Origin of the sequence: Clostridium felsineum DSM 794 (assembly GCF_002006355.2) — a bacterium.
Lineage (GTDB): Bacteria > Bacillota > Clostridia > Clostridiales > Clostridiaceae > Clostridium_S > Clostridium_S felsineum.
The window spans coordinates 1,211,101-1,268,771 of record NZ_CP096980.1; the positions used below are offsets into that span (position 1 = coordinate 1,211,101).

Consider the following 57,671-nt stretch of genomic DNA (forward strand, 5'->3'; position numbering starts at 1 on the left):
TTGAAACAGCTTCCCATAATTGTTCTTTTCTCCTGAAGAATTTGTTTTTAGAGTACCTATGAGGAATTGAAACAATTCTTTTTGGATTTTTTCTCCATCTAACCAAATCAGTTTTTAGAGTACCTATGAGGAATTGAAACCAAGTTTTAAAAGTATTGTACCAGAAGCTTTATCAATGGTTTTTAGAGTACCTATGAGGAATTGAAACATGTAAGGGGGGTCTAAAGTAATGAAACCTAAAGTAGTTTTTAGAGTACCTATAAGGGATTGAAACGCAAAAACGAAAGTACTGCTCCAGTTCGGGAAAACGTTTTTAGAGTACCTATAAGGAATTGAAACAATTTACCATCATACTTATGTGTGCACTTTGATCTTATGTTTTTAGAGTACCTATAAGGAATTGAAACCTGTAGGAAATGAAGAAAAGGTAGAATGAAGTTATAGAAGGATAATGGACTCCGTCCAAACCTCGTGTAGGATTAGAAGTATAATGGGTCTATCGAGTCAATTTCTTAGTATGATTCTATACAAATACTGTGAAGCTGTGTTATGATGATATAAAGTAAAAAAAGGTTGGAGAGTGAATGAAATGTGTAGGCTAAACCCAAAAGTTGACTTTGCATTTAAGAAGCTTTTTGGCAGTGAAGAAAATAAAGATATATTAATAGCATTTATAAATTCAATAATAGATGAAAATGAGCAGATAAAGGACATAGTATTAAAGAATCCATATAACATAGCAGATTATAGAAATGGAAAAATGACGATTTTAGATATAAAAGCGGTGGATGATAAGGAAGTATGGTATGACATAGAAATGCAGATATCGCAGCAGGATTTTTTTGATAAAAGAGCACTGTATTATTGGTCAAAAGTGTATTCGAGTCAAATAGAAAGTGGAGAATACTATGAGAAATTAAGGAAGACCATATCAATAAACATACTGGATTTTAATTACCTAAATGATAAAGAATTTCACAATGAGTTTAAAATATATAACACGAGAACTTTAAAAGAATTTTCAAATTTATTTGAAATGCATTTTATAGAATTAAATAAATTTGATAAAGATTATAAAGAATTGAAAACGAGCTTAGATAGATGGATAGCATTTTTAAGTAGAGCATATGAACTTGATAAAGATAGTATACCAGCAGAACTTGCAGAAGATAGAGAGGTAAAAAAAGCAATAGAAAAACTAGATATAATGTATTTAAGTAAAGAAGAAAGAGAAGTATATGAGAATGATTTAAAGGCATTGATGGATTACAAGGCTCAGATAAAAACAGCTGAGAGAACTGGAATAGTTAAAGGGAAAAAAGAAGGAATTAAAGAAGAAAAAATTAATACTGTGAAAAATTTATTAGCTATGAGAATGGATGATGATTTTATAGCTAAAGCAACGGGTTTAGATAAAGAAAAAATTGAAGAGATTAGAAAATTAAGAGATAAATAGATGAACTTAAAATTTGTCGTCGACCCTGAGTAGTAAAAAAATACTCGGGTCGGGGATTTTTTAGTTTGTAGTAAAATAAAGATTCTAGATTGACAATATGTAACTAAACTGACATAGTGCCTTTATATACGAGGAAATATCAGTAATATAATGTATACCTTCCTATAAGTAAGTTTTAAATAGAATAGCTAAATTATAAAAAATATTGCATTTTATTTAAATAAATGGTAACATATAGAAAAAGATATTGAAAACAAGTCTACCTAGAAGGAATTTAAATTTGTAAATTTAAAATATGCATGCTTTATTTTTTAGAATACCTAAAAGGTTTATTATATTTTGCAAAAAGAGAATAAAAAACTAAATTATAGATAATAATAGTATTGTCTTTTAAATTTAATACAATATAGGTATTTTTAAATAAAATATAACCTTATTGTAAATTTAAAATATACATAATAAAAATAATTATGATAGTGACACATTAAAATGCCAAAAGAGGTGGGGCTTTGTGCTTGAAGGTATAATTCAAATAGGAAATTCAATGCTCTCTGATGGAAGCGATATGCTTTCAAATTTAATTAAAGATGTCCCTTTAAAAAATAAAAAACAAAAACAAATGCATGTTTTAAAATTTTGTTTTGACACAGAGAAAATGGAATTTAAATTAGATATAAATGAAGAAATTGATAATAGTACAGCAGAAAAATATTTATTTATAGGTTCGGTAGATGGTCCAGCATCTCCTCAATGGTTTGCAACAAGTAATTCATATCTGTATCACATAACTGAAACTTTTTCTAATTTGGCTAAAATTGATTTGGGAGAGAAACTAAATAGTAAAATAAAAATTATATGTGACAATTTTTATGTGGATTTGGGAGAAAAATTCAAACCCAAAAATAGATATGTTTTGAATTATAAAAAATTTGGAATTAGTGAAGAAGATATTATAGATACTTTAAATAAAATAGAAGAGGAAGAGGCTCAAACAGAAGAAAAACAAAGATATAAAAATATAACTTCAAAAATAAAGAAAGTGTATTCTAAAAAGTTCGAAAATTATGTCAAATCAGAGTTAGATACAAAAAAAGATGAAATAGGTATTTACACTATTGTTATAGATGGAACGCCTTTAAGTGAGTTTAAAGAATATAGAAAGCAGATTTTAAATAGTAAACAGAGCAGAAAGAAGAGTAAGAAAACTTTGGGGTTTTGTAGTATGTGTGGGGGTAGTGATAGTTTAACATCAGATTTATCTAAAATGAAAATAAAATATTACACTACAAATCAAATTATATTTGCAAGTGAACTTAATAGCTATGATAAAAATATGCTTCTATGCAAAGATTGTCTAAATAAACTTATGGCAGGAGAAAATTATATACAAAACAAGCTAAATACAAAAATTGTAGGCTTTAATGTATATTTAATTCCACATTTTATACTAGGAGCACCGATAAATAAAGAACAATTGGATAAGGTATCGGATAAGCTTGAATATTCTTTTAATACAGCTAAGAATTTAAGTGGTGTAGAGGAGTTTAAAGGTGAAATTGAAAATATAAAAGCCATAAATGATGAAGATTCATATTTTTTAGTAAATATAATGTTTTATAAAAGAGCAAATCAAGCAACTAAAATTCAAAAGTTGATAAAGGATGTAAATCCATCTGTATTTGAAAAAATTGTAACAGTATCTTATGATATGCTTCGCCTAAGTAAAAAAGTTATGGGTATAAACTACAAATTAAAAATAGATTTGCAAACATTTTATTTTATGACGCCAATTAGGCTTAAAAATTCTGAACCTATGAATTTTAGAAAACTTCTTCAAATATATGATGCAATATTAACTGGGGGAAATTTGAAATTAGAGGAATTTATAAAGAGCGTTATTTTGTGCGCAAAAATACAATTTTTTGATGAGCAAGGATATAATGTGAATAGCAAGGCAGGTATATATAATACAATACTTAAATCAAATTTTTGTATAATATTTTTGAAATATATGGGATGTATAAAGGAAGGGAAAAAAATGGAGGTTTCTGATTTAAAGTTAAGTGACGAAGGTTTAAAAGGATACATAAAAGAGATGGGATATGGGCAGCAGCAAAGTGCCATGTTTTTGTTAGGATGTCTTATAGGTAAGATTGGAAATGCTCAATATAAAAGAATGGGCGGGGATAAGAAGCCAATTCTTAATAAGTTAAACTTCGGGGGAATTGATAAGAGTAAGGTTATAAGACTTAGTAACGAAGTGTTTAATAAATTAATTCAGGAAAAGATAAGAAATTACAATGAAGTAATTTTTTCAGAATATAAGAGGCTTATGGATGAAAATTCAAGTTCATGGAAGTTAAATAAGCATGAAAATTTGTTCTATATCTTATCAGGATATAGTTATGAAACTACAAAGGCAATGCTCAATAGTAAGGGAGGAAAAGAAAATGAACAATAGTGAAATTTTATATTTATATGATGGAAAGCTTACAAATCCAAATGGAGATCCAGATGAAGAAAATAGACCACGTATGGATTATGAAAGGGAGATAAATCTTGTTTCTGATTTAAGAATGAAAAGATATGTTAGAGATTATTTTTTAGATAGAGGGTATAAATTATTTGTGTCAAAGGTAGGAGATAAGGCAGTAACAGCAGAGGGAAGAATAAAGGATCTTGGAAGTAGTGATGTTGATACAATACTAGAAAATCTTATAGATGTAAGACTTTTTGGTGCAACAATTCCTATAAAAAAGGATAACAAAAATTTCATAGGACCTGTTCAGTTTAACTGGGGATATTCTTTAAATAAAGTTGAGGTTTTAGAATCAAGCATAACTTCACATTTTGCAACTGATGAAAAAAATACACAAGGTGCAATAGGAAAGGACTATAGGGTTAAGTATTCCTTTATTGCTTTTAGTGGAGTTATAAGTGGAAAAAGAGCAGAACATACAAAATTAAAAGAAGAAGATGTTGAACTTTTGGATAAAGCAATGAGATATGCTATACCAGAGCTTGCTACTAGAAGTAAGATTGGACAGTATCCGAGACTTTATTTGAGAGTTGAATATAAGGATAATGAAACTATACTTGGAGATTTAAGAGATTATTTGAAGTTTTCTTGTGAAGAAGAGAGTGTAAGAGATATAAAGGAAGTAAGTTTAGATATAACAGAGCTTATACATTTTCTTTATAAAAACAAAGATAGAATTTCTAAATTATATTATTTTGCAGATGAAAAGCTTAAATTAATTATTGACGGAAATAAAGTGGATTTTAAGGAGGCATTCAGTAGTTTTACATTAAATGAAGTAAAGTAGGGTGAAGAGTATGGATTTATTGGTATTAAAATTAAAAGGCAAGTTTGCACACTTTAGGAAGTTCTACACTAATTCATCTTCACTTTCTTATTCGGTACCTCCAAGGACTACTATTGTTGGTTTGATAGCAGCTATTTTAGGATATGAACGAAATAGTTACTATGAGGTTTTCTCAAAAGCAAATCTTAATGTAGCCATAAAAAAAGACGGGTCTATAAGAAAAATAATGCAAAGCTTAAACTATATTAAAGCTACAAGTGCTGCTAATATATATGAACCCAAAGAACATACACAAATACCAGTGGAAATTTTAACTGGGGACAATGGAATTAAGTATACTATTTATGTAAGTATCAGTGATAAAGCTCTTATGGATGAATTAGAATATAGAATAAAAAATAATAAATATGTGTATTGTCCATATTTTGGATCAGCACCGTTTAATTGCATTTTTGAATTTTGTGAAAGAGTTTATGTAGAACAGGAAAAAAGTATAGATGTAATTGATATATCTACTCTTGTGAATTCAAAATACATAGTTGAGGGAAGTATAGACATATTTGAAAGTGAAAATCTAAAACTATTAAAGGAAAGAATGCCTGTTGAATTTCTTAATGATAGACAAATAGGAAATATGGCGTCATATATTTACGATGAAAATGGTAATCCATTAAAATTAAAGCTTAATACAGAATTTATAAGACTTAAAGATGAAAATATAGTATTTTTGTAGGAGATGATAAATTGAAATTTTATTCTCATCCGGATAAGCTTGTTTTGGAACATCTAATTGAAGTTAATGAACTTTCTCAAAAATATTGTGATAAAAAGTATGCTAAAGCAGAAGAAATTTTAAGTTTTACTCATGATTTTGGAAAGTACACTACTTTTTTTCAAGAATACATTAAGAGTAAAAATAAGACCAAAAATCAACTGAATGGTCATGGATTTATTTCAGCATTATTTGGTGCATTTATTGCTCTAGATGTTTATGAAGATATAATGCCAGTAATTATATATAATTCAATACTTCATCATCATGGAAGTATAAAAAGTGCATATGTAAACCTACCTAAAAGTTTTAAAAGAGAAGTTATAGATAGAGTTGATCTTATGGACAAAATTGACAATGCACTTGAACAAATAGCTGATATTGAAAAAAATAAAGAGTTTATTGGAGATGATTATAAAAAAATAGGATATGGGGATTATTTTAATACATTCATAGAACAAAAGCCTTTTGAAAAAATATTAACTAAGCTTAGAAAATTGCAGTATGGTTTTGAGTATAAGAATGATAGTGAAAAATATTATTTTGTAAGTCAAATGCTTTATAGTTCCCTTATTGCTGCTGACAAAATTAGTGCCGCTAACCTAAAGCTTTCTGAAGTAAAGTTTGCAAGTTTTGAAATCTTAAATAAATCTAAAAATGAAAGATTTAAAGATAATGCAGAGGAAAAGGTAAATCTAATCAGAAGTAAAATATTTAATGAAGTTCAAGAACAAATTAAGCTTTCATATAAAAATAATAAAATTTTTTCAATAACCTCGCCTACAGGGACAGGTAAAACCTACTGTGGTTTTTTTGCCGCTTTAAAATTAAGAGAGCTTTTAGGTGATAATAGAAAGATTATATACTCACTTCCTTTCACATCAATAATAAATCAGAATTACTCCTCCATATATTCTCTTTTTGAAAGTATAGATAATTTTGAAAACGAAAGTAGCGAATATATTATAAAACATCATAGCCTTGCAGATGTTGATTATAATAGTGAATATGATGATTATACAAAGGTTAAGGCTGAAATGTTAATAGAAAATTGGAATAGCGGTATAGTGATTACAACATTTGTTCAACTTCTTCAAACTTTAATTGGAAATAAAAATAGGATGCTTAAAAAATTTAATGCTATAAGAAAATCAATAATTATATTAGATGAAGTTCAAGCAATAGATATAGAATATTTAAAGCTTGTAGAATTTATTTTAACAGCAGCTAGTGAATATCTTGATTGCAGAATAATAATGATGACTGCAACAAAACCGCTTATGCTTTTAAATTCGGTTGAACTTTTAAAGGATAATAAAAAGTATTTTGATATGTTCAATAGAACCTCTATTATTCCAAGACTTAATCCAATTAAAATACATGATTTTGTGGAGGAATTTTATGAAAATATGGAGGAAAAATCTTATCTTGTAATATGCAATACTATATCACAGTCTTTAAAAATTTATAATGAACTTAAAAATAGTGGGAGAATAGTTTTGTATTTATCAACTAACATTTTACCATGCCATAGAAAAGAAAGAATAGATGAAGTAATATCACGATTAGATAAAGGTGAAAAAATAATACTTGTGTCAACTCAAGTTGTTGAAGCTGGTGTGGATTTTGATTTTGATGTTGTTATAAGAGATATAGCACCTATTTCTTCTATAATACAGTCTGCTGGTAGGTGTAATAGAAATGGTAAAAAGAAGATTGGAAATGTATATATTTATGCTATGGTTGATGATAGTGGATCATATTATAGTAAAAGAGTTTATGGAAAAACTTTAATAAATATAAGTATGGAGCTTTTGAAGGATGAAAAAATTATAGAAGAAAAAGAGTATTTTGAACTTGTTGCAAAGTATTTTAATGAGGTTGATAAGTATAAAAATCAGGATGTCTCCTTTGAGTTTGAAAAGTCAATTATAAAAATGCATTTTAGTGAAGAGGACTATAGTATAGATAAGTTTTCACTTATAAAAGAAAAAGATAATTATGTTGATGTGTTTTTTAGAATTAATGATGAGGCTGAAGAGGTTTATGGAAAACTTTTAGCTGCACTAAAAATTAAAGATATTGAATTGAAGAGTGAAAAAATGCTTGAAATAAAGAGCAGCATTAGAGAATATATTTTATCTATTCCAGTTAAGCATATTGATAGAGTAAATGATAAAGAGGATTTAATTTTGAATCTTCCTGAAAGTGCATGTGAAGTATATTATGACAATAAGACTGGATATAAAAGAGAACAGGAAGAAGATTTTTTTGTTATGTAGAGGTGAGATTGTGGAAATTAACGGAACTATGCTGTGGTATTATAATGTATGCAAACGTGAAGTATGGCTTATGTCTAGATCAATAGTACCAGATCAGCAGGATGAAAATATAGATTTAGGTAGATTTATTCATGAGCGTACATATAAAAGAAACAATAAGGAAATAAGCTTTGGTAATGTTAAATTTGATGTTATTTTTAAGTCGAAAAATAAGATAACTATCGGTGAAACAAAGAAGTCTTCAAGGTATGCTGAAGCTTCAAAATGGCAGCTTATATATTATTTAAATGAGCTAAAAAATGCAGGAATAGAGGCAAAAGGTGTCTTACTGTATCCAGAAGAAAAAAAGCGAACTGAAATAGAATTAACAGATGAATCAATTAGTAAGCTTTCAGGAATGTGCTTAGATATAGAAAAGATATATACTGAAAATCATCCTCCGGTAGCTGTTAAGATAGGCTTTTGTAAAAATTGTGGATATAAAGAGTACTGTTATTCTTAAGGAGGGTAAGTAGTGAAAAAGGATATTTATATTTTTAATGATGGAGATTTAAAAAGGAAAGACAATACTGTATATTTTGAAAGTGAAGGAAAGAAAAAGTATTTGCCAGTAGAGGAATTAAACAATATTTGGGTGTTTGGTGAAATCAATTTAAATAAAAAATTTCTGGATTTTGTGTCTCAAAAGGAAATATGCATACACTTTTTTAATTATTATGGATATTATACAGGAACTTTTTATCCAAGAGAGCATTTAAACTCTGGATATGTAATTTTAAAGCAAGCTGAAAATTATCTTGATTATGAAAAGAGAATAAAAATAGCTAAGATGATAATAGAAACTGCTGTTGAAAATATAATTATAATTTTAAAATATTATAATAGTAGGGGAGTAGAGCTTGAGGTTGAAATTACAGATATGGCAGAAAAGAAAGAGCTTATGGAAAATTGTAAAACAGTAGAGGAACTTATGGCTGTTGAAGGAAATATGAGGCAAGGTTACTATGGATGTTTTTCAAAAATAATAAAAAATCCAGAATTTGAGTTTAAAGTAAGGAGTAAGCGCCCTCCACGTGACAAAATAAATGCTTTAATTAGTTTTGGAAATTCTATGATGTATACAACTGTTTTGGGTGAAATATATCAAACTCAGTTAGATCCAAGAATAGGCTATTTACATTCAACTAATATGAGGAGATTTTCTCTTAATCTTGATATTGCTGAAATATTTAAACCTATAATAGTGGATAGAACTATTTTTTCGATTCTTAATAGAAATGAGCTAACGGAAAAGGATTTTGAAGCTGATCTTAATGGTATAATGCTTAATGAGAGAGGGCGAAAAAAGTTTATTGAAGAATATAATAACAAACTGTTAACAACAATAAAGCATCCTAAAATAGGAACTACTGTAAGTTATAAGCGCATAATAAGACTTGAATTATACAAGCTTCAAAAGTATATTACAGAGGATGAACCGTATGATGGTTTTATTGCGAGGTGGTAGTTAGTGTTTGTGATACTTGTTTATGACTTTGGTGAAAAACGTGTTGGTCGTGCACTTAAAATATGTAGAAAATATTTAACGTGGGTACAAAATTCTGTTTTTGAAGGAGATATAAGTGTAGCAAATCTAAAGAAGTTAAAGTATGAGCTTTCTGATATTATGATGCCTGGTGAGGATTCTATAATAATATATACTTTTAAAAGTACAAAGTATTCAAAGCGAGAAGTACTTGGAGTTTCTAAAAATAAGCAGGATATATTTTTATGATTTTAAAATTGTTTATACAGTTAAATGAAAATTTCTCGTCGACCCTGAGTAGTTTAAAACACTGGGGGTCGACGATTTTTTAGTTTGTAGTAAAATAGGGAGTTTAGATTGATTTTTTATTAATCTTTGAGGAAATGTGTAAAATTTGATTTTTTAAGAAAGCTGATGTATGCTAATTTGATGGTTTTTTAGAGTACCCATAAGGAATTGAAGCTTGTGGTAAAATAAAGAAAGAGGTTGGATGTGTTATAGAAGGATAATGGGTCTGGCGACCCAAACCCCTGGTAGGATTGCATTTAGAGTACCTATAAGGGATTGAAACTGTGGATGAAATGGAGAAAGTGGTTGGATGTGTTATAGAAGGATAATGGGTCTGGCGACCCAAACCCCTGGTAGGATTGCATTTAGAGTACCTATGAGGGATTAAAACTGTGGGTGAAATGAAGAAAGATATTATATGAAGTTAAAGAAGGATAATGGACTTCGCCAAACCTCTGATATGATTGCATTCGGAGTACTTATTATTATATTTACGTATATTTGAATTTAGGAAATTAAAGGATTAATAGGTAAATAAATCTAACTGAAAATTTGTCATCGACCCTTAGTAGTGTAAAAACACTGGGGGGTCGACGATTTTTTGGTTTGTAGTAAAATAGCGGGTTTTGATTGGTTTTTCATTAATTTTGAAGAAAGTTTGTAAAAGTTGATTTTTTGAAGAAGCTGATGTATGCTATATTTGATGGGTTTTTAGAATACCTATGAGGAATTGAAACCTGGAAGTATAACTTATAATTTAATTTATATCTAAGTTTTTAGAATACCTATGAGGAATTGAAACAAAAAAGGGGATGTTTTAAAAAATATTTGTATTTACAGTTTTTAGAATACCTATGAGGAATTGAAACTATTTGCCAGAAGACTATGATACAAAGTACAGAAAGGTTTTTAGAATACCTATGAGGAATTGAAACAATTCTATAAAGACCGTCAGCGGTGAAGCACTAACGTTTTTAGAATACCTATGAGGAATTGAAACAACTTTTTCCCTATGCGAAAAATTGCATAATATTTAGTGTTTTTAGAATACCTATGAGGAATTGAAACTTTGAGTGAAATGGATAAAGAGGTTGGATGTGGTTAAAGAAGGATAATGGACTTCGTCCAAACCTCTGGGAGGATTGCTTTCAGAATACCTATAAGGAATTGAAACAGTGGGTGAAATGAAGAAAGTGGTTGGATGTGGTTATAGAAGGATAATGGACTCCGTCCAAGCCTCTGGTAGGATTAGAAGGATAATGGGTCTGACAACCCAAGCCCCTAGTAAGATTGCTTTCAGAATAACGATTAGAAAATTTTAAAATGATAGAATAAATAAGTAAGAATTAAGAGATAAATAAAAGTAACTTAAAATTTGTCGTCGACCCTGAGTAGTGTAAAAACACTGGGGGTCGACGATTTTTTGGTTTTTAGTAAAATAGCGGATTTTGATTGGTTTTTCATTAATTTTCAAGAAAGTTTGTAAAAGTTGATTTTTTGAAGAAGCTGATGTATGCTATATTTAATGGGTTTTTAGAATACCTATAAGGAATTGAAACTGCTTTATGGTTTTGATTCTTTAGATCCTTTTATTGTTCTTAGAGTACCTATAAGGAATTGAAACTGTGGGTGAAATGAAGAAAGATATTATATGAAGTTATAGAAGGATAATGGGTCTGGCGACCCAAACCCCTGGTAGAATTGCATTTAGAATACCTATAAGGAATTAAAACACAAAATATATTACTACTTTAGATTTTTCCTTACACAGTTTGTAGAATACATATACTGAATTGAAACAGTGGTGAAATGAGGAAAGAGTTAGGATGAAGTTAAAGAAAGACAATGGACTACGTCAAAACCTCTGATATGATTGCATTCGGAGTACTTATTATTATATTTACGTATATTTGAATTTAGGAAATTAAAGAATTAATAAGTAAATAAATCTAACTGAAAATTTGTCGTCGACCCTTAGTAGTGTAAAAACACTGGGGGGTCGACGATTTTTTGGTTTGTAGTAAAATAGCGGGTTTTGATTGGTTTTTCATTAATTTTGAAGAAAGTTTGTAAAAGTTGATTTTTTGAAGAAGCTGATGTATGCTATATTTGATGGGTTTTTAGAATACCTATGAGGAATTGAAACTTTATTAATTTGCTTGCTTGATCCTGTAAATCACTGTTTTTAGAATACCTATGAGGAATTGAAACATAACACTTAGATATATCGGAGTAGAGCAGCAAGCGTTTTTAGAATACCTATGAGGAATTGAAACTGGGAACTGACTTGAATAGCTCTGTACTGACACTTGGTAAGGTTTTTAGAATACCTATGAGGAATTGAAACTTTTTATATTCATAGTCAATTTTATACGGTATAAAGCGTTTTTAGAATACCTATGAGGAATTGAAACATATCTTGTCCTTTATAAAAGAATTCTGGATTAACTGTTTTTAGAATACCTATGAGGAATTGAAACCTGTTTCCCCATTAGTATTTGTTGCTCCACTGCTTATAGTTTTTAGAATACCTATGAGGAATTGAAACAGGCTTCATATAACGTAACAATTAAAGGTGGTACTGTTTTTAGAATACCTATGAGGAATTGAAACTCCATTATGCTAGATGTGTTTTTGTTGTTTAAAACTGTGTTTTTAGAATACCTATGAGGAATTGAAACTTAGAACATGAAAGTACTGAAGACTTTGGGCAATTAGGTTTTTAGAATACCTATGAGGAATTGAAACCCCATTATACCGGCTGTAGATTTTTCCGGTAAACCTTTGTTTTTAGAATACCTATGAGGAATTGAAACAAACTAAATCCGTAATTAGCCATTAGTTACTCCGTAGTTTTTAGAATACCTATGAGGAATTAAAACTGTGGGTGAAATGGAGAAAGAGATTGAATGTGGTTAAAGAAGAATAATATGGTCATAGCTACTAGACCATTGGTAAGATTGATTTTAGAGAATCTACTATTAAATTTAAATATATTGGAATTTGCTAGATTGAAGAATTAATAGATAAATAAATCTAACTTAAAATTTGTCGTCGACCCTTAGTAGTGTAAAAACACCGGGGGGTCGACGATTTTTTAGTTTGTAGTGAAATAGCGGGTTTGGATTGATTTTACATTAATTCTGAAGAAAATTTGTAAAAGTTGATTTTTTGAAGAAGCTGATGTATGCTATATTTGATGGGTTTTTAGAGTACCTATAAGGAATTGAAACATTCCATTGGCTTTAAGTCCTGTAGCATCAAACATTGTTTTTAGAGTACCTATAAGGAATTGAAACCTTTCTGCTGTAGCGATTCTTGTTGACAGCCCTGTGACGGTTTTTAGAGTACCTATAAGGAATTGAAACTCGCATTGATTCCTCTTTTTATATCTGTAATAGTAATGTTTTTAGAGTACCTATAAGGAATTGAAACTAGTATCTAATACATCGGCTTGTTGCCTCATATCTGGTTTTTAGAGTACCTATAAGGAATTGAAACTGTGAAATTCATCTTTCTTCTTTTTAGGGTTGTATTGTTTTTAGAGTACCTATAAGGAATTGAAACTCATAAATTTTAAGTGTTTTAGAAGAAACATTTCCTTGTTTTTAGAGTACTTATAAGGAATTGAAACTGTGGGTGAAATGAAGAAAAATATTATATGAAGTTATAAAAGGATAATGGGTCTTACGACCCAAACCCCTGGTAGGATTGCTTTCAGAATACCTATGAGGAATTAAAACTGTGGGTGAAATGGAGAAAGAGATTGAATGTGGTTAAAGAAGAATAATGGACTTCGCCCAAACCTCTGATATGATTGCATTCGGAGTACTTATTATTATATTTACGTATATTTGAATTTAGGAAATTGAAGAATTAATAGATAAATAAATCTAACTGAAAATTTGTCGTCGACCCTGAGTAGTGTAAAAACACCGTGGGGTCGACGATTTTTTAGTTTGTAGTAAAATAGCGGGTTTGGATTGATTTTACATTAATTCTGAAGAAAATTTGTAAAAGTTGATTTTTTAAGAAAGCTGATGTATGCTATATTTGATGGGTTTTTAGAATACCTATGAGGAATTGAAACTTAACCCAGGGACTAAATTAAATCTAGGATAAACTTGTTTTTAGAATACCTATGAGGAATTGAAACATGTCAAATCTAAAGGACTTTTAAACCCTATTAATCTGTTTTTAGAATACCTATGAGGAATTGAAACTATATTTACATCTCTGTAACCAATTAAAAAATGATTGTTTTTAGAATACCTATGAGGAATTGAAACTGTGAGTGAAATGAAGAAAGATATTATATGAAGTTATAGAAGGATAATGGGTCTTACGACCCAAACCCCTGGTAGGATTGCTTTCAGAATACCTATAAGGAATTGAAACATGTTAAGATTAATTATATCTGTTTATCTTTGTTTTAGTTTTTAGAATACCTATGAGGAATTGAAACAAAACATTGTTCATTTCTTTTTGTATTTTTTCACCAGTTTTTAGAATACCTATGAGGAATCAAAACAGTGGGTGAAATGGAGAAAGTGGTTGGATGGGTTAAAGAAGGATAATGGGTCTGACGACCCAAACCCCTGGTAGGATTAGAAGTATAATGGGTCTATCTAGTCGATTTCCTGGTAAGATTCTATACAAATATGATGAAGCTGTGTTATGATGATATAAAGTAAAAAAGGTTGGAGAGTGAATGAAATGTGTAGGCTAAACCCAAAAGTTGACTTTGCATTTAAGAAGCTTTTTGGCAGTGAAGAAAATAAGGATATATTAATAGCATTTATAAATTCTATAATAGATGAAAATGAGCAAATAAAAGACATAATATTAAAGAATCCATATAACATAGCAGACTATAGAAACGGGAAAATGACGATTTTAGATATAAAAGCGGTGGATGATAAAGAAGTATGGTATGACATAGAAATGCAGATATCACAGCAGGATTTCTTTGATAAAAGAGCATTATATTATTGGTCGAAAGTGTACTCCAGTCAAATAGAAAGTGGAGAATATTACGAGAAATTAAGGAAAACTATATCAATAAACATACTAGATTTTAATTATTTGAAGGATAAAGAATTTCACAATAAGTTTAAAATATATAACACGAGAACTCTAAAAGAGTTTTCGAATATATTTGAAATGCATTTTATAGAATTAAATAAATTTAATAAAGAGTATAAAGAATTGAAAACGAGTTTAGATAGATGGATAGCATTTTTAAGTAGAGCATATGAACTTGATAAAGATAGCATACCGTCAGAGCTTTCAGAAGATGAAAAAGTAAAAAAAGCAATAGAAAAGCTAGATATAATGTATTTGAGTAAGGAAGAAAGAGAAGTTTATGAAAATGATCTAAGGGCATTGATGGATTACAAGGCTCAGATAAAAACAGCTGAGAGAAATGGAATAAAAGAAGGAGAGAAAAATAAAGAAATTTTGGTTGTAAAGAATCTAGTAGATATGGGAATGGATGATGATTTTATAGCTAAAGCATCTGGTTTAGATAAATATGAAATTGAAGAAATTAAAAAATTAATAGATAAATAGAACTAACTTAAAATTTGTCGTCGACCCTTAGTAGTGTAAAAACACCGGAGGGTCGACGATTTTTAAGTTTGTAGTAAAATAGCGGGTTTTGATTGGTTTTTCATTAATTTTGAAGAAAGTTTGTAAAAGTTGATTTTTTGAAGAAGCTGATGTATGCTATATTTGATGGGTTTTTAGAATACCTATAAGGAATTGAAACCGATTTAGGTTGGCAGGATTTATGCAGTGATAACTTTAGTTTTTAGAATACCTATAAGGAATTGAAACATTGCATTGACTAAACTATCTTTATGTGTTGTTTCTAAGTTTTTAGAATACCTATAAGGAATTGAAACAGCAATGGTATTTGGTACAGGCATTAAGAACTTTTTACGTTTTTAGAATACCTATAAGGAATTGAAACAGAGTAATAGAGCTATATTGAATATGACTATTAAATGTTTTTAGAATACCTATAAGGAATTGAAACTATTTTTCATCAAAATATAAAAACAATTTTTCTATCTTTCGTTTTTAGAATACCTATAAGGAATTGAAACTATGGGTGAAATGGAGAAAGTGGTTGGATGTGTTATAGAAGGATAATGGGTCTGGCGACCCAAACCCCTGGTAGGATTGCTTTCGGAGTACTTATTATTATATTTACGTATATTTGAATTTAGGAAATTGAAGAATTAATAGATAAATAAATCTAACTGAAAATTTGTCGTCGACCCTGAGTAGTGTAAAAACACTGGGGGGTCGACGATTTTTAAGTTTGTAGTAAAATAGCAGGTTTTGATTGGTTTTTCATTAATTTTGAAGAAAGTTTGTAAAAGTTGATTTTTTGAAGAAGCTGATGTATGCTATATTTGATGGGTTTTTAGAATACCTATGAGGAATTGAAACATGGCTATAAAAGTAATTGATGGTATAGTGCATCAGTTTTTAGAATACCTATGAGGAATTGAAACTATTCAGGAATCAGTGGAAACAACAGACGTGTTAAAAGTTTTTAGAATACCTATGAGGAATTGAAACAATTCTTCAAATTCAAACTCATTTTGAATTTTCTCTAGTTTTTAGAATACCTATGAGGGATTGAAACTGTGGGTGAAATAGAGAAAGAGACTGGATGGAGTTAAAGAAGGATAATGGGTCTAGCGACCCAAGCCCCAGGTAGGATTGCATTTAGATTACCTATAAGGGATTGAAACTGTTTATGAAATGTAGAAAGAGATGGTATAAGGTTATAGAAGGATAATGGACTACGTCCAAACCTCGTGTAGGATTGTATTTAAAGTACCCATGAGGGATTGAAACCGTTGGAAAATGGATAAAGAGGTTGGATGAGGTTAAAGAAGGATAATGGGTCTTACGACCTAAGCCCTAGATAAGATTAGAGGTATAATGAATCTCACGAATCAAGCTCTTAGTAAGATTAAATTTAGAATTTGTCGTCGACCCTTAGTAGTGTAAAAACACCGGGGGGCGACGATTTTTTAGTTTATAGTAAAATAGAGGGTTTGAATTGGTTTTTCGTTAATTTTGAAGAAGATTTGTAAAAGTTGATTTTTTGAAGAAGCTGATGTATGCTATATTGGATGAGTTTTTAGAATACCTATGAGGAATTGAAACATAATATCTTCTTTATCGTTCTGATCATAGATTGAAGTTTTTAGAGTACCTATAAGGGATTGAAACAAAAATAATTTGCAATTCAGACTCAAAAACATCGTAGTTTTTAGATTACCTATAAGGAATTGAAACTATGGGTGAAATAGAGAAAGAGATGGTATGAGGTTATAGAAGGATAATGGACTACGTCCAAACCTCATGTAGGATTGTATTTAGAATACCTATAAGGGATTGAAACTGTGGATGAAATAGAGAAAGAAGTTGGATGTGGTTAAAGAAGGATAATGGATCTTACGACCCAAACCCCTGGTAGGATTGCATTTAGAATACATATTATTATATTTTAATATATTAGAATTTGCTGAATTGGAAAGTTAAGAGATAAATAAATATAACTTAAAATTTGTCGTCGACCCTGAGTAGTGTAAAAACACCGGGGGGTCGACGATTTTTCAGTTTGTAGTAAAATAGCGGGTTTGGATTGATTTTTGATTGATTTTGAAAAAGATTTGTAAAAGTTGATTTTTTGGAGAAGCTGATGTATGCTATATTAGATGGGTCTTTAGAGTACCTATGAGGAATTAAAACTATGAATGGTTTGATATTCAAGCAACGTCACCTAAGTCTTTAGAGTACCTATGAGGAATTAAAACCATGTAAGAGCGTTTGCAAAAGCGATAGCAAAACAACGTCTTTAGAGTACCTATGAGGAATTAAAACTCTCTTGTTGATACTGTTCATGCAGCTGGACTAGTTGGTCTTTAGAGTACCTATGAGGAATTAAAACAAAATATAAATAATAAAGACTTTAATATAAATATAAGTCTTTAGAGTACCTATGAGGAATTAAAACGTGAAGCCCACCTCAAGATTAGATTTCCCATAACATAGTCTTTAGAGTACCTATGAGGAATTAAAACGGTTATGTAGCTGTCGGAGGAGATGGTGAGGGCATTTGGTCTTTAGAGTACCTATGAGGAATTAAAACCAATCATGCGGTTGGATGGCGATAGAAGGTGTATGTAAGTCTTTAGAGTACCTATGAGGAATTAAAACTGTGGGTGAAATAGAGAAAGAGTTTGGATGGAGTTAAAGAAGGATAATGGGTCTAGCGACCCAAGCCCCAGGTAGGATTGCATTTAGAATACATATTATTATATTTTAATATATTAGAATTTGCTTAATTGGAAAGTTAAGAGATAAATAAATATAACTTAAAATTTGTCGTCGACCCTTAGTAGTGTAAAAACACCGTGGGGTCGACGATTTTTTAGTTTGTAGTAAAGTAGCGGGTTTGGATTGATTTTTTATTGATTTTGAAGAAGATTTGTAAAAGTTGATTTTTTGAAGAAGCTGATGTATGCTATATTGGATGGGGTTTTAGAGTACCTATGAGGGATTGAAACAAAAATATGCAAAAAAGGATTCTGCTGGTGAAATTATGGGTTTTAGAGTACCTATGAGGGATTGAAACTTAGAAAAATTTCTAACATGTTTCTTTAGGTCTACAAGTTTTTAGAGTACCTATGAGGAATTGAAACCTTTTTGTTAGTTGCTTATGTTTGGTTATTAAATATGTTTTTAGAATACCTATGAGGAATTGAAACCACTTTAATGTCTGCATATATTATATCTCCTTATTAAGTTTTTAGAATACCTATGAGGAATTGAAACTGATCTAACTTACACGATATTGTATCTTTAGTATAAGTTTTTAGAATACCTATGAGGGATTGAAACTGTGGGTGAAATGGAAAAAGGGGTTGGATTTGGTTATAGAAGGATAATGGATCTGGCGACCCAAACTCCTGGTAGGATTGCATTTAGAATACATATTATTATATTTTAATATATTAGAATTTGCTGAATTTGAAAGTTAAGAGATAAATAAATATAACTTAAAATTTGTTGTCGACCCTTAGTAGTGTAAAAACACTGGGGGGTCGACGATTTTTTAGTTTGTAGTAAAATAGCGGGTTTGGATTGATTTTTTATTGATTTTGAAGAAAATTTGTAAAAGTTGATTTTTTGAAGAAGCTGATGTATGCTATATTGGATGGGTTTTTAGAGTACCTATGAGGAATTAAAACTTTAATATCATAATGTTTCGTGCTGGTATAACTCTTGTTTTTAGAGTACCTATGAGGAATTAAAACTGGTGCAGGTGATAACTCAACAACTTTTAATATACCTGATGTTTTTAGAGTACCTATGAGGAATTAAAACTTTATAATGGTTGGAAATGTGGTCCATGCAGCAGGTGTTTTTAGAGTACCTATGAGGAATTAAAACACCACCTACCTTTTTTATTTACCTTTCATAAATAGTATGTTTCTAGAGTACCTATGAGGAATTAAAACTTCATTTTCAACACTCCTTTTCTAATTTGTAGGTATAGTTTTTAGAGTACCTATAAGGAATTGAAACTGATGGTAAATGGAGAAAGAGGTTGGATGGAGTTATAGAAGGATAATGGGTCTAGTGACCCAAACCCCTGGAAGGATTGCATTTAGAATACCTATGAGGAATTAAAACTGTGGGTGAAATGAATAAAGATATTATATGAAGTTATAGAAGGATAATGGGTCTTACGACCCAAAACCCTGGTAGGATTGCTTTCAGAATAACGATTAGAAAATTTTAAAATGATAGAATAAATAAGTAAGAATTAAGAGATAAATAAATCTAACTTGAAATTTGTCGTCGACCCTTAGTAGTGTAAAAACATTGGAGGGTCGACGATTTTTTGGTTTGTAGTAAAATAGCTGGTTTTGATTGGTTTTTCATTAATTTTGAAGAAAGTTTGTAAAAGTTGATTTTTTGAAGAAGCTGATGTATGCTATATTGGATGGTTTTTTAGAGTACCTATGAGGAATTTAAACTGTGTATGAAATGTAGAAAGAGATTTTATGGAGTTAAAGAAGGATAGTGGGTCTGGTCTTATGATCTAAGCACCAGATAAGATTAGAATTATAATGAATTTCACGCACCAAGCTCTTGGTAAGATTAAATTTAGAATTTTTGTTGGAGAATTTTTAAATATTGGAAGATAAAAGTTAAGAGATAAATAAATATAACTTAAAATTTGTCGTCGACCCTTAGTAGTGTAAAAACACTGGGGGGTCGACGATTTTTTAGTTTGTAGTAAAATAGCGGGTTTGTATTGATTTTTGATTGATTTTGAAGAAGATTTGTAAAAGTTGATTTTTTGAAGAAGCTGATGTATGCTATATTAGATGGGTTTTTAGATTACCTATGAGGAATTGAAACACCGGATACGAGCAGGAAACAACGTATAAGTGTTTTTTGTTTTTAGATTACCTATGAGGAATTGAAACCATTTCGTCTCTTGGCTTTACTCCGTTTGAAGCATTGTTTTTAGATTACCTATGAGGAATTGAAACATAACAAAGATGAAGCTTTTAAATTTGCTCAAAATTGTTTTTAGATTACCTATGAGGAATTGAAACGCGTTGGGTTGCACAGTAGCAACTTTAGATGGTAGTATGTTTTTAGATTACCTATGAGGAATTGAAACTCTAAAAAGACTTTAGACATTCCACATGCTGGGAAGTTTTTAGATTACCTATGAGGAATTGAAACTACTATAGCTATTATAGAATTGCAATACTTTTATTATAGTTTTTAGAATACCTATAAGGGATTAAAACTGTGGGTGAAATGAAGAAAGATATTATATGAAGTTATAGAAGGATAATGGGTCTTACGACCCAAACCCCTGGTAGGATTGCTTTCAGAATACCTATGAGGAATTAAAACTGTGGGTGAAATAGAGAAAGAGTTTGGATGGAGTTAAAGAAGGATAATGGGTCTAGCGACCCAAGCCCCAGGTAGGATTGCATTTAGAATACCTATAAGGAATTAAAACTCAAATCATAATAATAACTATCACCATCACACTCCCCTGTTTTTAGAGTACCTATAAGGAATTAAAACATGCATGTCCTATATTCATTCCTGCAACAGTCTGTAGTTTTTAGAGTACCTATAAGGAATTAAAACTATTTCTTTGAAGACGTTCCATCTGAAACTATTTGTGTTTTTAGAGTACCTATGAGGAATTAAAACTGTCTTTTTCTTCTATATCCAATATTCCAGCAAGTACGTTTTTAGAGTACCTATGAGGGATTAAAACTGTGGGTGAAATGAAGAAAGAGTTTATATGAAGTTATAGAAGGATAATGGACTAGGTCCAAGCCTCTGATATGATTATAATGGGTTCAGGGATCCAAGCACCGAGTATGTTTGTGTGTAACATGTTCATATTTTTGTTGAAAACCATTACAAATTCACAAAAGAATGCTCTCTAGAATATAATGTAGTGATTATTTTGTAGGTGGGATTTGATGAAGAAGAAATTGGCTTTCTTTGTGAAAGAGGGTTTGGATAATTTTCTTGTGGATGTAATTAGTGGTGTTTCAGATGAATATGACACTAGAAAAATCATTGTTAAGAGTTATGATCAGATTAATAAGTGGATGCAGTGGGCGGATATTTCATTTTTTGAATGGTGTGATGAACTGGTAATATACGCTAGTAAATTAAAGATGGCTGAAAAAAAGAAAATTGTGTGTAGACTTCATAGGTATGAGGTTTTTACTGATTATCCTAAAATGGTTAATTGGGATAATGTAGATAGGCTTATAATTGTAACAGAACATTTGGAAAAGCTTTTAAAAATTCAAGTTCCAGATATAGATGAAAGAGTTAACATTATAACTGTAAATAATGGAGTTAATTTAAGTAAATATAAATTTAAGGAAAGAAAAAAGGGGTTTAATATTGCATATGTAGGGTATATTCATGCTAGAAAAAATCCAGTATTATTGCTCCAAATAATGAAGGTACTTGTGGAGAAGGATAAAAGATATAAATTATATGTTGCAGGTAAATTTCAGGATGGATTAATTGAATTGTACTGGAAGGATCAGATAAATAAAATGCAGCTTCAGGACAATGTGATTTTTCATGGGTGGCAAAATGATATAGGGGCATTTTTGGAGGATAAAAATTATCTTTTGTCTACTAGTATACATGAAAGCTTTGGTTTTGGAATTGCAGAGGCTATGGCAAGGGGGATAAAGCCTATAATTCATAATTTCTTGTTTGCAGATGAAATATGGGATAAGAAATTTATGTTTTGTTCATTAAATGAAGCAGTGAAAATGATTTGTGAAGGTGAGTATAATTCAAAAGAGTATAGAGCTTTTATTGAAGTTAATTATTTTTTAGAAGATGAGATTATAAAAATAAAAAAAGTGTTAGAAGGTTTATTTGATGAAAAATTGACTTTTCCGTATATTTTATCTCTGTTTGAAGAGTTTACCCCATATACTTCAGAATATATAAATAAATTTGATTTTGAAAAAGCTTATTTAACAATGGGAAAAAGGGAAATGATAGCACAAAATATTGAACTTGTAGAATTTATATTGAAGAATGAAAAGGGAAGGCAAATTGTATTTACTAATATTTTATATAATAAAAATAATAAAGAAATAGCATTACCAAATTATATTTTTAATAGTAAACATAAAGGTAAAATAGTTGAGTTTGTTAATGGAATTTTAAATATAAAGAGTGAAAATAATAAGAATATTCAAGGATATGTGTTTGATAAAGAGATTGAAGAGGATATAAATAAAAACTATCTTGCATATATGTGGGAAAGAGGTATACCTGCCACCGAATTTATGCCGTTTTTATGTTTTGTAAGAATAATTGAAAGGTATAAATTTGCTTTGAAGTTTATTAAGCCTACAGATGAAATTTTGGAAGCTGCCTCTGGTTTTGGATATGGTGCAGCATATTTTAAAGATAAGTGTAAAAAAGTTTATGCTTTGGATTTGTCGCCTAGAAATATAGAATTTTCAAAAGCTGCTTATGATTTTGAAAATATAAATTTTATTGAGGGAGATGTTACAAAGCTGCCTTTTGAAGATAATAAATTCGATGTGTATACTTCCTTTGAAACTTTAGAACATCTTCCTATTGATTCTATTAAAGCTTATTTTAGAGAAGCAATTAGAGTTTTGAAGAAAGAAGGGGTTATGATAATTTCTACGCCAAATGGAGAAGCACGAAAGAGTGTTAACAATCCTTTCCATATAAAGGAATATAATTATGATGAATTTAGTAAAATGTTAAGTAAGTATTTTTCTAGTATTAGTTATTATTCTGTGACTGATTTTAAAGTGGAAAAGGGAATGAAAGATGCTTCATTAAATATGATAGCTGTTTGCTATATATAGAAATGTAAGAGAAAGTAGAAAGACAATTTTAGTGACCTTCTGTCTTAAGAAATTTAAAAAAGTCTAGATAAATATCCTGATATAAAAAGGATATTTATTTTTTATATAGAATTACCATATGTTACCATAAAATCTTATTATTTATTGACACTAATTAAAAAATGGTATATAATACTATAGGAACATATGTTCGTGTCAGAATTAAAAGGGAGTGTTATAGTCAGTGTACAGAGAAGATTATTATAAGTTTTCGCATTACTTTTTACCGTATTCTTTGTTTAAGTTTGGAAATTTGATTATAAAAAGAATATTAGAAGATAAAGATGGTTTTATTAAAAATTTAAAAACCTCATGGAGAAATATAGAGTTAGAAAAAAGCTTTGTAAGGAGTAATCCTCCAAGCTTTGAAATTGATAATATAGAAATAAATAAGGCTAAATCTCTTATTGTAGTTAAAATGCCAGAGGCTAAAGAAGAAAAAGAGGCTTTATATATAGGTATAGGCTTTAATAAAAAGAATGATATTAGATACTTCACATATGAAATAGGCAAGGGAATACATTTTGAAGATGTATATTTTTTGTGTGAATGGACGAAGGAATTAAAACATATAAATCATGGGGTATATTCAAATAAAGATATTGGAAATTTCATAGGAGATATAAAAGCCTTATTTTAAAAAAATTTATCAGGTAAAAGACGTCTTATACATAGGCGTTTTTTTATTTTTTCAAGTTTTATTTTAAATAATGAGGCCTTTTTTTTTCTCTTTTTTTATAAGAAATGCATTTTCATAGAGTAAAACTGTAATATTACGCTATTGAATATTATTACAATTAATACAACTAGATGTATTAAAGTAAAATTGACCAATGGATAAGTTTACAACTAAAGTAATCATATGATAAAATAGAGTATAATTGCAATGTAAAATTTTATTTTTACGCTGTAATTGTACATAAATTTTCACATAACTTTTATAAGATATATGAAGGGAATGGTTTATGATGAGAAAGAAGAATCGAGTAACATCGCTATTTGTTATTTTAGCTATGTTATTCACTTGTGCTATTAGCAATGTTGCAACTAAAGTAAACGCTGATACACAATCTATTTATACAACAAAAGGTGAGACAACAAAAATTTATGCCTCTGCATTTGCACAAAATACTGACGATTGGGCATGGATGGATTTTGGAGACACTGCTAGCCTGGTATATCAGGATGTAACAAACTTGAAAAATACTAATACTTCAAATGCTTTTGCAAAAGCAAATTCAACTGCAAACTTTGGTATTAATATTTCAGATGGAAATCTTGGTGCAGGAGATTCAAGCACACTAAAATTTCATGTTGGAACTGTAACAATAAAAGCTACTGGATATGATGATCTTGTAATTAATTTAAACAAAGATTATTCAGAGAACTACACTGCTAAAAAAGAAACTTGGGGAGTTAGTGGAAACGCAACACAGGTTTTATTAAATGACTATCTTCCAAAAGACACTGCTGCAAAAGCAAGTTATCTTCAAAAGATTACAGATGTAACAGCTGATGTAACTTTATCAGATTACACTTATACTAAGGCACAAGCGCCAACACCAACAACAGGACAAGCTATATACACAACAAAGGGTGAACAAACAAAAATCTATGCTGCTGCATTTGCACAAAATACTACTGATGATTGGGCATGGATGAGTTTTGGAGATACTGCCACTTTAGTATATCAAGATGTTACCAATCTTAATGCCAATGATACTACAGCTGCTGCTTTCTCTAAGGCAAATTCATCTGCAAACTTTGGTATAAATATTTCAGATGGAAATCTTAATGAGGGTGATTCAAGTGCATTAAAATTCCATATTGGAACTGTAACAATAAAGGCTACTGGATACGATGATCTTGTAATCAACTTAAATAAAGATTACTCAGAGAACTATACTGCTAAAAAGGTTTCTTGGGGAATAACAGGAAATACAACTCAAGTTTTATTGAATGATTATCTTCCTAAAGATGCAACTACTAAAACAAATTATTTGCAAAAAATATCAAGTGTTAAAGCAGATGTAACTTTATCAGACTACACTTATACTAAAGCACAAGCACCAACACCAACAACAGGACAAGCTATATATACAACAAAGGGTGAACAAACAAAAATCTATGCTGCTGCATTTGCACAAAATACTACTGATGATTGGACTTGGATGAATTTTGGAGATACTGCTACTTTAATATATCAAGATGTTACTAACCTTGATGGAGAAGACGCTACAGCAACAGCTTTTTCAAAGGCAAATTCTTCTGCTAATTTTGGTATAAATATTTCAGATGGAAACCTTGGTGAAGGTGATACTAGTACATTAAAATTCCATATAGGTACAGTTACAGTTAAGGCTACTGGATATGATGATGTTGTAATTAACTTAAATAAAGATTATTCAGAAAGCTATACTGGTAAAAAAGCTTCTTGGGGAATAACAGGAAATACAACACAAGTTTTATTAAATGATTATCTTCCAAAGGATGCAACTGCAAAAACAAGTTATCTGCAAAAGATTACATCAGTTAAAGCAGATGTAACTTTATCAGATTATACTTATGCTAAAGCACCTGCTCCAACACCAGAATTCCCTGATGACTATCATTATCCAACAACAATGAGAGGTCTTCCTGCTATGGATTTAGTAAAGGATATGAAGGTTGGTTGGGACTTAGGAAATACTTTAGAGTCTGATGGTGGAGAAACTGCATGGGGAAATCCTGTAACTACTAAGAAGATGATAGATGAAATAAAGAAAGCTGGCTTTAATACAGTTCGTATTCCAGTAAGATGGGATCAGCACTATACTGATTCAAATTACACTATAGATCCAGCTTACATTTCACGTGTTGAAACAGTTATAAATTATGCACTTGCCAATGATATGTATGCTATTGTTAATATTCATCATGATAAAATACAGGGTGAAATGAATGATGCAAATAAGGATACTGTTCTTACAGAAGGAAGCGCTATATGGAACCAAGTTGCAACTCATTTTAAAGATTATGGAGATAAATTAATCTTTGAAACAATAAATGAACCAAGAAATGGTGAAGATTGGACAGGAAATTCATCATATTATAATGTAGTAAATGAGTATAATGCAAAAATACTTTCTGTAATTCGTGGAACTGGTGGAAACAATGACAAAAGACTTGTAATGATGCCAACTTATTGTGCAGCTTCAGATTATGCTAAAGTTTCAGCCATGGTAGTACCAAAAGATTCTAATGTTGCAGTATCAATTCATGCATATATACCATATAACTTTGCTATGAATACTGATTCAACTAAAGGAGGATATTCTACCTTTGGTGATGCTGATAAGTCATATATAGATAAAACTTTTAGATTGTTATATAAAACATTCCTGCAAAAGGGAATACCTGTTGTTATAGGAGAATTTGCAGCTACAAATAAAAATAATCTACAGGACAGAGTTAATTTTGCAAAATACTATCTACAGACAGCAGCTGGTTATGGAATACCATGTTGTTGGTGGGATAATAGTAATTCTGCCTCTAGTGGAACGGATGCAATGGGACTTTTTGATAGAAATAATCTTAAATTCTTATATCCAGAAATAGTAAATGCAATGTTAGATGGTTGGAATAATCCAAAAGATATCAGCAACTATGATGAAAATTCTTTATTCAATGGAACAGCAACCTCTTCAAATTGGGGACAAGCAGTGTCCTTTGGTTATGGCTTAGATTTTACTGATTCTGATTTTACAAATAAATTAACTATAGCTGTAGAATATACAAGCGATAAGGTACCTCAATTGATTTTATCTGGTAATTTAGCTGGCACAAATTGGGTAACCTTAAATCCAACAATGACTAAATCAAACGGAAGTACAAATATTGCATACTATACTCTTAGTGATATGGTAAGTGCATATAAAAAAGCTCTTACAAACTACGATAGCTATGGTCAAGTTTTTCCAGGACTTCAAACTATTTATGTTGGAGATGAGGGAACTAATTTAACAGTATCAAAGGTTTATAAGGTATATGTACAAAAATTAGAACAAGAAGTAAGTAATGCTACTATAAATGAAGCAAACTTATATTTTGATAGTTCTTCTAAAGCTGTAGAAAGTCTTTCTGTTACATTGCCAAAAGATTTGCAGCAAATAGTAGATAATGGATTTTCAACTTCAACAATTAGTTATGCTAGCAGTGATGAGAATGTTGCAAAGGTATCTAATGATGGAAAGATAACTGCTGTGGGTGCTGGAAAGACAACAGTTATAACCACTGTAAAGGTAGGAGATTCTACAAAAACTTTCACAACAAATGTTGAAGTGAAAAATTATGGTTCAACACTTTTAGGTGATATAGATGGCAATGGAGTAGTTGATTCACAGGATATTGCTATGTTTAGAAGCTATTTTAAGGGGGATTCTGTAACAATAAACAAAGCTAATGCAGATGTAAATGGTGATGGAAAAGTTGACGGAAGAGACCTTATGTTATTAGATATAAAATTATTAAAGGGAACTATATAATTCGTAGATTTACCATAATTTAATAATAGTAGAAATATTAATCCACTTAGCTTATTTGGCTAAGTGGATTTTTGTTAAAATAAATCAAAATACATAATATCATAGTAAACAGTGAAAAAAATGTTAAATAAAAAGGCAAAAAGGGGATTTTGTGATGAATTAGTTAAGTAACTTAGCGAAAATTATGATATACTAAAAGTTGTGGACAATATGTATTTGTTAAATTTGTATATATACTAACAGAATACTAATTAAATTAATAGAAAGATATGATAATAATTAAATATAGATTATTTTACTAGAATTATTTTAACAAGGAGAATCTAAAATGAAAAAAATTAAAATTGGTTTAGGAATGCAAATTATTATTGGACTCATACTTGGAATTATAGTTGGAACCGTTTTCTATGGTAACTCATCGGTTAGCACATATTTAAAACCTTTGGGAGATATTTTTATAAATCTCATTAAAATGATAGTAGTTCCTATTATTTTTTCAACACTTGTTGTTGGGGTTGCCGGTGGTGGAAGTGGTAAAACAGTAGGAAGACTAGGAGTAAAGACTATAGTATATTTTGAATTAGTAACTACAGTAGCAATTGTAGTAGGAATAGTTGCGGCTAATTTATTTCATCCAGGAAGCGGTATTAATTTAAGTTCACTTTCAGCTTCAGACATATCTAGCTATGTAAAAACTACAAATTCTGCAAAGGACAATAGTTTAATAAGTATGATTGTAAATATTGTGCCTACAAATGTTGTAGAATCTTTTGCAAAAGGTGATTTACTGGCTGTAATATTCTTTTCAGTTATGTTTGGACTTGGAGTTTCAGCTATTGGAGAAAAGGGAAAACCAGTTATAAAATTATGTCAAGGAATATCAGATGCTATGTTTTGGGTAACTAATCAAGTTATGAAGGTTGCACCAATAGGAGTATTTGGACTTATGGGAACAGCGGTTTCTAAGTTTGGAATACATTCTTTAATTCCACTAGGTAAATTGACGCTTACTATTTATGGAACTATGATATTCTTTATTTTTGTAGTACTTGGTGTAATATGTAAATTTATTATTAAGGTGAATTTTATATCTTTTCTTAGAGTTATAAAAGAGGAAATTCTTCTTGCTTTTACGTCTGCAAGCTCTGAAGCAGTACTTCCTAAGATAATACAAAAAATGGAGAGGTTTGGCTGCCCTAAAAGTGTTGTATCTTTTGTTATTCCAACAGGATATTCTTTTAATCTTGATGGCTCAACCCTATATCAATCTATTGCAGCATTGTTTATTGCCCAAGCATATGGAGTTCATCTATCAGTAGGAGCACAAATTAAATTGGTAGTAGTGCTTATGATTACTTCAAAGGGTATGGCAGGAGTAGCTGGAGCATCTTTAGTTGTATTATTAGCAACGTTAGGCTCTATGGGTATTCCTGTGGCAGGAGTAGCTTTTATAGCAGGAATTGATCGTATTCTTGATATGGCCAGAACTGCAGTGAATGTAGTAGGTAATTCTCTAGCTTCTGTAGTTATATCAAAATGGGAGCATGTATATGATGATGATAAAGGGAAAGAATACGTACAAGAAATGGGAAGTAATAAGAATATATAATAAAAAATACAATCCGCCTTTTTATATAAAAAAGTAGCCTTTGTCAAGTACGATTTAAAAAAGGACTAAGGAACATTAACGAGATGATTTCTGTATTGAACAGGGGTCATCTTTTTTTAGTTTTACGTATCTATAATTATTATGGTAAATCTTTTTAAGCTGATGATCCTATAGTTCAGTAGCTTCATTTATGCTAAATGCCAAGAGCACCATCGTTTCTTTATTTGTAAATATTAAATATATAGAAAAATTCCATATAAATGAAAAATTATTAATTTAAATACATTATTGTTATATTTATTAGCAAAACTAGTTGGATAAAATCTGATTTTGGGGTATAATTGTATGGTAGTAATTTTAATACAATATTAGTAATCAACTAGGAGATGTAGTTATGCATAAATTGCTAAAGAAGAATAAATTCATGTTTATAGTAGCAACTCTGATTTTAATACTTATTGCACTTCAAAATTGGTTGGGATTTATTTCATTTGATGATTATGGATATGCAACGCTTACATATAACGGAGATGGAGTAGGACATCCATATCCACACATGGGAAATGTAGGTACAAGCTATGGAATAATTCAAATATTGAAATTTTTAAAATGGCATTATTTGAATTGGGGAGGAAGAGTAGTAGGATTTTTTGTATTAATAGTGCTTTTGAAATTCAACCCAATTGTTATTAAAATATTTCAAACTGTATTAATGTTTGTGTACTTTTTATTATGTTCAAAAGTTTGTGATTTTGGAAAAGAAATAAATAGAGTATACAACCTGGTTTTTGCAGTAGCATTTTTTTGGCTTGCAAGTTTGGTGATTTTTGCACAAGGAACTATGTGGTATTCAGCAGCTGTATGTTATTTATGGACATCTATTTTAATTGCGTTTATAATGATGAGATTATTTAATGATAAAAAAGAATATGGTAGATTTAAATATTTAATGCCACTAGTTTTCTTTATAGGTGGATGGACACATGAACTTGTTGGACTTATGTTTTGCGTTTCCGTGTTTGTGTATATTTTCTTTGATACCATATTTAATAAGAAAATGAAAATATTTAATATTATATGCTTTATAGCATCATTACTTGGATATACAATTTTAATAATATCACCAGGAAGTAGAAATAGAATGAATGATGTAAGTGCAATTAGTTTTTATAAGCTCAAGTTTATTTCAAGGATAGTATTGAGGCTTAAGGAAGAAATTAATATTATATTTACACCGCATTTATTACCTGTTTGTATTTTGATTTTTTTATGTTTATTTTATCTTTCAATTTATATAATAAAAATAAAAGATAAAAAATTTGAAAGAATAAATAAGGCTTTACCAACAGTTGTAATAGCCTTAACTGCTTTTTATATAGAGATTTATTACAAACCTGTTGTATCATTAAAAATAAGAGCTATATTTTTAATAATTACCGCATTTGTAGCATTATATATTTTAATTTATCATACACTTAAGACTAAAAATGCTGCTATTATAGCACTTGCGGTGGGAAATGTAGCAGCTTTTTTAGGGGCTTTAGCTGCACCTTATGGTGGAGAGAGAACTCTTCTTCCATTTTATATTTTTGTACCATTAATGTTCTTTTATATATTGAAGATTCAAAATATGAAAATAAACAGTTTAGTTCTTACAGTTGTAGTTGTAGTGGCTTTTTCAAATTACTTGTATATATTTAGGGGGTATGCTAAGAATTTTTCTACTCGCAATGAAAATTCTATTGTGTTAAAGGAAGATTCAAAAGATATAAAAAAGGGTGAAAAGATTAATAAAATTGTATTAAAAAAATATGATACTAGTTTTTCTGAAAGTGAGCCTTGGGGGCTTCACTCCTTTCAATTTTTATGGATGAGAAATTACTATAACATACCACAAAAGGTAAAAATAATTTATAAATAATATTAAGAACAGACTATAGTTAACATTATATAATATAGTCTGTTCTTATGTTTTAAATCATAATAAGCTTAGACTGCTTGGATCATTTTCTATTAATTCATTTAATAAGAACAATAAGTCGTGAACAGGAAAAGGATGAGACTCATGCCATAGAAAAATGCAATTAATAATGCCAGCTATAAAAAACTCTAAAATAAAATCAGAATATTTTTCAGAAAAAGAATTATTTTTTTTTATTTTATGTGAGAGATATTTTTTGAGCTTTTCTTTATAGAGTATAGCGAAATTTGGATCACCTCTAGGAGATAGAAGTAAACTGCATTGTTCTCCGTTTTTGTTAAATATATCAATAGCGTATTTTAGTATTTCTTCATTACTTAAAGTTTCTGTATTTAAACTTTCCATTAAATTATCAAAGGTTGTAAATAGATCATTTTCAATATGCTGAAGTATATCATATACATCCTTAAAGTACATATAAAAGGTACCACGATTATAACCAGCCTTATCTGTGATTTCCTTTATTGTGATTTTATTTATATCTTTTTTTTCATATATTGATAGAAACGAATTAACCAAATTAGTTATGGTCTGCTCTCTCTTTTTTTTATAAATTCCCATAAAACTTTGTTACTCCTTAATATGAAATTTGAACATATTCTGTAAATGTGTTTATTGAAATAGTAAATGTTCTAATATAACATAAAATTATACAACATATTGTTAAAACTTTGAAGTATATAAAGTTTATAAGACATATAAGGTAAAGGAATGATGAAAATGGGAAGAGCATTATTTATAAGCATAGCAGGACATGGACATATTAACCCTACTATAGGAATTGTAAGGGAATTAATGAATAGAGGAGAAAAGGTTACTTATATTGCAGGTGAAGAATTTAGAAATAAAGTAGAGGAAATTGGAGCTGAATTTATAGGACATAAAAATTTTAATATGGCAAATAGAGTTGGAGGGTCCTTAAGTTTAATTAGTGATAAAGTCTCTTTAGACACTATAATGAAATCGGATTTTAGCAACATGATTTTAGATGTTATTGAAACCTTTAAAGAGATAATTGAAGCCGTATTTAATTCAAAAGATAGGTTTGATTATATTGTCTATGATTCCACATTTATATTTGGAGTAGAAATAGGAAGAGTATTAAATATACCAGCAATTTCTTCAACCACAACCTTTGGTATAAATGAAACAATATTAAAGAAGGTAGTAGAAAAGCTATCACTTGGCGGGCTTATGGGTGTTTTAAATAATCCTAGTATTTTAGATTTTGCTAGATATTTAGAAGAAAGTTTTCATATGAAATTTCCTAAAACTTTGGGTGAGGTTGTTAGACAAGGTACTATTAATTTTGTTTATACTTCAAGGTATTTTCAACCATACAATGAAAGTTTTGATGAAAGCTATAAATTCATAGGACCATCTATAATTGATAGAAAAGAAGCTATTGAATTTAATATAAATAACCCTGAAAATAAAAAAGTAATTTATATATCTTTAGGAACTATATTCAATAACTCACTTGAGTTTTATGAAAATTGTTTTAAAGCCTTTGGTGATATGAATGTACAAGTTATCATGTCAGTAGGTAAGAAGGTTGATATAAAAACATTTAAGGATATACCTTCAAATTTTGAAGTGTTCAATTATGTACCACAGCTTGAAGTGCTTAAGAATACAGATATATTCATTACTCATGGAGGCATGAATAGCACAAATGAAGGGTTGTATTATGATATTCCACTAATTCTCATACCACAATTTGCTGATCAGCCTATAGTTGCAAAAAGAGTTGCAGAGCTAGGCGCAGGAGTTGTTATTGAAAAAAGTGAGGTAACACCTGAAAAATTAAAACAAGCTGTAGAAAATATTCTTTCTAATGATAGCTTTAAGACGGGCAGTAAAAAGCTTGGAAAATCATTAAGAGATGCAGGTGGATATAAAAGAGGTACTGATGAAATTTTAAATTTAAAAAAAGAAGGAATTCTCCTATAGATTAGAAACAGGTGTCAATTGACATCTGTTTTTTAGTCTTATATTAAATACAATTGATATAGAAGCAAATTTTATTATATTACCATAAAATTAAGAAATTTCACTTAAGGTAAATTATCTTGTTTAGCTAAAAGTATCTTATTCATCTTCCTTAGTTACATGAATTGTACCATATGGATGTTGAGGAGGAGCATAAATAGAATACAATTTAAGCGGTGTATTACCTGTATTTATTAGATTATGCCATGTATTAGCTGGAATAATGAATGCAAAACCATCATAGACCCTTCTTTGAAAATCCAATAAATTTTTTCTAGCACCCATTTTAACAAGACCTTGACCTTTTTCGATTCGTATGAATTGATCGAGATTTGGGTGATTTTCTAAACCTATTTCTCCTCCAACAGGAATACTCATTAAGGTAAGTTGTAAATGATCGCCAGTCCATAGAACAGTACGGAAATTATTATTTCGCTTTGCAGCAGTATCAATGTTAACTACAAATGGTTCAGGACCGTAATCTTTCAGTTGGATTTCTGAAAAGTTTGAATTATTCATTGGCATATTGCGATAATAAGGGCAATGATACGTGTTATAGGAATCATATGTGATGTCTGAATTATAATATTGTTTGTTCATATAATAAGGACAAGGATATGTTTGGTAGCTAGTATACATATAGATCATTCCTTTTTATTTATTTATAATAATATATTAGTTGAGTTTAAATAATGTTACTTTATTAAGAGGAGTTATAGAAATATCTAATTTGAATTTATTTGCAAATATTGTTAAAGATCAAGGACATATTCATAAAGTTACATGAAGTTTATAGAATTATAAGAAACTCGTTATAATTTGTTAATAATAAAATAGTATCATAGTAAGAGTAATTTTAAACAGGGGTTAAAGCATATAAGGTACAAAAGATAAAGCAAATTATGAGGTGAATTTTTATTGGACATTAATAATGCAGAAAAAAGAACGTTAAAGGATAGGGTATTTGATAATTTTAAAGAAATGGTAAGCCGAGAGAATATTTTTGAGGGCTTAAAAAATGCAGCATTCTATTTATGGAAAAGTAAGCTCATGTATTATACAGTAATTATACTATTTGTTAAATCGCTTTTAGTTATAAGCAATATAAGCTACACAAATCCGACGTTTCAGGAAATGTTAACATCTTATACGAAGATTTCACATGCATATATATATATTTATTTTATAGTTCTAATTATATCTTTTGCATACTTATTTAAAAATAGAGGACATATGTGGTTTCTTATAGTAGCTAATTTACTATTGTCAATTTTATTTGTTATTGATGTATGGTATTATAGGGGATTTACGTCTCTTCCAACCTTGTATTCTTTAAATGAAACTGGAAATTTAGACAATCTTTCTAGTACTGTTTTTTCATTAATGCGTAAAACAGATATTATATTCATTATAGATTTATTTATATTAGTACCTTATGGTTTTATAAATAAGAAAATATATAAAAAACATTCTAGAAATATTGTATTGTTTTTAGTATTATTTATAATTTCATCAATATATACTATTTATGTTCCGTATAAGGTAAATACTTTGAATAAGTATGATGTAGAACAAACCTTTTTTGAAATGAAGTGGAAGCCAAGTATAACAATTTGTAATGCTTCACCAATAGGCTATCATTATTTAGATATATATAATTATATAAAAAATTCCAGAGGATTAAAACTTACAAGTGATGATAAAAAGGAAATTAAAGCCTGGTTTGATAATAAAAATAAAGAAAATTTACCAGACAATCAGTATAGCGGAATGTTTAAGGGAAAGAATCTTTTGGTTATACAAGTTGAATCTCTTGAGAATTTTGTTATAAATAAGAATGTAAATGGTCAAGAGATAACTCCAACTTTAAATAAATTATTAAAGAACAGCCTTTATTTTAGTAATTATAATGAAGAGGTAAATCAAGGTACAACTTCAGATGCTGAACTTATGACAAATACATCTATTTATCCAGTATCTACGGGAAGTACATTTTTCAGATACCCCAATAATAAGTATTATAATTCTTTGCCTAATATTTTGGGGAGACAGGGATACTACACTCAAGCTCTGCATGCAGATAAAGGTTCTTTTTGGAATTGGAAGCCAGCACTTAGTTCTATAGGTTTTCAAAATATTGTTGATTCTACGGGCTTTAAGGATGATGAAAATATTGGGCTTGGACTTAGTGATGGAAGCTTTTTAAACCAGGCTACTCCAATGGTTGAGAAGAGTAAAGGACCATGGTATAACTATGTAATAACAATGTCTGGACATGCACCTTTTGATTTGCCGGCTAAATATAGAGAACTTAAATTAAATAGTGAACTTGATTCATCCTATCTTGGAGGATATCTTCAAAGTGTACATTATGAGGATAAGCAAATAGGAATATTCCTTGATAATTTAAAGAAGAGTGGAGCACTTGATAATACAATGGTTGTAATATATGGAGACCACTGTGGAATTCACAAATATTATCAAAGTGATGTGGAAACAACAAAAGGTGCTGAAAGCTGGATGATTGATAATCATAAAGAGGTGCCGCTAATTATATATAACAGTTCACTTACTGGAAAGGAAATAAAGACAACAGGTGGGCAAGTAGATTTAATGCCAACAATTTTATACCTTCTGGGAATTGATAAGAAAGAATATATAAATACAGCAATGGGACGTAATTTATTGAATACAAATGAAAGTTATGCAGTATGGTCTAATGGAGAGTTTGTAGGAAATGCTAAAAGTAAAAGCGATAAGGATAAAGCTGTAAAAGGTTTAGATATAGCAAATAAAATTATTGAGAGTGACTATTTTAAAAGTAAGCCTAATTAGTATAAGATAAATAAGCTTCTTGAGTATGATTTAAATACTCAAGAAGCTTGTTTATCTAAGGATTAAATTCTTAAAACAGAAAGTGCTTCGGCTACTTTTCGTGCAAACTGAAGTGGTGGTTCGATAGATTGTAAATGAACGTATATTAATTTTGGCGTGTCAAATAACCAGTGATTATGAATTGCAGTTACATCGATTCTATTTCTTCTAAGTACAGTTATAAATCTATTTACCTCTTCTTGAAGTAGTGCGATCTCTCCTACATTTAAAGCTCTTCCTGAAGAATCTAAAGCTTGATAAGAAAATTCTGCTTTGGTTACAGTAGTTAAAGGTTTACCCATTATAGTAACCTTCAATGAATCTCTAGAAATTTCTGTAGAGCAGGAATTTGGTTTGGATTCTGTTACCTTAGCCCCAAGAATTCTAGCAAATTGAGAACACATATTGGTAGCAGCATTAACCTCTGTTCTTGCGTATGGACAAAAAAACTGATCACTTGGTGTGTACATTAATAAACCTCCATAAAACATAACTAATTATAAGGTATGTTTTTGCTAGTAAAAATGTTACGCAAATTATAAAATAAAAATTAAGACTTTATTAAGTATAAATTAACTTATATAAACTTATCTTTAGGAGGGAAAATTTAAAACGACAATATAAGAAGAGGTGAGAATATGGATATAAGTCAAATACTACAAACAATGCAAACTAGCAGTGCACAAAAAATTTCTGGTACAAATAATAATTCTAGTGGTGATAGTGCTCTTTTTAATATGATAATGAAAGAGGCACTAGAAAAGCAAAATGGTAGTACATCAACAAGTAGTACTAGCAGCACACAAAAAGCAGGCGCTAAAAATGATGTATCAGCGGCTAAGGAATTAGAGCTTATGTTGCAGCTTCAAGCACTACAAAGTATGTCATCATCATATTCTAGTATAGATAGTGCGGGAGATTCAAGTAGCTCTAATAATAGCTCCTTATCGTCAGGAAATAATTATGCATATCAGATACTAAGCAGTTTATCGAATCCAGATGGTAATAAAATGGATTCAAGTACGTCTAATGAAAACGCAAGTAATTTAAGTGGAATAAGTAGTTTGTTTTAAAACCAAATATATGAAAAACATTGATTTAAGATATTTTAAGTCAATGTTTTTTTATTGGTAAAAGTTTTCAAAACATTAACCAATCACATGAAAATAATACATAATTTTGATATTAACACAACAATTTGCATGTAATATTGTTGTCAAGGAGATAAGTTAGAGAGCTTGAAAATATCTTCTTAAATCATATATATCTAAGGGAGGAAATAAAAATGGAAAGAAGAAAAATGATGATAAAGGGAGCTGCATTACTCTTAATTACGAGTATCGGCGTATTTTCATGTTTCTATGGTAACAATAATATGAAGGCAATGGCCGCTGCAAATACTTCTAGTGATGTACCAGTGCCACCATCTAATGGAGGAAATACAGAAGTAACGGGAACAGCAGCATATACACAAACAGGAGGAGATGTAACTAAAACCAGTCAGCTTATAACTGCAGGGGATACAAACGAGGCAGCAGTAAAAGTAACAAACAGTGGTGTACTTAAACTCTATAATTCAACAATAAAAAAGACTGCAGGGGATACAACTTCGGAGGATAGCAGTAATTTTTATGGACTTAATGCTGGGATACTAGGAACTTCAGCAAGTCAGTTAACGCTTGACAATGATTATGTTGAAACAAATGCAGATGGAGCAAATGGCATATTTTCAACTGGAAGTGGTTCTATAATCAATATATCAAATTCTACAGTTAGTACCTCTAAAAATTCATCTAGAGGTTTAGATGCTACTCAAGGTGGAACTATAAATGCTAATAATGTAAAAATTGCAACAAAAGGAGCCCATTGTGCGGATCTTGCTACAGATCGTGGATGTGGAACTGTAATTGCTAAAAATGTTAAAGGTACAACAGAAGGAGAAGGTTCACCAGGAATATATTGTACAGGAAGTATTTCAGCAGAGGATTCTAATTTTACAGCATCAGGTTCAGAAGCTGCAGTTATTGAAGGAAAGAATTCTATAACTTTGACTAATACCAACATAACTGGTTCGGTAAATCGTGGAGTTATGTTATATCAAAGCTTTTCAGGAGATGCTGAAGTTGGAAAAAGTAAATTCACAATGACAGGTGGAAGTATAACAGCACTTAATGGACCACTATTTTATGCAACTAATACTAATACAGTAGTAAGCTTAAAGGGTGCAAAATTTACTAATCCATCAGGAATTCTCTTAGAGGCAGCTAGCGATAGATGGGGTACTACAGGTTCAAACGGTGCAACTGTAGTATTTAATGCTGATAGTGAAGCTTTAAATGGAAGTATAATAGCAAATAGTATAAGTTCAATTACAGCTGTATTAAGTAATAATACAACATATACAGGTGCTATAAACACAAGCAATGCATTAACTAATATTTCTTTAAGTCTTGATAAGACAAGCTACTGGAATGTGACTGGAACTTCATATGTAGGAGCTTTAACAGATTCAGATACTACTTTTTCTAATATAAAGGATAATGGAAATACTATATATTATAATTCATCAGCCAATACTGCACTTCAAGGAAAAACTTATACACTTCAAGGTGGTGGTAAGTTAGTGCCGGTAAGTACAGCAAATACAACAAAAGATAAATAGGAATGTTTAAATAGGGATTGCGAGTATAACTTACAGTCCCTATTTGTGTTATAGAATAATTTTGTGGGTAGTTAAATATACTTAAAATAAAAACTATTAAAAATTAAGGAGAGATTTATGATAGGAATATCTAAACTTCTATGTGCAAATGAAAGCTATGGAGATAAGTTAAGATATGTTAGTGAAGCCAAAAATCAAAGAAATGGTGCAACTACTAGTTTAGGCCCAGTGGTTGTTTTTAATTGTACTAAAACTTGTAATTTAAGCTGCAAGCATTGTTATGCAGGTGCAGATGAAAAAAAATATAAGGAAGAACTTTCAACAGAAGAGGCTTTGAATTTTATCTCTGATTTAAGTGATTTTAAGGTTCCGGTAATAATATTCTCAGGAGGGGAACCTTTAATTAGAAAGGATATATTTAAGCTTATAGAATTTGCTAAAAAAAACAACATCAGAAGCACACTTTCAACCAATGGAACTCTTATAGATGAAGTTATGGCAGAAAGAATAAAAAAAGCAGGAGTTAGTTATGTAGGTGTAAGTATTGATGGTATAGGAGAAAAAAACGATGATTTTAGGGGAAAAAGAGGGGCATATGAAAAAGCACTCCAGGGTATAAGAAATTGTAAAAAGATTGGTCAAAGGGTAGGACTTAGATTTACTATAAACAGATATAATTACAAAGAGTTAGAAAAAATATTTCAATTAGTAGAGGATGAAAAAATAGATAGGGTGTGTTTTTACCATCTTGTGTATTCTGGAAGAGGAAGTTCTATGATTGATAAGGATATATCTAAAGAAGAGGCAAGAGCAGCAATGGATTTAATAATTGATAAAACCTTTGAATTAGGAAAAAAAGTTGAAATACTTACAGTAGATAATCATGCAGATGCTGTTTATTTGTACTTGAAGATGAGAAGTAAGGATAAAGAAAAAGCTGATAATATATTAAAATTATTAAAAATAAATGGAGGAAATCGTTCAGGGATTGCTATAGCAGATATTGATTATAGAGGTAACGTTCATCCAGATCAGTTTACAGCTAGTCATACTCTCGGGAATATAAAAGAAAGAAAATTTAAAGACATATGGACAGATTATTCAAATAATATAATGAAAGGACTTAAGGATAGAAAAAGTTTATTAAAGGGTAGATGTAAAAATTGTAACTGGCTATCTATATGTAATGGTAATTTTAGAACAAGAGCAGAGGCAGTTACGGGAGATTTTTGGGCTTCAGACCCAGCCTGTTACTTAACTAATAGTGAAATAGGTATTTCTAACAATGAAGGATTGATTTGAGGTGAAATTATGATAGTATCATGGAATACAACTAATTCTTGTAATATGAATTGCAAACACTGTTATAGAGACTCAGGTGAAAAATTAGAGGGAGAACTTACTACAAAGGAAGGGAAAAAGCTCATAGATGAAATTGTAAAGGCTAATTTTAAAATGATGATTTTTTCTGGTGGAGAGCCACTTATTAGAAAAGATATTTATGAACTTATTAATTATGGAGTAAAATCGGGGCTTAGATGTGTTTTGGGAAGTAATGGTACACTTATAACTTCAAATGCCGCGGAGAAATTAAAAAAAGCTGGAATTAGCACTGTTGCAGTAAGCTTGGACAGCATTAAAGCTAAAAAGCATGATAATTTTAGGGGACTTAAAGGGGCATGGGAAAGTACAATTATAGGAATTGAAAATCTAAAAAAAGCTGGTATTAAGTTTCAAATAAATACTACAGTAATGAATTGGAACAAATATGAAATAACTAATATAACTGATTTTGCTATAGGAATAGGTGCTTCTTCACATCATGTATTTTTTATGGTGCCAACTGGTAGAGGAGAAAATATAGAAAGTGAAATTTTAAATAAGGTAGATTATGAAAATTCAATTAAAGAGGTAATGTTAAAAGGGCAGGAAGGCAGAATAGAAATAAAACCGACTTGTGCACCACAGTTTGTAAGAATAGCAGAAGAAAATGAAGTACAAACAAGATTTAAAAAGGGATGTCTTGCAGGAATAAGCTACTGTATTGTTAGCCCTATAGGAAATGTTCAGCCTTGTGCATATTTGAATATTTCAGTTGGTAATGTAAGAGAAAAAGCTTTCTATGAAATATGGGAAGAAAGTTTAGTTCTGAAAAAGCTTAGACATAAAGAATATGAGGGTAAGTGTAATGTTTGTGAGTATAAAAATAGTTGTGGAGGATGTAGAGCACGAGCAGCTTTTTATAATAATCAAAATATAATGGCTTCTGATGACTTTTGTCTTCATTATATATAACGCATTAAAATTCTTACATTGTGGATTGTAAAATATTCCTGTCAAAAGGATTCGACCTTAGAATCTTTTATAAGTCACAATGCAATAGAATTTATGCGTTATATTAGTAAGGAGAGGAAATTTAATGGATGAATTTGAAATTAAAATTTTAAATATGCTTCAAACTGAATTTCCACTAGAAAATAGACCGTTTTTTAAAATAGCAAAAAAACTTAATCTAAGTGAAACAACAGTAATAGAAAAAGTAAAAGAACTTAAGAAAAAAGGAATTATAAGAAGAATTAGTGGGACTTTTGATTCTGAAAAGCTTGGATATAGTTCTTTATTATGTGCATTAAGAGTTTCAAAGGAGAATTTAGAGGAAGTAGTAGAGGTTATAAACAAATTTTATGGAGTTACTCACAATTATCAGCGAGATTGTTATTATAATATATGGTTTACTGTTACAGCAGCATCAAAAGAGGAGATTGAAATGTTTTTAAAAAAGCTTAGAGTTAGTGGGAAGATCGAAAAAATGCTGGAACTTCCTAAAGAGAAAAAATTTAAAATTAATGCAGTTTTTGATGTGAGGAAGTGATAAAATGTGTACGGATTTAGAAATAATAAAAGTACTCCAACAGGATATTCCTTTAGAATGTAAACCATATGAAAAGATGGCAATAAAGCTTGGTATATCTGAAAAACAACTAATTGAAAAAATAAAGGAATTTAAGCAAAAAGGAATACTTCGTAGATATGGAGCTGTATTAAAGCATACCAGTGTAGGTTTTAAGGTAAATGTTCTTGTAGCATGGGAGGTTACAGAAGAAAAAATAGAAGATGCAGCTAAAATAATGATAAAATTTAAAGAAGTTAGTCATTGCTATAAGAGAATGACATATGATGATTGGAAATATAACATGTATACAATGATTCATGGTGAGAGTAAAGATAAGTGTAGAAATATAATAAGTGATATTGCTAAATTAACAGGCGTAAAAAATTTTCTGCCAATGTATACATTAAAGGAGTTAAAAAAGAAAAGTATTATAATACGTTAAAATACTTTTCTTTTTAGCCAGTACAGCGATTTTATTTTCTATAAATAGTGGAGCGCCCGTACATACCTTTACACAAAGTCCACATACAGTACATTTAGTTTTGTCTATTTAAACCTTTGCACATTCATAAAATCGCCCAGTTTTTGGTGGCATGAATATTTCCTCCTCAATAATAAGTTTAATGTTAGGCCTATTATATCATTAATTTTAAAATATATAATAAATTTAAGAAGACCTAAAACAGCTACTTATATACTATGTAAAAGTATTCATAGGCATCTGTATAATTTAGTTAAAAGTGCAAAAAGTTATAAAAGGGTAATGGAGATACTATAATATATATGATAGGACTAATTTACTAGGAGGAATTCCAATGGAGATAAAAAATGCTTTGGAAAAGGCAGCTAAAAATGCCATAGTAAACAAAGTAGTTGATTATCTTGACAAGAATCCAGAACAAAATGTAACTAAAATATTTTCGGCGGTTAAAAAATTTAATAAGAAGGATAAAATAGCACTTGAGCAAATTAAGATTGTGGAGGATCTTTATAACAATGACAAAAGTAAGCATCAGTATATACAAGACATCCTGCAAAATACGGACAATAAATGCCTAAAGAAATTTTTTACTAACTTTTTTGCAAATGCAGTTTGGTATGCAGGACCTAAAAAAGATAAATACTTAAAAAAGGAAGATACTAAAATCCCTTTTGTTATGCTTATTAGTCCATCTATGAGATGTTCTCTTCATTGTAAAGGTTGTTATGCGTCAAGCTACAGCAAAAAAGATGATATTCCTAAAGAAGAAGTTGATAGAATAATAAGGGAAGCTAGGGATCTTGGAATATATTATATTATTGTTTTAGGGGGAGAGCCATTCTTTAACGATTATCTTCTTGATTTATATGAGAAATATAATGATGTTATGTTTACACCGTTTACTAGTGGTCTTTTAATTACTGAAGAAATAGCAGATAGAATAAAAAAATGTGGTAATGTAATACCAATGTTATCAATAGAGGGTTTCGAAAAAGATACAGATTCTCGTAGAGGTACAGGAACTTACAAAAAGGTTTTAAAGGCAATGGATATGCTCCATGAAAGGGGAATATTATTTGGAGTATCTTCAGCAGTTACCAAAACTAATATTAATACAGTACTTAGTGATGAATTCACAGATATGCTCATAGAAAAGGGGTCAAAGATGAGTTGGTATTTCCTCTTCATGCCAGTAAATGGTGATCCAGTAGATTTTGATATGATGCTCACAGCGGAGCAAAGAGCTTATTTAGGAGAAAGATCTAGAGAAATAAGAGACAAAAAACCGTATTTTACAATAGATTTTTTTAATGATGCACCCTATGTTGGAGGATGTATTGCAGGAAAAAACTATTTTCATGTAAATTCAAAAGAGGATGTTGAACCATGCATTTTTTCCCACTTTTCAACAGTAAATTTAAAGGGAAAACATTTGATTGATGCGTTTAGAGATCCATTTTTTAAGAAATTGAGGTCTATACAACCGTATAACAAAAATATGCTTAGACCTTGCATGATGATAGATAATACCAATGTTATAATTGATGTATGCAAGGAAGTTGGAGCTAAACCAGATGATGCAGGAGCTGAAAAAATGCTTAATGACAAAGAGTTTCATGACAAATTAACAAAATCAGCAGAGGAATTTAAGCCTTATGCAGATAAAGCCTGGAAAGAGGTATTTAATGAAAAAGGTAATGATGATTTTGCAAAGGGATAGAGATTAAATTTAAAAATAAGGTTAATATATTAAATAAAAAGGATGCCACAAAAAATATGGCATCTTTTAGGCTATTTATTATTAGAATTTTTTATAGTTGAAGTCCATTGATTATTTTCAGCAGATTTTTTACTCTTACCTTGTTTTGATTTATCAAAACCTTCTTCAGGTAATGAAGACCATTGATTGTTAGTTGCAGATTTTTTTTCTTTTGACATTTTAAAATCCTCCTTTAAGTGTTTAAATATTTCATGCATTATTCTTCTTCAAATTAAAAAAATTAATTCATTTAACCAATAAATTGTTGTGGATAAATATTTTTTGTATATGTATAATAAATATATAGAGAGTAATATTTTAGAGTAGGGGTTAGTTTAAATATTAGTTAATTTCATGATTTTTCTATTTTATCTTAGCATCATAAGCTTGGTGCACATTCAATAAATGAAGGTGATAAATATGAATCAAATCTATAAAAGAAACAAATATATAATTGTACCCGTAAATAGTGACTATCTAGTAATAAATACAAATAAAGTATTTAAAAAGGGGCACACACACGTAAAGAAAATAAATACGGCAAAAATGTTAATAGATTTTGCTATATTTAAGGAAATTCCTAAAAACCCATACTTTATAGGAAATTTAATAAGAATAAGTGATGATGAGACCTACATTGAAAAACTAAAAGGATTAAGTTTAAAAAATAAAGAATTAAAATTAAAGGTTGGTAGCTAACGTCTAGAACTTATTATGTGACTAATAATAAGTGGATAGATGTATAGGTTAGCCATCTGCCACTTATTAGTACATAATTATAAAATGAAATATAATATAGGCTTTTTTCATAGAACTGAATTTCAGGTTCAGTTTATTTAGAGAAGTCTATATTTTTTTATATTTGCAACGAAGCTAATGTCTATTGTGTGAAACGTGGATAAATATTAATAAAAGTTGGAGTTTGATATCATGTTATCAATAATAATGCCGTTAAATTGACAGTTTGTTTAAATAAAAGTATAATGTGCATATAAATCTTAAAATGAAATGTGGGGATAAACAATGTACAGTGTTGATTTGAATTGTGATTTAGGAGAAAGCTTTGGTGCTTATAAAATAGGACAAGATGAAGAAATTCTTAAATTTATTACTTCAGCAAATATTGCTTGCGGATTTCATGCAGGAGATCCTAATGTAATGAATAATACAGTGAAATTAGCACTTTTAAATAATGTTAGTATAGGGGCACACCCTGGTCTTCCAGACTTAATAGGTTTTGGTAGAAGAAATATTAAAATAACCAGGGAAGAAACATATAATATGGTAGTTTATCAAGTAGGAGCTTTATCTGCGTTTGTAAAGGCAGAGGGAGGAAGACTACAACATGTAAAAACACATGGAGCTTTATATAACATGGCAGCACGTGATGAAAAGTTAGCTGAAGCTATAGCCGAGGCAGTATATAAAATTGAGCCAGAGCTTATTTTATTTGGACCTTATCAGAGTGAATTAATTAAAGCTGGAAAAAAGTTAGGCTTAAGAACAGCAAGTGAAGTTTTTGCAGATAGAAATTATAGGGTAGATGGCTCATTAACTCCAAGAGGAGAGAAAGATGCTGTTATTACAGATACTGAAAAAGCTGTCAATAGGGTTATAAGGATGATAAAAGAAGGAAAGGTTATGTCCGATCAAAGTGAGGATATAGAAATAAAAGCAGACACAATTTGTATTCATGGAGATGGTACTCACGCACTTGAATTTGCAGACAAAATAAGTAAGGCCATTAAAAAAAGTAATATAGATATAAAGAGTTTTGAGATGGAGAAGTTGAAAAATGAAAAATAATGTTAAAATTTTTTCTATAAATGAAGTATCTATAATGCTTGAATTTGAAGGAGGAATAGATGCTGTAACTCAAAAAAAAATCAAAACTTTATGTGATTATCTTGATGCAAATCCATTTATGGGAATGATAGAGTATATACCTGCCTACACTAATGTTATGGTGATTTATGATCCTGTAATTGTAAAAAAGAATTTATATCATAGACCTGCTTATGAAACAGTAAAAACAATTCTTCAGGGTATAGTAAAGAAACTAGATTTTTCAAATATGAAGGAGCCTAGAGTTGTAAGCCTTCCAGTATGCTATGGAGGAAAATTTGGACCGGATTTAGAGTATTCAGCTCAGTACTCTAATATGTCAAAAGAAGAATTTATAAGGGTACATGCTAGTGGAAAGTATTTGGTACATATGATAGGTTTTGCCCCAGGATATCCTTATCTAGGTGGAATGGATGAAAGAATTGCGGTTCCAAGAAAAGAAACACCACGCACTGCTGTTCCCAAAGGGTCAGTAGCAATAGGTGGAGTTCAGACTGGAGTTTATTCCATAAGTACTCCAGGAGGTTGGAACATTATAGGGAGAACTCCAATAGAGCTTTTTAGACCAAATGATAAAAATCCAAGCTTTCTTAGAGCAGGTGATTTAGTTGAATTTGTACCAATTAGCGAGGATGAATACGAAAGGCAGGTAGTTGAGTAATGAAAATAGAAGTTTTAAAACCAGGATTACTTACTACTGTACAGGATATTGGCAGGTATGGTTTTCAGAATCAAGGAATACTTGTAAGTGGTGCGATGGATACTTATGCAATGAGACTTTCAAATATTTTAGTTGGAAATGACGAAAATGAAGGGGTAATAGAGGTTACGTTAATGGGACCTCAGCTTAGGTTAGAAAAGGGCACACTTTTAGCAATAACAGGAGGAGATTTATCACCAACCTTAGATAATGAACCAGTATCAATGTATAGACCAATATATTTGAAAAAAGATAGTATTTTAAAGTTTGGGACTGTAAAATCTGGATGTAGAAGTTATATTGCTTTTGCAGGAGGAATGGATGTAAAAAAGGTTTTAGAAAGCAAAAGTACTTATCTTAGAGGAGGTATAGGTGGTTTTAAGGGTAGAGCGTTAAAAAATGGAGATATAATTAATATAAATAAAGAAAAAAGTAAAGTTGCTTTTAGAATTATTAGAGGTTTAAAAGATAATAATAATTTTAAGATAGCTTCTTGGTATGTGAAAAAGGAAAAGTTGTCCAATGAATTAAGGGTGGTTCGTGGAGTACAATTTGATCTTTTTAACAAGAAAAGCAGAGAGGATTTTTTTGCTTCTGACTTTGAAGTAACACCAAGTTCAGATCGAATGGGGTACAGACTTATAGGAAAAAAATTAAGCTTGAAAAAGGAGTTCGAAATGCTTTCAGAAGCTATCTCATTAGGTGCGGTGCAGGTACCACGTGACGGAAATCCTATAATTCTTTTAGCAGATAGACAAACTACAGGAGGTTATCCTAAAATAGCTCAAGTAGTGCAGGTGGATTTGTACAAAATAGCTCAAATGAAGCCAAAGGCTAAAATCAGTTTTAAAGAGATAAGTTTAGAAGAAGCAGAAAAGCTATATTTTCAAAGGGAAAAGTATATTCGGGATGTTAAAATGTCCATAGGATTAATTTGATTTTTAAAAACTAGTAATGTAAAATAGAAAAACTAAGCAATAGATTTTTGAATTTATTACTTGGTTTTTTATCATTATAAAAATAATAAAGGCTTGACTATATTCTTAGGAATAGTAAATTATAAGTAAGGAGTGAAGAATATGAATAGTAGAATAAAAAGAGTAATAGATAATATGAAAAAGCATAACTTAAGTCAAATAATAGTGACATCACCTTCCAGTGTATTTTACCTATCAGGAGCTTTAATTGATCCAGGTGAGAGGTTAATGGCAATGTATATAAATGTTAGCGGGAAGGTTACATTCATTATTAATAGTCTTTTTAAGAATAGTAAAGGATTAGGAAATAATGAAATTGTAACTTATGATGATAGTGAGGAGCCTATTCCTATTCTTTTAAAAATAATTAATGAGGATAGTACACTTGGAATAGATAAGAATTGGCCAGCACATTTTTTAATAGAACTTATGGAAAATTCTAATATGAAATTTATTAATTCCTCACCAATTATAGATGAGGTAAGAATGATAAAAGATGAAGAGGAAATAAAAGTTTTAAGAGAGTCTTCAAAAATAAATGATAAGGTTATGGAAGAACTAATAAAATATATTGAAGAAAGTAAAACAGAAAAAGAAATGGCAAAAGTAATACAAGAAATCTTTCAAAAGAATGGAATAGAGAAGCTTTCTTTTGAAACTATTTGTAGTTATGGTAAGAATGGAGCAGATCCACACCATATGCCGGATGATACTAAGTTAAAAGAAGGAGATTCTATAGTTATAGATATGGGAGGAGTGTATAATAACTATTGTTCTGATATGACAAGAACTTTTTTCTATAAAGAACCATGTGAAGAAGCAAAAAAGATTTATGATATAGTAAAGAGAGCTAATGAGGCAGGAAAAAATGCAGTAAAACCTGGTGTTAAATTAAGTGATATAGATAAAATTACTAGAGAGGTAATAGAAAAAGAAGGTTATGGCGAGTACTTTACACATAGAACAGGTCATAACATTGGTATAGAAGATCATGAATTTCCTTCTGTAGGAGGTAACTCGGATATAAAGGCACAAGTTGGAATGGTATTTTCAATAGAACCAGGTATATATATTCCTGAAAAGTATGGAGTTAGAATAGAGGATTTAGTAGTTGTAACGGAAACAGGCTGTGAAGTTTTAAACCATGTGAGTAGAGATATGAATATATTATAGTGAAATTTTTAAGAAGTAGGGGTGATTATTTTGGCTATTGCACAAGCAACAATAATACCTGTAGGTACAGGTTCAACTAGTTTAAGTAGCTATGTGGCAGCATGTGAAAATATACTTAAAGACGAAAAAGAAATAAAATATCAATTAACTCCAATGTGTACAATATTTGAGGGAGAATTAGATACAATAATTAAAGTTATAAGAAAAATGCATGAAATTCCTTTTAAAAATGGAGCAGAAAGAGTTATTACATCTATAAGTATAGATGATAGAAGAGATAAGAAGGCATCTATGGAACAAAAATTAAATTCTGTTAGAGAAAAATTAAAATAGTAAAATGTATAAATTAAAAGGAGAGTATAGATGGTAAAATGTAAGAATCTTTTTGAAAATAAAAATATAGAAGTAGTAGAGACTAAAGGAGATGTAAAAGTTCTTGAGTATAAAAAGGATTTGAGTGTAAATGCTGCAGGGGCTATGGCTGCATATTTTGCTTCTGAAATGAACATTAGAAAGAGACAAGTGTTGATAGAATTGAATGGCAATGCTTATACAATAAGTGCAGGAGCTATGCAATGGACTTCAGGAAATGTTAGTATGGCTGCAGATGTTAAAGGAATAGGCGATTTCTTCGGTAAGGCTCTATCATCCAAAGTAACAAAAGAATCTGCAATTAAACCTAAATATCAAGGAAATGGTTTATTGATGTTAGAACCTACATATAGACATATTTTACTTGAAGATGTTTCTGATTGGGGTGGAATGGTAATAGATGACGGACTTTTTCTTGCTTGTGAATCAAGAGTAAAGCAAAATGTTGTAGCGAGAACTAATCTTTCTTCAGCAATGCTAGGTAAAGAAGGTTTATTTAATTTATGTCTTAAAGGTGAGGGAATTGCTGTATTAGAGAGTCCTGTTCCTAGAGATGAGCTTATAGAATTTGTACTTGAAAAAGATGAAGTTAGAATTGATGGAAACTATGCAATTGCTTGGTCAGATTCATTAGAGTTTAGAGTTGAAAAATCAAGTAAAAGTTTGATTGGTTCAGCGGTTTCAGGTGAAGGCTTAGTGAATGTTTATCGTGGAACAGGAAGAATACTTATGGCACCAATACAATAAAAGGTAGCACATGGTAAAAGAAATATAAAGATAAAAATGAATATAAAACACCTCTAATGTTAATAATAACATTGGAGGTGTTTAATGTGAAAAATGTAAATAAATTACTAGAAAGTATAGAAAATTTAAGGAGTAAGTTATACAACGAGATAAACTTTAAAGATACTAGATTAACAGATAAAACAGTGTTAGAGGATAGTTTAATACTTAATGAAGAAATAAACGAGTATTATAAGATTATAGATAAAATAAGGCAAAGATACAGTAGAGCTAAATGACTATTATAATATTTGTTATAGGAATAATAATTGGAAGTTTTTTAAATGTATGTACAATAAGAATACCAAAGGGGGAATCTATTATATATCCTCCATCTCATTGTACTAAATGTGGAAAAAAACTTAAATGGTATGATATGATGCCTATATTAAGTTATATTATAATAAAAGGCAGATGTAGATATTGCAATGAAAAAATAGGATTTAGGTATTTTGGTTTTGAAATTTTATGTGGTACTATTTTTTTAATGCTGTATTTAAAATATGGATATAATTTAATAACATTAAAGTATATAGCTTTGTTTTCAGTGCTGTTTATTATTTCAGTAATAGATTTTGATACACAAGTTGTGTATTTGTGTACAACTTTACCTGGCATATTAGTGGGTGTGATTTTTATGGTAATAAATTTGTTTTATAAAAATAGTATACATGAATATTTGTTCGCAGCAATTTTATATTCAGGAATAATTGTTTTAATAAATTTTGCTGGTAAGGCATTTATTAAGAAAACTGTTTTTGGTATGGGAGATGCAGAAGTTATATTTATGTGTGGTCTATTTTTGGGAATGAAATTTAGCATGCTTATGTTATTTATGACAATTATTCTTGCAGGTGCTGTATCAATGATTTTGATGTTATTAAAGTTAAAAAGCAAAACAGATTATGTGGCATTTGTTCCATTTATAGCCATTGCTTCAATGGTTACAGTTCTCTATGGACAAAATATTTTGAATTTTTATAATAATTTTTTTTTATTGTAAAAATCTATTGACAGGTGGAAATAACATGATATAATTTAAACATAAAATGAATTGAGTAATTCATATATGAATACTAGGAAAATTAAATATGGTTATGATAAAGTCTTATCAAGAGAGGTGGAGGGACTGGCCCTATGAAACCCAACAACCAGCATTTTTCATTTGAATGCATGGTGTTAATTCCTGCAAAGTTAATTTTGAGAGATAAGAGGATTATAAAATTTTTTAGTTAATAAAAATCCTCTTCAATTATGAAGGGGATTTAATTTTATACATTTTTAGTAGTAAGAACAGAAAATATAAATAAAAAGGGGATTTTCAAAATGAGTGAAGAAAGAAAATTTGGTTTTGAAACACTACAGGTTCATGCAGGTCAAGTAGCTGACCCTACAACAGGATCAAGGGCAGTACCTATTTATCAAACTACATCATATGTATTTAAAAATGCTGATCACGCAGCAAATTTATTTCAATTAAAGGAACCTGGAAATGTATATTCAAGAATAATGAATCCAACTACTGATGTATTTGAGAATAGAGTAGCAGCTCTTGAGGGCGGAGTTGCTGGTCTTGCAACGGCATCAGGACTTGCAGCAATTACTTATGCAATTTTAAATGTAGCAAGTGCTGGAGATGAAATTGTCGCAGCAAGTACTTTATACGGTGGAACATATGAATTATTTGGGGTTACTCTTAAGAAGCTTGGAATAAAAGTTGTATTTGTAGATCCAGATAATCCTGAAAATATAAGAAAAGCAATAAATGATAAAACGAAAGCTGTATATGGAGAAACTATTGGAAATCCAAGAATAAATGTTTTTGATATAGAAGCTGTAGCTAAAATAGCACATGAAAATAAAATACCACTTATAATAGATAATACTTTTGGTACACCATATCTTATAAGACCGATAGAATTTGGAGCAGATGTAGTTGTACATTCAGCAACAAAATTTATTGGAGGACACGGAACTACAATAGGTGGAATTATAGTTGATGGTGGTAAATTTGATTGGAGAGCTAGCGGTAAGTTCCCTGATTTTACAACACCAGATAAGAGCTATAATGGACTTGTATATGCTGATTTGGGTGCACCTGCATTTGCATTAAAAGCAAGAGTTCAACTTTTAAGAAATACAGGAGCAACACTTAGTCCACAAAGTGCATTCTATTTTCTACAAGGGCTAGAATCACTTTCACTTAGAGTTCAAAAGCATGTTGAGAATACAAGAAAAGTAGTTGAATTTCTAAAAAATCATCCAAAGGTTTCATGGATAAACTACCCCGAATTAGAGGAAAGTCCATATAGAGAATTATCTAAAAAATATCTTCCAAAAGGAGCGGGTTCAATATTTACTTTTGGAATAAAGGGAGGACTTGAAGCAGGAAAGAAATTCATAAACAGTGTTAAATTATTCTCTCTTCTAGCAAATGTTGCAGATGCAAAGTCACTTGTTATACATCCTTCAAGCACAACACATGCTGAACTTAATGAAGAAGAACAAAGAGCAGCAGGTGTAACTCCAGACATGATAAGATTATCAATTGGAGTAGAGGACGCAGATGATTTAATATGGGATTTGAATCAAGCTCTTGAACAAGCATAATTGAATATATATGTAATTATGTTATTATATAATATATAATGACATCTATAAAAGTCGCTGAAGATGTGTCATCTTTAGCGATTTTTTAGTGAGAAAATGAAAGGGTGCTAAAAAATGAATTCTAAAAATATTTTTACCGATAAAAAACTTGTTGTGATATTTGCCACAATATGTTGTTTTCTTTGGGGAAGTGCTTATCCAGGAGTAAAAATAGGGTACAAGCTATTTTGTATAAAGGCAAATGATGTACCTAGTGAATTTGTATTTGCAGGATATAGATTTGCTTTAGCAGGAATAATGGTAATAGTCATATCAATAATACTTCACAAGGATATGAAAATTTTTAATAAAAAAAATGTATTGCAAATTATTATTTTAGGACTTACACAAACGCTTCTTCAATACATATTTTTTTATGTAGGACTTGGATATACAACAGGAACTAAAGGTTCAATAATGAATAGTACAGGAACTTTTTTTAGTATAATACTAGCTAATTTTATATATAAAAACGATAAGCTTAATATCAGTAGAATTCTTGGCTGTATTATAGGTTTTGCAGGAGTTATAATTGCAAATTTTAATTCTGATATACTGAAATTTTCCTTTTCTTTTATGGGGGAGGGCTTTATTATGTTAGCGGCACTTGTACTTTCAGCTTCAAGTATATACGGAAAAAGAATAACCCAAAAATTGGATTCTATGATAGTAACAGGCTATCAGCTTTTTATAGGAGGAATTTTTCTTGCTGGTTTAGGTTTTGTTAATGGAGGAAATTTATCAGGTTTTAATGTTAAGGCAGTAACATTATTAATCTATTTGGCATTACTTTCGGCAACAGCTTTTTCATTGTGGGCAGCACTCCTTAAATATAATAAGGTTGGAATAATATCAATTTTTAATTTTTTAGTTCCTATATTTGGAGTACTCCTATCCGGTATATTCTTAAAAGAAAATATTTTTGAAGTGAAAAATTTAATAGCACTTATTTTAGTATGTTTTGGAATAGTGCTTGTATATGCAGAAAAAACTAAAGTGAAAAGTTAGTCTTTAAAGCAATACGTTACATTATTTTTAAAATTTTACTACTCATATATGGTTATGGAAAATGGAGCATTTTTTAATAATAAGAATATAAAAAATATCCCAAGTTATTTAATAAAATGAACTTGGGATATTAAAGAATATATTAAAAATTAACGATGGTGACAGCACATACTCTTGCAATGTGGATAATAAGGACAAATTGGTCTTCTACGTCTTCTCCTTTTGTGATGATGTCTATATTCTTCATCATCATATAAAGGTTCACTAATATAATCGGTATCAATAAAATCATCATTATAGGATGAGTCAAAATCATCATAATAGTAGGTATCATCATCATATGAATCTCTATTGCCACAGGTAGGACAGTCATAGTCTTGTTGCATTTGAAAATTATTCATGTTTTGAAACATAGCATAAAAAGGACACATATTTTGAACTCCTGCAGGATTCATCATAGGATAAAATGAATTTTTATTGCTTGATTTTTTGTTAGACATAATAGGTAAGTAATTCATAAAAGGGCAAGAATGAAAATCCATATTATAATCTTCGTCCTCTTGCTTATGATTATTTTCCTGTGAACTATTATGATGATGGTGATGGCGGTTATCCTCATTTGAAGGTAGAGGCTCATCTGTTGACATGTCTGCACATATATATTTATTGTAATACATAAAATCCTCCTGAAAATTAACTTCATGAATATACTATGAAATTAACCAGGAGAAGTTTACAAATTTTACTCAAAAAGTATATATATACTGAATAAAATCAGGAAATATATTGTATATGTGGATTAATTTATTATTAATAAATTGTTTTTATAATATAAATACATAGTACATATTTATATTATATTATTACTATAAAGATATATAGATATTGTCCTCCTCAAAACGTCAGTACTTTTTACTGGCGTTTTAATTTTCGGTTTCCATTATGCGTTTGGCATCAATATAGCTGTCTTTTAGTTGTTTTGTTGGATCATCAAAAGGAGAATACCAAGATTTCTTTACCATCATATCCAATAGTTCATGTTTTGTATTTATAGCTGATACGAGCTGAGAATCAAGTACTTGCCTTAATTGAGGATTTATTGCTTGACAAGTGGCTGTTGACAAAGAAATTATGGTATCATCTAAATTTGTCGTGAAATCAGAAGCTATATTGGCATTAGTAAGAGTTTTATCATCTGTTCCTGTTAAGTTTGATATTATTTTCATAAAAGTCCCTCCAGTTTATTATTGATCACCTATGAAATTTTGTATAGATTGTATATTTGCTTTTTCCTTGTCTTTAATTTTACTTAAAAATCCTTTCAATTCATCATCTGTAACCATTTTTAATGTGGAATCCATCTTTTTATATGTAGTTATTTCGCTATGTAGTAATTTAGTTAAATGAAGAATTTCAAAAGCTGCTAGTTTAGAAGATTGCATAAAAATCCCTCCATAAAGTTTTATTATATTTATTAAAATTATTATACGTAATTTTAATAAATGTATACAAAAAAATAAGAGAGTCGATATAATAAGGATATCCGCTCTCTTATTTTTAATATTAGTCTTCAACTACTTCAAATTGATCTTTTCCAACTCCGCATAAAGGACAAAGCCAATCATCAGGAACATCTTCAAAAGAAGTACCTGGATTAACTCCATTATCAGGATCACCCTCAGCAGGATCATAAATATATCCACATACTACACAAACATATTTTTTCATTGATATTACCTCCATTACATAATATACTTTAAAAAATTAGCTTAAATTTAAAAGTTCATCAATCTTAGCTTTATCAAATCCTATTACTATATTTCCATCTATATTTATTACAGGAACACCATTTTGATGAGATAAATTTAACATTTCATCTCTTGCATTCATATCGTCTTGAACATTTGCATCTATAAAATCTATATTTTTAGAAGCTAAGTAAGATTTTGCTTTTGTGCACCAAGGGCATGTTGTTGTTGAGTATACTTTTACCATAATATTTGCTGCTAAGCAGCTTCGCCTCACTTTCAATATTTAATAATTTATATTAAATAATAATAATTATTGTTTAACTATATTATAGCACTTATCCAAAATAATGCAATAGTTAAATTTAAAATATATCTAGGATAATAGTATATACTTTTATGTGAAAAATAATCGCAACCAATAAGGAATATATTTAAAATTACTAAGCATAAAATATTATATAAATTAATATTCATATTTGGATTTTTGGATATTGAAATAGGAGTTAGTCTGTGTTGGGAGAAGTAGGATGAGTAAAAACACTTTAGAAGATAATATTTTATACATAATAGGAGAATATTTGTGGCTTTTTATAATTTCTAGTTTATGTTTTTTTATAGTGAATATACCTTTTATTTTTTGTTCATATGTATATATAAAAAGTAAAAGTTATATGATTTTTAAAATTATAATGGTTCTATCTGTATTCTGCGGACCTTCTATTTTAGCATTGTTTTATGAAATGAATAAGGTCATAGAAAAAAATGATATATCAAATAACGTTATGAAAAAGTTTTTTCGTGGTTATAAAAAAAATTTTTTTGAAGGTATTTTTTATTGGAGTTTGATTTTAATAGCTTACATGGTATTTAATTTTTATTTTAGAAATTTAAAACCTCTAGGCGGAATTAATAGTGAGGTATTTAGAGGAGTATTATTGGGAAGTAAAATTCTTTTTTTTGCATTTGTTGTGATTGTTTTTGATGTGATTTCAGTGATTTATATTAGAGCAAAAAGAGTTATAAGAATTACTTTTCTTTTATATAAAAGTAATTTGAGAATATTTGTAGAAATAATAGCTATAATATTAATTTTTTATTATTTTATAAATAACATAAACTCTATATTTATAATATTTGTAAGCTTTTTTTGTTATATAATAGCTTATGTTTCAAGACCAATTTTAACTGAGGCTAAGAGAGAGTTTTTTAATATTGAAATATGAAATTGTTAACCTAAGTAGAAAAAAATCATAATATAATTATAGATAAATTTTTATCTAAATTTTATATTTTAGGGGGTATAAGAAAGTGAGTGAGTTTAATTTCACTCCAATTGGTACAACCTTTGTTTATTCGGCAGCGCCAACTAAGAACTATAGTACGCTGGATACTATTTATGTAGGTAAAGCTCAAACTGGAACAGATTTTTATAGAGGGATACTTCAATTTGATTTATCTAAAATTCCAATTGAAGCTTCAGTATTAGCAGCAAAGCTTAAATTATATGTAAATTATAATTTAAACTCTGCATTAAAACAAATTAAGTTGTATCAGATATTACAAGGCTATGCAATAAATACTGTAACATTTAATACGCAGCCAATTATAAATAACAATTATGTTAGTTATATTAATTTGACCAATGAAATTAATGAAGTTATTAATATAAATTTAACTAATTTGGCTAGTCAGTGGCATAAGGGAGAAGCAAGCAATTTTGGTGTTGTAATTAACGGAGAGGAAGCTAGTCAAGGATCAATAGTAGGTTTCTCAAGTATTAATACTATAAATAGTAGTCAATGGCCTAGATTAGATGTTGAATTTTCAAATGGAAGTTCTTCAAATAGAGTTCTCACAAGCTATGGAACAGAAAATTATACAACAGCAGATTCTATTATGACATCAAATGCAATACCTCTTGGAGTTGGAAATGGTACTTTTGCAATTAGTAATGTTGGTTTAAATAGTGCGCAGGTTGAAATTCAATTAAGTAATGATCAAAATCGATGGTTTTATGATGGTTTAAGCTATGAAAGCAATGTAGTGTTACAACCAGGTAATACAACGATTGTAACTTCTAGAGGAAATATGGCTTATATGCGAATAGCATACAGCTCATATGAAAAAGGCAAGTCAACAGAAATTAGTATAAGTCCATCTGTTTTAACTTGATGTAAAAAGTTATACATGCAGATATTGTATGTATAACTTCAATTTGATTAGTTAAATATTAATATGATATACTTAAGAACAAAAAGTAAATCAAGGAGATAAAAAATGCTAATAGTAGTAATTATAATTTTGATTATATTAAGTTCAAGAGTGTTTATAGATAATAATGTTATTCAAATCTGTAAATATAAAATATTCTCTAAAAGATTGCCGAAAGAATTTAATGGATTTACAATTGTGCAATTAGCAGATCTCCATAGTAAAAGATATGGTGATGATAATGCAAAATTAATAAACAAGATAAATAAGATAAATC

General features: G+C 29.6%; 47 protein-coding genes, 10 CRISPR repeat arrays and 1 riboswitch (2 of these 58 only partly in view). Of the genes, 37 read left to right on the plus strand and 10 right to left on the minus strand.

Annotation, left to right across the window (positions count from 1 at the left end; all coding sequences use genetic code 11):
• Positions 1 to 407: direct repeats of the CRISPR family, unit length 30 nt; unit sequence GTTTTTAGAGTACCTATAAGGAATTGAAAC (it extends 424 nt beyond the left edge of the window).
• A 182-nt stretch (positions 408 to 589) separates the two neighbouring features.
• The 14 genes from CLFE_RS05705 (at position 590) to CLFE_RS05770 (ending at position 31,201) form a co-directional block, all read left to right on the plus strand.
• A complete protein-coding gene (locus tag CLFE_RS05705) occupies positions 590 to 1,456 on the plus strand; it encodes an Rpn family recombination-promoting nuclease/putative transposase (RefSeq protein WP_077893522.1) in 867 nt (288 codons plus the stop codon).
• Positions 1,457 to 1,967: 511 nt separating this feature from the next.
• Entirely contained in the window at positions 1,968 to 3,917 is a 1,950-nt protein-coding gene (locus tag CLFE_RS05710) for a TIGR02556 family CRISPR-associated protein (protein WP_077893521.1), read from the plus strand.
• The gene (cas7b, locus tag CLFE_RS05715) at positions 3,907 to 4,782 is read left to right on the plus strand and encodes a type I-B CRISPR-associated protein Cas7/Csh2 (protein WP_077893520.1); all 876 of its coding nucleotides are present in this window, start codon (positions 3,907 to 3,909) and stop codon (positions 4,780 to 4,782) included. Before CLFE_RS05710 ends, cas7b begins: the two co-directional genes overlap by 11 nt.
• Before the next feature lie 10 nt (positions 4,783 to 4,792).
• A complete protein-coding gene (gene cas5b / locus CLFE_RS05720) occupies positions 4,793 to 5,515 on the plus strand; it encodes a type I-B CRISPR-associated protein Cas5b (protein WP_077893519.1) in 723 nt (240 codons plus the stop codon).
• 11 nt (positions 5,516 to 5,526) lie between these two features.
• Positions 5,527 to 7,836: a CRISPR-associated helicase/endonuclease Cas3 gene (locus CLFE_RS05725; RefSeq protein ID WP_077893518.1), complete on the plus strand. Its 2,310-nt coding sequence runs from the start codon at positions 5,527 to 5,529 to the stop codon at positions 7,834 to 7,836.
• A gap of 10 nt (positions 7,837 to 7,846) precedes the next feature.
• Entirely contained in the window at positions 7,847 to 8,338 is a 492-nt protein-coding gene (gene cas4, locus CLFE_RS05730) for a CRISPR-associated protein Cas4 (protein WP_242951621.1), read from the plus strand.
• Positions 8,339 to 8,350: 12 nt separating this feature from the next.
• The gene (gene cas1b, locus CLFE_RS05735; RefSeq protein ID WP_077893516.1) at positions 8,351 to 9,343 is read left to right on the plus strand and encodes a type I-B CRISPR-associated endonuclease Cas1b; all 993 of its coding nucleotides are present in this window, start codon (positions 8,351 to 8,353) and stop codon (positions 9,341 to 9,343) included.
• Positions 9,344 to 9,346: 3 nt separating this feature from the next.
• Positions 9,347 to 9,610 carry a CRISPR-associated endonuclease Cas2 gene (gene cas2 / locus CLFE_RS05740; RefSeq protein WP_077893515.1) on the plus strand — a complete coding sequence of 88 codons (264 nt, stop codon included), beginning with the start codon at positions 9,347 to 9,349 and terminating at the stop codon, positions 9,608 to 9,610.
• 746 nt (positions 9,611 to 10,356) lie between these two features.
• A CRISPR array of direct repeats spans positions 10,357 to 10,718; the repeat unit is 30 nt; unit sequence GTTTTTAGAATACCTATGAGGAATTGAAAC.
• A gap of 1,047 nt (positions 10,719 to 11,765) precedes the next feature.
• Positions 11,766 to 12,532: direct repeats of the CRISPR family, unit length 30 nt; unit sequence GTTTTTAGAATACCTATGAGGAATTGAAAC.
• 320 nt (positions 12,533 to 12,852) lie between these two features.
• Positions 12,853 to 13,284: direct repeats of the CRISPR family, unit length 30 nt.
• Between the two features lie 1,081 nt (positions 13,285 to 14,365).
• The gene (locus CLFE_RS05745; RefSeq protein ID WP_077893514.1) at positions 14,366 to 15,220 is read left to right on the plus strand and encodes an Rpn family recombination-promoting nuclease/putative transposase; all 855 of its coding nucleotides are present in this window, start codon (positions 14,366 to 14,368) and stop codon (positions 15,218 to 15,220) included.
• Between the two features lie 169 nt (positions 15,221 to 15,389).
• A CRISPR array of direct repeats spans positions 15,390 to 15,760; the repeat unit is 30 nt.
• Positions 15,761 to 17,395: 1,635 nt separating this feature from the next.
• A CRISPR array of direct repeats spans positions 17,396 to 17,894; the repeat unit is 30 nt.
• Between the two features lie 319 nt (positions 17,895 to 18,213).
• A CRISPR array of direct repeats spans positions 18,214 to 18,578; the repeat unit is 30 nt; unit sequence GTTTTTAGAATACCTATGAGGAATTGAAAC.
• Positions 18,579 to 18,897: 319 nt separating this feature from the next.
• Positions 18,898 to 19,265: a CRISPR direct-repeat array (repeat unit 30 nt).
• Positions 19,266 to 20,077: 812 nt separating this feature from the next.
• A CRISPR array of direct repeats spans positions 20,078 to 20,509; the repeat unit is 30 nt.
• 187 nt (positions 20,510 to 20,696) lie between these two features.
• Positions 20,697 to 20,993: a CRISPR direct-repeat array (repeat unit 30 nt).
• A gap of 211 nt (positions 20,994 to 21,204) precedes the next feature.
• On the plus strand, positions 21,205 to 23,109 hold the full coding sequence (locus tag CLFE_RS05750) for a methyltransferase domain-containing protein (protein ID WP_077893513.1): 1,905 nt from the start codon (positions 21,205 to 21,207) through the stop codon (positions 23,107 to 23,109).
• Positions 23,110 to 23,332: 223 nt separating this feature from the next.
• Positions 23,333 to 23,788, plus strand: coding sequence for a hypothetical protein (locus tag CLFE_RS05755; RefSeq protein WP_077833174.1), 456 nt, complete (start codon positions 23,333 to 23,335; stop codon positions 23,786 to 23,788).
• Positions 23,789 to 24,113: 325 nt separating this feature from the next.
• The gene (locus CLFE_RS05760) at positions 24,114 to 27,671 is read left to right on the plus strand and encodes a cellulase family glycosylhydrolase (RefSeq protein ID WP_242951620.1); all 3,558 of its coding nucleotides are present in this window, start codon (positions 24,114 to 24,116) and stop codon (positions 27,669 to 27,671) included.
• A 328-nt stretch (positions 27,672 to 27,999) separates the two neighbouring features.
• Positions 28,000 to 29,280: a cation:dicarboxylate symporter family transporter gene (locus CLFE_RS05765; RefSeq protein WP_077893512.1), complete on the plus strand. Its 1,281-nt coding sequence runs from the start codon at positions 28,000 to 28,002 to the stop codon at positions 29,278 to 29,280.
• A 394-nt stretch (positions 29,281 to 29,674) separates the two neighbouring features.
• Positions 29,675 to 31,201: a DUF6056 family protein gene (locus CLFE_RS05770; protein ID WP_077893511.1), complete on the plus strand. Its 1,527-nt coding sequence runs from the start codon at positions 29,675 to 29,677 to the stop codon at positions 31,199 to 31,201.
• 57 nt (positions 31,202 to 31,258) lie between these two features.
• Here CLFE_RS05770 and CLFE_RS05775 read toward each other — a convergent pair whose 3' ends face one another.
• Positions 31,259 to 31,822 carry a TetR/AcrR family transcriptional regulator gene (locus tag CLFE_RS05775; RefSeq protein WP_077893510.1) on the minus strand — a complete coding sequence of 188 codons (564 nt, stop codon included), beginning with the start codon at positions 31,820 to 31,822 and terminating at the stop codon, positions 31,259 to 31,261.
• A gap of 159 nt (positions 31,823 to 31,981) precedes the next feature.
• On the opposite strand from CLFE_RS05775, the gene CLFE_RS05780 reads away from it, so the two are divergent.
• Positions 31,982 to 33,214 carry a macrolide family glycosyltransferase gene (locus CLFE_RS05780; RefSeq protein WP_077893509.1) on the plus strand — a complete coding sequence of 411 codons (1,233 nt, stop codon included), beginning with the start codon at positions 31,982 to 31,984 and terminating at the stop codon, positions 33,212 to 33,214.
• A gap of 138 nt (positions 33,215 to 33,352) precedes the next feature.
• On the opposite strand, the gene CLFE_RS05785 is transcribed toward CLFE_RS05780, so the two are convergent.
• On the minus strand, positions 33,353 to 33,892 hold the full coding sequence (locus CLFE_RS05785; RefSeq protein ID WP_077893508.1) for a cupin domain-containing protein: 540 nt from the start codon (positions 33,890 to 33,892) through the stop codon (positions 33,353 to 33,355).
• 279 nt (positions 33,893 to 34,171) lie between these two features.
• On the opposite strand from CLFE_RS05785, the gene CLFE_RS05790 reads away from it, so the two are divergent.
• The gene (locus CLFE_RS05790) at positions 34,172 to 36,088 is read left to right on the plus strand and encodes an LTA synthase family protein (RefSeq protein ID WP_242951619.1); all 1,917 of its coding nucleotides are present in this window, start codon (positions 34,172 to 34,174) and stop codon (positions 36,086 to 36,088) included.
• Positions 36,089 to 36,150: 62 nt separating this feature from the next.
• Here CLFE_RS05790 and CLFE_RS05795 read toward each other — a convergent pair whose 3' ends face one another.
• Positions 36,151 to 36,597, minus strand: coding sequence for a DUF1259 domain-containing protein (locus CLFE_RS05795; RefSeq protein WP_077893507.1), 447 nt, complete (start codon positions 36,595 to 36,597; stop codon positions 36,151 to 36,153).
• Positions 36,598 to 36,765: 168 nt separating this feature from the next.
• On the opposite strand from CLFE_RS05795, the gene CLFE_RS05800 reads away from it, so the two are divergent.
• The 6 genes from CLFE_RS05800 (at position 36,766) to ahbB (ending at position 42,124) form a co-directional block, all read left to right on the plus strand.
• Positions 36,766 to 37,200, plus strand: coding sequence for a hypothetical protein (locus tag CLFE_RS05800; RefSeq protein ID WP_077893506.1), 435 nt, complete (start codon positions 36,766 to 36,768; stop codon positions 37,198 to 37,200).
• A gap of 212 nt (positions 37,201 to 37,412) precedes the next feature.
• Positions 37,413 to 38,789, plus strand: a complete 1,377-nt coding sequence (locus CLFE_RS05805) for an autotransporter outer membrane beta-barrel domain-containing protein (protein WP_077893505.1) — start codon at positions 37,413 to 37,415, stop codon at positions 38,787 to 38,789.
• Positions 38,790 to 38,906: 117 nt separating this feature from the next.
• On the plus strand, positions 38,907 to 40,091 hold the full coding sequence (gene nirJ1 / locus CLFE_RS05810; RefSeq protein WP_077893504.1) for a putative heme d1 biosynthesis radical SAM protein NirJ1: 1,185 nt from the start codon (positions 38,907 to 38,909) through the stop codon (positions 40,089 to 40,091).
• A 9-nt stretch (positions 40,092 to 40,100) separates the two neighbouring features.
• Positions 40,101 to 41,084 (plus strand): putative heme d1 biosynthesis radical SAM protein NirJ2, encoded by a 984-nt coding sequence (nirJ2, locus tag CLFE_RS05815; protein ID WP_077893503.1) that lies wholly within the window; start codon positions 40,101 to 40,103, stop codon positions 41,082 to 41,084.
• 124 nt (positions 41,085 to 41,208) lie between these two features.
• A complete protein-coding gene (gene ahbA / locus CLFE_RS05820; RefSeq protein WP_077893502.1) occupies positions 41,209 to 41,661 on the plus strand; it encodes a siroheme decarboxylase subunit alpha in 453 nt (150 codons plus the stop codon).
• A gap of 4 nt (positions 41,662 to 41,665) precedes the next feature.
• Complete coding sequence (gene ahbB, locus CLFE_RS05825; protein ID WP_077893501.1) at positions 41,666 to 42,124, plus strand: siroheme decarboxylase subunit beta; 459 nt, start codon at positions 41,666 to 41,668, stop codon at positions 42,122 to 42,124.
• Here the strand turns inward: ahbB and CLFE_RS24450 are convergent.
• On the minus strand, positions 42,095 to 42,232 hold the full coding sequence (locus CLFE_RS24450; protein ID WP_432706067.1) for a hypothetical protein: 138 nt from the start codon (positions 42,230 to 42,232) through the stop codon (positions 42,095 to 42,097). The two genes, ahbB and CLFE_RS24450, sit on opposite strands and share 30 nt — an antisense overlap.
• Positions 42,233 to 42,497: 265 nt before the next feature.
• Here CLFE_RS24450 and CLFE_RS05830 point away from each other — a divergent pair, with 265 nt between their 5' ends.
• Entirely contained in the window at positions 42,498 to 43,883 is a 1,386-nt protein-coding gene (locus tag CLFE_RS05830) for a radical SAM/SPASM domain-containing protein (RefSeq protein ID WP_077893500.1), read from the plus strand.
• A 71-nt stretch (positions 43,884 to 43,954) separates the two neighbouring features.
• Here CLFE_RS05830 and CLFE_RS05835 read toward each other — a convergent pair whose 3' ends face one another.
• The gene (locus CLFE_RS05835; RefSeq protein WP_139355772.1) at positions 43,955 to 44,101 is read right to left on the minus strand and encodes a hypothetical protein; all 147 of its coding nucleotides are present in this window, start codon (positions 44,099 to 44,101) and stop codon (positions 43,955 to 43,957) included.
• Between the two features lie 241 nt (positions 44,102 to 44,342).
• Here CLFE_RS05835 and CLFE_RS05840 point away from each other — a divergent pair, with 241 nt between their 5' ends.
• The 11 genes from CLFE_RS05840 (at position 44,343) to CLFE_RS05890 (ending at position 53,432) form a co-directional block, all read left to right on the plus strand.
• The gene (locus CLFE_RS05840) at positions 44,343 to 44,621 is read left to right on the plus strand and encodes a hypothetical protein (protein ID WP_077832234.1); all 279 of its coding nucleotides are present in this window, start codon (positions 44,343 to 44,345) and stop codon (positions 44,619 to 44,621) included.
• 324 nt (positions 44,622 to 44,945) lie between these two features.
• A complete protein-coding gene (locus CLFE_RS05845; RefSeq protein WP_077893499.1) occupies positions 44,946 to 45,728 on the plus strand; it encodes a LamB/YcsF family protein in 783 nt (260 codons plus the stop codon).
• Positions 45,718 to 46,428 (plus strand): 5-oxoprolinase subunit PxpB, encoded by a 711-nt coding sequence (gene pxpB, locus CLFE_RS05850; RefSeq protein WP_077893498.1) that lies wholly within the window; start codon positions 45,718 to 45,720, stop codon positions 46,426 to 46,428. Before CLFE_RS05845 ends, pxpB begins: the two co-directional genes overlap by 11 nt.
• Positions 46,428 to 47,405: a 5-oxoprolinase subunit C family protein gene (locus tag CLFE_RS05855; RefSeq protein WP_077893497.1), complete on the plus strand. Its 978-nt coding sequence runs from the start codon at positions 46,428 to 46,430 to the stop codon at positions 47,403 to 47,405. The genes pxpB and CLFE_RS05855 overlap by 1 nt, the downstream gene beginning before the upstream one ends.
• Before the next feature lie 141 nt (positions 47,406 to 47,546).
• Complete coding sequence (locus tag CLFE_RS05860) at positions 47,547 to 48,617, plus strand: M24 family metallopeptidase (protein WP_077893496.1); 1,071 nt, start codon at positions 47,547 to 47,549, stop codon at positions 48,615 to 48,617.
• A gap of 30 nt (positions 48,618 to 48,647) precedes the next feature.
• A complete protein-coding gene (locus tag CLFE_RS05865; RefSeq protein WP_077893495.1) occupies positions 48,648 to 48,950 on the plus strand; it encodes an MTH1187 family thiamine-binding protein in 303 nt (100 codons plus the stop codon).
• A gap of 30 nt (positions 48,951 to 48,980) precedes the next feature.
• On the plus strand, positions 48,981 to 49,736 hold the full coding sequence (locus CLFE_RS05870) for an AIM24 family protein (protein WP_077893494.1): 756 nt from the start codon (positions 48,981 to 48,983) through the stop codon (positions 49,734 to 49,736).
• Between the two features lie 86 nt (positions 49,737 to 49,822).
• Positions 49,823 to 50,014 (plus strand): Spo0E family sporulation regulatory protein-aspartic acid phosphatase, encoded by a 192-nt coding sequence (locus CLFE_RS05875; RefSeq protein WP_077832241.1) that lies wholly within the window; start codon positions 49,823 to 49,825, stop codon positions 50,012 to 50,014.
• Positions 50,011 to 50,778 carry a prepilin peptidase gene (locus CLFE_RS05880; protein WP_077893493.1) on the plus strand — a complete coding sequence of 256 codons (768 nt, stop codon included), beginning with the start codon at positions 50,011 to 50,013 and terminating at the stop codon, positions 50,776 to 50,778. The genes CLFE_RS05875 and CLFE_RS05880 overlap by 4 nt, the downstream gene beginning before the upstream one ends.
• A gap of 102 nt (positions 50,779 to 50,880) precedes the next feature.
• Positions 50,881 to 50,989: riboswitch (SAM riboswitch) on the plus strand.
• A gap of 112 nt (positions 50,990 to 51,101) precedes the next feature.
• Positions 51,102 to 52,385 (plus strand): O-acetylhomoserine aminocarboxypropyltransferase/cysteine synthase family protein, encoded by a 1,284-nt coding sequence (locus tag CLFE_RS05885; protein WP_077832243.1) that lies wholly within the window; start codon positions 51,102 to 51,104, stop codon positions 52,383 to 52,385.
• Between the two features lie 114 nt (positions 52,386 to 52,499).
• A complete protein-coding gene (locus CLFE_RS05890) occupies positions 52,500 to 53,432 on the plus strand; it encodes a DMT family transporter (RefSeq protein ID WP_077893492.1) in 933 nt (310 codons plus the stop codon).
• 149 nt (positions 53,433 to 53,581) lie between these two features.
• Here CLFE_RS05890 and CLFE_RS05895 read toward each other — a convergent pair whose 3' ends face one another.
• The 5 genes from CLFE_RS05895 to CLFE_RS05915 all read right to left on the minus strand — a co-directional run bounded on the left by CLFE_RS05895 (position 53,582) and on the right by CLFE_RS05915 (position 55,427).
• The gene (locus CLFE_RS05895; protein ID WP_077832245.1) at positions 53,582 to 54,109 is read right to left on the minus strand and encodes a hypothetical protein; all 528 of its coding nucleotides are present in this window, start codon (positions 54,107 to 54,109) and stop codon (positions 53,582 to 53,584) included.
• 246 nt (positions 54,110 to 54,355) lie between these two features.
• Positions 54,356 to 54,658 carry a spore coat protein gene (locus CLFE_RS05900; protein ID WP_077893491.1) on the minus strand — a complete coding sequence of 101 codons (303 nt, stop codon included), beginning with the start codon at positions 54,656 to 54,658 and terminating at the stop codon, positions 54,356 to 54,358.
• An 18-nt stretch (positions 54,659 to 54,676) separates the two neighbouring features.
• Positions 54,677 to 54,874, minus strand: coding sequence for a hypothetical protein (locus CLFE_RS05905; RefSeq protein ID WP_077832247.1), 198 nt, complete (start codon positions 54,872 to 54,874; stop codon positions 54,677 to 54,679).
• A gap of 121 nt (positions 54,875 to 54,995) precedes the next feature.
• Positions 54,996 to 55,160 carry a rubredoxin gene (gene rd / locus CLFE_RS05910; protein ID WP_077832248.1) on the minus strand — a complete coding sequence of 55 codons (165 nt, stop codon included), beginning with the start codon at positions 55,158 to 55,160 and terminating at the stop codon, positions 54,996 to 54,998.
• Positions 55,161 to 55,196: 36 nt separating this feature from the next.
• On the minus strand, positions 55,197 to 55,427 hold the full coding sequence (locus tag CLFE_RS05915; RefSeq protein WP_077832249.1) for a glutaredoxin family protein: 231 nt from the start codon (positions 55,425 to 55,427) through the stop codon (positions 55,197 to 55,199).
• A 283-nt stretch (positions 55,428 to 55,710) separates the two neighbouring features.
• On the opposite strand from CLFE_RS05915, the gene CLFE_RS05920 reads away from it, so the two are divergent.
• From CLFE_RS05920 to CLFE_RS05930, 3 genes are all read left to right on the plus strand, one after another.
• Positions 55,711 to 56,406, plus strand: coding sequence for a DUF624 domain-containing protein (locus CLFE_RS05920; RefSeq protein WP_077893490.1), 696 nt, complete (start codon positions 55,711 to 55,713; stop codon positions 56,404 to 56,406).
• A gap of 85 nt (positions 56,407 to 56,491) precedes the next feature.
• The gene (locus CLFE_RS05925; RefSeq protein ID WP_077893489.1) at positions 56,492 to 57,355 is read left to right on the plus strand and encodes a DNRLRE domain-containing protein; all 864 of its coding nucleotides are present in this window, start codon (positions 56,492 to 56,494) and stop codon (positions 57,353 to 57,355) included.
• A gap of 105 nt (positions 57,356 to 57,460) precedes the next feature.
• On the plus strand, positions 57,461 to 57,671 hold the beginning of the coding sequence (locus CLFE_RS05930) for a metallophosphoesterase (protein WP_077893488.1). 647 nt of this gene lie beyond the right edge of the window; only the first 211 of its 858 coding nucleotides appear in the window; it begins with the start codon at positions 57,461 to 57,463; the stop codon falls past the right edge of the window.

What these genes read in the sequence shown, in the direction of transcription:
- cas7b (WP_077893520.1), top strand. Translation starts at nt 3,907, where the DNA reads ATGAACAATAGTGAAATTTTATATTTATATGATGGAAAGCTTACAAAT.
- nirJ2 (WP_077893503.1), top strand. Translation starts at nt 40,101, where the DNA reads ATGATAGTATCATGGAATACAACTAATTCTTGTAATATGAATTGCAAA.
- CLFE_RS05765 (WP_077893512.1), top strand. Translation starts at nt 28,000, where the DNA reads ATGAAAAAAATTAAAATTGGTTTAGGAATGCAAATTATTATTGGACTC.
- CLFE_RS05890 (WP_077893492.1), top strand. Translation starts at nt 52,500, where the DNA reads ATGAATTCTAAAAATATTTTTACCGATAAAAAACTTGTTGTGATATTT.
- CLFE_RS05895 (WP_077832245.1), bottom strand. Translation starts at nt 54,109, where the DNA reads ATGTATTACAATAAATATATATGTGCAGACATGTCAACAGATGAGCCT.
- ahbB (WP_077893501.1), top strand. Translation starts at nt 41,666, where the DNA reads ATGTGTACGGATTTAGAAATAATAAAAGTACTCCAACAGGATATTCCT.
- cas5b (WP_077893519.1), top strand. Translation starts at nt 4,793, where the DNA reads ATGGATTTATTGGTATTAAAATTAAAAGGCAAGTTTGCACACTTTAGG.
- CLFE_RS05780 (WP_077893509.1), top strand. Translation starts at nt 31,982, where the DNA reads ATGGGAAGAGCATTATTTATAAGCATAGCAGGACATGGACATATTAAC.
- CLFE_RS05870 (WP_077893494.1), top strand. Translation starts at nt 48,981, where the DNA reads ATGGTAAAATGTAAGAATCTTTTTGAAAATAAAAATATAGAAGTAGTA.
- CLFE_RS05840 (WP_077832234.1), top strand. Translation starts at nt 44,343, where the DNA reads ATGAATCAAATCTATAAAAGAAACAAATATATAATTGTACCCGTAAAT.
- CLFE_RS05785 (WP_077893508.1), bottom strand. Translation starts at nt 33,892, where the DNA reads ATGTATACTAGCTACCAAACATATCCTTGTCCTTATTATATGAACAAA.
- CLFE_RS05805 (WP_077893505.1), top strand. Translation starts at nt 37,413, where the DNA reads ATGGAAAGAAGAAAAATGATGATAAAGGGAGCTGCATTACTCTTAATT.
- nirJ1 (WP_077893504.1), top strand. Translation starts at nt 38,907, where the DNA reads ATGATAGGAATATCTAAACTTCTATGTGCAAATGAAAGCTATGGAGAT.
- CLFE_RS05830 (WP_077893500.1), top strand. Translation starts at nt 42,498, where the DNA reads ATGGAGATAAAAAATGCTTTGGAAAAGGCAGCTAAAAATGCCATAGTA.
- CLFE_RS05905 (WP_077832247.1), bottom strand. Translation starts at nt 54,874, where the DNA reads ATGCAATCTTCTAAACTAGCAGCTTTTGAAATTCTTCATTTAACTAAA.
- pxpB (WP_077893498.1), top strand. Translation starts at nt 45,718, where the DNA reads ATGAAAAATAATGTTAAAATTTTTTCTATAAATGAAGTATCTATAATG.
- rd (WP_077832248.1), bottom strand. Translation starts at nt 55,160, where the DNA reads ATGAAAAAATATGTTTGTGTAGTATGTGGATATATTTATGATCCTGCT.
- CLFE_RS05770 (WP_077893511.1), top strand. Translation starts at nt 29,675, where the DNA reads ATGCATAAATTGCTAAAGAAGAATAAATTCATGTTTATAGTAGCAACT.
- CLFE_RS05795 (WP_077893507.1), bottom strand. Translation starts at nt 36,597, where the DNA reads ATGTACACACCAAGTGATCAGTTTTTTTGTCCATACGCAAGAACAGAG.
- CLFE_RS05880 (WP_077893493.1), top strand. Translation starts at nt 50,011, where the DNA reads ATGACTATTATAATATTTGTTATAGGAATAATAATTGGAAGTTTTTTA.
- CLFE_RS05900 (WP_077893491.1), bottom strand. Translation starts at nt 54,658, where the DNA reads ATGAAAATAATATCAAACTTAACAGGAACAGATGATAAAACTCTTACT.
- CLFE_RS05860 (WP_077893496.1), top strand. Translation starts at nt 47,547, where the DNA reads ATGAATAGTAGAATAAAAAGAGTAATAGATAATATGAAAAAGCATAAC.
- CLFE_RS05705 (WP_077893522.1), top strand. Translation starts at nt 590, where the DNA reads ATGTGTAGGCTAAACCCAAAAGTTGACTTTGCATTTAAGAAGCTTTTT.
- CLFE_RS05760 (WP_242951620.1), top strand. Translation starts at nt 24,114, where the DNA reads ATGATGAGAAAGAAGAATCGAGTAACATCGCTATTTGTTATTTTAGCT.
- CLFE_RS05845 (WP_077893499.1), top strand. Translation starts at nt 44,946, where the DNA reads ATGTACAGTGTTGATTTGAATTGTGATTTAGGAGAAAGCTTTGGTGCT.
- ahbA (WP_077893502.1), top strand. Translation starts at nt 41,209, where the DNA reads ATGGATGAATTTGAAATTAAAATTTTAAATATGCTTCAAACTGAATTT.
- CLFE_RS05800 (WP_077893506.1), top strand. Translation starts at nt 36,766, where the DNA reads ATGGATATAAGTCAAATACTACAAACAATGCAAACTAGCAGTGCACAA.
- CLFE_RS05915 (WP_077832249.1), bottom strand. Translation starts at nt 55,427, where the DNA reads ATGGTAAAAGTATACTCAACAACAACATGCCCTTGGTGCACAAAAGCA.
- CLFE_RS05745 (WP_077893514.1), top strand. Translation starts at nt 14,366, where the DNA reads ATGTGTAGGCTAAACCCAAAAGTTGACTTTGCATTTAAGAAGCTTTTT.
- CLFE_RS05775 (WP_077893510.1), bottom strand. Translation starts at nt 31,822, where the DNA reads ATGGGAATTTATAAAAAAAAGAGAGAGCAGACCATAACTAATTTGGTT.
- CLFE_RS05750 (WP_077893513.1), top strand. Translation starts at nt 21,205, where the DNA reads ATGAAGAAGAAATTGGCTTTCTTTGTGAAAGAGGGTTTGGATAATTTT.
- CLFE_RS05885 (WP_077832243.1), top strand. Translation starts at nt 51,102, where the DNA reads ATGAGTGAAGAAAGAAAATTTGGTTTTGAAACACTACAGGTTCATGCA.
- CLFE_RS05855 (WP_077893497.1), top strand. Translation starts at nt 46,428, where the DNA reads ATGAAAATAGAAGTTTTAAAACCAGGATTACTTACTACTGTACAGGAT.
- CLFE_RS05920 (WP_077893490.1), top strand. Translation starts at nt 55,711, where the DNA reads ATGAGTAAAAACACTTTAGAAGATAATATTTTATACATAATAGGAGAA.
- CLFE_RS05835 (WP_139355772.1), bottom strand. Translation starts at nt 44,101, where the DNA reads ATGTCAAAAGAAAAAAAATCTGCAACTAACAATCAATGGTCTTCATTA.